The sequence below is a fragment of the Microcoleus sp. PH2017_08_TRC_O_A genome (genome assembly GCF_020738665.1).
Classification (GTDB): Bacteria; Cyanobacteriota; Cyanobacteriia; order Cyanobacteriales; family Microcoleaceae; genus Microcoleus.
In genome coordinates, this window is the sequence record NZ_JAEQCE010000116.1 from 1 (window position 1) to 41,531 (window position 41,531).

General features: G+C 46.1%; 33 protein-coding genes. 19 read left to right on the plus strand and 14 right to left on the minus strand.

Translation table 11 applies throughout. The features are described from left to right. Together JGK22_RS29390 and JGK22_RS29395 are read right to left on the minus strand one after the other, a co-directional pair. A partial coding sequence (locus JGK22_RS29390) for a pentapeptide repeat-containing protein (RefSeq protein WP_293208666.1) occupies positions 1–465 on the minus strand: 465 nt, incomplete at its 3' end. A 130-nt stretch (positions 466–595) separates the two neighbouring features. Next, positions 596–1,273 carry a pentapeptide repeat-containing protein gene (locus JGK22_RS29395; protein WP_293208668.1) on the minus strand — a complete coding sequence of 226 codons (678 nt, stop codon included), beginning with the start codon at positions 1,271–1,273 and terminating at the stop codon, positions 596–598. Here JGK22_RS29395 and JGK22_RS29400 point away from each other — a divergent pair. Further along, a complete protein-coding gene (locus tag JGK22_RS29400) occupies positions 1,272–1,499 on the plus strand; it encodes a hypothetical protein (RefSeq protein ID WP_293208670.1) in 228 nt (75 codons plus the stop codon). The genes JGK22_RS29395 and JGK22_RS29400 overlap by 2 nt on opposite strands. Before the next feature lie 364 nt (positions 1,500–1,863). Here JGK22_RS29400 and mrdA read toward each other — a convergent pair whose 3' ends face one another. The 4 genes from mrdA to JGK22_RS29420 form a co-directional block, all read right to left on the minus strand. Next, positions 1,864–3,681, minus strand: coding sequence for a penicillin-binding protein 2 (gene mrdA, locus JGK22_RS29405; RefSeq protein ID WP_293175558.1), 1,818 nt, complete (start codon positions 3,679–3,681; stop codon positions 1,864–1,866). A gap of 360 nt (positions 3,682–4,041) precedes the next feature. Further along, positions 4,042–4,728: an N-acetylmannosamine-6-phosphate 2-epimerase gene (locus tag JGK22_RS29410; RefSeq protein ID WP_293175844.1), complete on the minus strand. Its 687-nt coding sequence runs from the start codon at positions 4,726–4,728 to the stop codon at positions 4,042–4,044. Between the two features lie 118 nt (positions 4,729–4,846). Next, a complete protein-coding gene (locus JGK22_RS29415; protein WP_293189812.1) occupies positions 4,847–5,212 on the minus strand; it encodes a four helix bundle protein in 366 nt (121 codons plus the stop codon). A 71-nt stretch (positions 5,213–5,283) separates the two neighbouring features. Further along, entirely contained in the window at positions 5,284–7,827 is a 2,544-nt protein-coding gene (locus tag JGK22_RS29420) for a GAF domain-containing hybrid sensor histidine kinase/response regulator (protein WP_293175562.1), read from the minus strand. Positions 7,828–8,253: 426 nt separating this feature from the next. Between JGK22_RS29420 and JGK22_RS29425 the strand changes: the two genes are divergently transcribed. From JGK22_RS29425 to JGK22_RS29450, 6 genes are all read left to right on the plus strand, one after another. Beyond that, positions 8,254–9,540 (plus strand): chemotaxis protein, encoded by a 1,287-nt coding sequence (locus tag JGK22_RS29425; protein ID WP_293175564.1) that lies wholly within the window; start codon positions 8,254–8,256, stop codon positions 9,538–9,540. A gap of 445 nt (positions 9,541–9,985) precedes the next feature. Then, positions 9,986–11,917: a response regulator gene (locus tag JGK22_RS29430; RefSeq protein WP_293314313.1), complete on the plus strand. Its 1,932-nt coding sequence runs from the start codon at positions 9,986–9,988 to the stop codon at positions 11,915–11,917. 443 nt (positions 11,918–12,360) lie between these two features. Beyond that, entirely contained in the window at positions 12,361–15,813 is a 3,453-nt protein-coding gene (locus JGK22_RS29435) for a PAS domain S-box protein (RefSeq protein WP_293220435.1), read from the plus strand. A gap of 263 nt (positions 15,814–16,076) precedes the next feature. Further along, positions 16,077–16,463 carry a response regulator gene (locus JGK22_RS29440; protein ID WP_293154432.1) on the plus strand — a complete coding sequence of 129 codons (387 nt, stop codon included), beginning with the start codon at positions 16,077–16,079 and terminating at the stop codon, positions 16,461–16,463. A gap of 1,073 nt (positions 16,464–17,536) precedes the next feature. Next, on the plus strand, positions 17,537–17,845 hold the full coding sequence (locus tag JGK22_RS29445) for a DUF1830 domain-containing protein (RefSeq protein ID WP_293175572.1): 309 nt from the start codon (positions 17,537–17,539) through the stop codon (positions 17,843–17,845). Between the two features lie 76 nt (positions 17,846–17,921). Then, positions 17,922–18,272 carry a hypothetical protein gene (locus JGK22_RS29450; RefSeq protein ID WP_293175574.1) on the plus strand — a complete coding sequence of 117 codons (351 nt, stop codon included), beginning with the start codon at positions 17,922–17,924 and terminating at the stop codon, positions 18,270–18,272. Positions 18,273–18,358: 86 nt separating this feature from the next. Here JGK22_RS29450 and JGK22_RS29455 read toward each other — a convergent pair whose 3' ends face one another. Then, positions 18,359–18,712 carry a DUF6464 family protein gene (locus JGK22_RS29455; RefSeq protein ID WP_293175576.1) on the minus strand — a complete coding sequence of 118 codons (354 nt, stop codon included), beginning with the start codon at positions 18,710–18,712 and terminating at the stop codon, positions 18,359–18,361. A 127-nt stretch (positions 18,713–18,839) separates the two neighbouring features. Beyond that, a complete protein-coding gene (locus JGK22_RS29460; protein WP_293314315.1) occupies positions 18,840–19,571 on the minus strand; it encodes a sucrose-phosphate phosphatase in 732 nt (243 codons plus the stop codon). Between the two features lie 346 nt (positions 19,572–19,917). On the opposite strand from JGK22_RS29460, the gene JGK22_RS29465 reads away from it, so the two are divergent. Next, on the plus strand, positions 19,918–20,196 hold the full coding sequence (locus JGK22_RS29465) for a hypothetical protein (RefSeq protein WP_293220441.1): 279 nt from the start codon (positions 19,918–19,920) through the stop codon (positions 20,194–20,196). Between the two features lie 572 nt (positions 20,197–20,768). Here the strand turns inward: JGK22_RS29465 and JGK22_RS29470 are convergent. Then, the gene (locus JGK22_RS29470) at positions 20,769–24,113 is read right to left on the minus strand and encodes a PAS domain S-box protein (protein ID WP_293198943.1); all 3,345 of its coding nucleotides are present in this window, start codon (positions 24,111–24,113) and stop codon (positions 20,769–20,771) included. 612 nt (positions 24,114–24,725) lie between these two features. Next, a complete protein-coding gene (locus tag JGK22_RS29475) occupies positions 24,726–25,385 on the minus strand; it encodes an HAD family hydrolase (protein ID WP_293314317.1) in 660 nt (219 codons plus the stop codon). Between the two features lie 329 nt (positions 25,386–25,714). Here JGK22_RS29475 and JGK22_RS29480 point away from each other — a divergent pair, with 329 nt between their 5' ends. From JGK22_RS29480 to JGK22_RS29495, 4 genes are all read left to right on the plus strand, one after another. Next, entirely contained in the window at positions 25,715–26,479 is a 765-nt protein-coding gene (locus JGK22_RS29480) for a Uma2 family endonuclease (protein ID WP_293189804.1), read from the plus strand. Between the two features lie 401 nt (positions 26,480–26,880). Then, positions 26,881–28,689 (plus strand): aspartate kinase, encoded by a 1,809-nt coding sequence (locus JGK22_RS29485; RefSeq protein WP_293314319.1) that lies wholly within the window; start codon positions 26,881–26,883, stop codon positions 28,687–28,689. A gap of 162 nt (positions 28,690–28,851) precedes the next feature. Next, complete coding sequence (locus JGK22_RS29490; protein WP_293175591.1) at positions 28,852–29,262, plus strand: hypothetical protein; 411 nt, start codon at positions 28,852–28,854, stop codon at positions 29,260–29,262. A 128-nt stretch (positions 29,263–29,390) separates the two neighbouring features. Further along, a complete protein-coding gene (locus JGK22_RS29495; RefSeq protein WP_293198941.1) occupies positions 29,391–29,777 on the plus strand; it encodes a hypothetical protein in 387 nt (128 codons plus the stop codon). Between the two features lie 57 nt (positions 29,778–29,834). Here JGK22_RS29495 and dcm read toward each other — a convergent pair whose 3' ends face one another. Further along, the gene (gene dcm / locus JGK22_RS29500; RefSeq protein ID WP_293314321.1) at positions 29,835–30,797 is read right to left on the minus strand and encodes a DNA (cytosine-5-)-methyltransferase; all 963 of its coding nucleotides are present in this window, start codon (positions 30,795–30,797) and stop codon (positions 29,835–29,837) included. 261 nt (positions 30,798–31,058) lie between these two features. Between dcm and JGK22_RS29505 the strand changes: the two genes are divergently transcribed. Further along, the gene (locus JGK22_RS29505) at positions 31,059–31,442 is read left to right on the plus strand and encodes a DUF4346 domain-containing protein (protein WP_293175847.1); all 384 of its coding nucleotides are present in this window, start codon (positions 31,059–31,061) and stop codon (positions 31,440–31,442) included. Between the two features lie 44 nt (positions 31,443–31,486). On the opposite strand, the gene JGK22_RS29510 is transcribed toward JGK22_RS29505, so the two are convergent. Continuing rightward, on the minus strand, positions 31,487–32,206 hold the full coding sequence (locus JGK22_RS29510) for a TPM domain-containing protein (protein ID WP_293276663.1): 720 nt from the start codon (positions 32,204–32,206) through the stop codon (positions 31,487–31,489). Positions 32,207–32,727: 521 nt separating this feature from the next. On the opposite strand from JGK22_RS29510, the gene JGK22_RS29515 reads away from it, so the two are divergent. Continuing rightward, a complete protein-coding gene (locus JGK22_RS29515; RefSeq protein WP_293175599.1) occupies positions 32,728–32,958 on the plus strand; it encodes a hypothetical protein in 231 nt (76 codons plus the stop codon). Positions 32,959–33,004: 46 nt separating this feature from the next. Here JGK22_RS29515 and JGK22_RS29520 read toward each other — a convergent pair whose 3' ends face one another. Continuing rightward, positions 33,005–33,550: an NADPH-dependent FMN reductase gene (locus JGK22_RS29520; protein WP_293189799.1), complete on the minus strand. Its 546-nt coding sequence runs from the start codon at positions 33,548–33,550 to the stop codon at positions 33,005–33,007. A 658-nt stretch (positions 33,551–34,208) separates the two neighbouring features. On the opposite strand from JGK22_RS29520, the gene ftsH reads away from it, so the two are divergent. Continuing rightward, on the plus strand, positions 34,209–36,152 hold the full coding sequence (gene ftsH, locus JGK22_RS29525; protein ID WP_293175603.1) for an ATP-dependent zinc metalloprotease FtsH: 1,944 nt from the start codon (positions 34,209–34,211) through the stop codon (positions 36,150–36,152). Between the two features lie 380 nt (positions 36,153–36,532). Here ftsH and JGK22_RS29530 read toward each other — a convergent pair whose 3' ends face one another. Next, on the minus strand, positions 36,533–37,153 hold the full coding sequence (locus tag JGK22_RS29530) for a M23 family metallopeptidase (protein WP_293175605.1): 621 nt from the start codon (positions 37,151–37,153) through the stop codon (positions 36,533–36,535). Positions 37,154–37,444: 291 nt separating this feature from the next. Between JGK22_RS29530 and JGK22_RS29535 the strand changes: the two genes are divergently transcribed. The 4 genes from JGK22_RS29535 to JGK22_RS29550 all read left to right on the plus strand — a co-directional run bounded on the left by JGK22_RS29535 (position 37,445) and on the right by JGK22_RS29550 (position 41,150). After that, on the plus strand, positions 37,445–37,825 hold the full coding sequence (locus JGK22_RS29535; RefSeq protein ID WP_293175607.1) for a hypothetical protein: 381 nt from the start codon (positions 37,445–37,447) through the stop codon (positions 37,823–37,825). Between the two features lie 170 nt (positions 37,826–37,995). Further along, a complete protein-coding gene (locus JGK22_RS29540) occupies positions 37,996–38,361 on the plus strand; it encodes a DUF4087 domain-containing protein (protein ID WP_293175609.1) in 366 nt (121 codons plus the stop codon). Between the two features lie 36 nt (positions 38,362–38,397). Beyond that, the gene (locus JGK22_RS29545; RefSeq protein ID WP_293216922.1) at positions 38,398–39,840 is read left to right on the plus strand and encodes an ATP-dependent DNA helicase RecQ; all 1,443 of its coding nucleotides are present in this window, start codon (positions 38,398–38,400) and stop codon (positions 39,838–39,840) included. A gap of 344 nt (positions 39,841–40,184) precedes the next feature. After that, complete coding sequence (locus JGK22_RS29550; RefSeq protein ID WP_293197543.1) at positions 40,185–41,150, plus strand: RluA family pseudouridine synthase; 966 nt, start codon at positions 40,185–40,187, stop codon at positions 41,148–41,150. Positions 41,151–41,531 lie beyond the last annotated feature (381 nt).

Here is a 41,531-nt window from a genome sequence, read left to right on the forward strand (position 1 = left end):
AAATTTGCATCTACTCAAATTAGTTAGGTGAAAACCAGTTTCCTGTAAGTCACTTCTGCTGAAATTTGCCCCAGTCAAATCCGCTCTGCGAAAGTTAGCCCGCCACAGACAAGCTCCGCTCAGGTTCGCCCCACTCGAATCAGCATCTTCAAAATGCGCGTATGCCAAGTCGAGGTCGCTCAAATCTGCTCCACTAAAATTGATTCCTTGTCCGTAAAAAACTAGCCGTTGCAAGTCACTTTCCCTGAAGTTAGCCCCACTCAAGTTTACTCCACTAAAGTAACCATCCTTACATTGATCGCCGGTCAAGTTCACTTTAATTAGAGAAAAGTCTCTCTCCCCAGCGTCATAGCGCCTCAGCACTTCTTCAAACCACAACCTTTTTCTACTGTTGCATATTCTCATCCATTCTGCTTCTCGTTTTTCTTCTTCTTCTTCTTCTTCTTCTTCTTCTTCTTCGTTCATGACTTTATTCCTCGAAGCTGTTGACAATAATAAAAATGTTGATTCTACTAAAATAGCTTAATGTTTTAAAACTAGCAAATACTTACTTCGGGAGCAATTTTTTATCAACTCATGCCATAGTAGCTATGAATTAGTCTTCACTGTTCCCAATAGTACCATCGGGCATGATGGTATCTTTAAAGTGAGCATCTGTAAAAATAGCCATTTCAGATTTGTGACTTCTAATTTCATCCAGATCCAACTCAGTACCAAAAAAGTTAGTTCTCGTCAAGTCAGCCCGATAAAAACGAACGCTATCTTTAAACTTAGCATTCCTAAAATCACTATCGGTTAAGTTAGCATCACCAAAACTTGTCTCAATCATCTTGGCTCCACTTAAGTTTGCTCTACTCAAATTCGCGTCGTAAAACTTAGTCTCCTGCAAATCGGTTTGAGTCAAATTCGCCCCTGTCAAATCCGCTCTGCCAAAGTTAGCTCGCCACAGACAAGCTCCGCTCAGGTTAGCCCCACTCAAATCCGCATCTTCAAAATGTGCGCGGGCCAAGTCAAGGTCGCTCAAATCTGAGCCACTAAAATTGATTCCTTGTCCGTACAAAACCAGATGTAGCAAGTCACTTTCCCTGAAGTTAGCTCCACTCAAGTTCACTCCACTTAAGTAGCGCTCCTTAGATTGCTCGTCGCTCAAGTACACTTGAATTAGAGAAAAGTCTCTCTCCCCTGCCTCATAGCGCCTGAGCACTTCTTCTAACCACACCTGTTTTCTACTGTTGCATATTCTGATCCATTCTGCTTCTTCTTCTTCGTTCATGACTTTATTTCTAGAATCTGTTGAGAATAAAAATGTTGATACTACTAAAATAACTCAATCTTTGAAGGCTCACAAGGAAGAACAGCAAGCGCGGCTGGCAGCGGAGTCAGCTTTGCGATCGCTCTTAACTCAAGTTTTAAATTCTGGGATGAATCTGGAACAGGTGGCGCAAATGATGAATTTATCGACTTTGGAGGTGAGACGATTGGTTGGAGAAAACTTTTGAGTGCATTGACAACAGTAAGGTGCGCGGGAGCACCTTACTTGACAAAATATTAACAGTCAGCAGTCAAGAATTAATATCATGTCCCGTCGAACGACCATAATAAGATTGGTTTGTAGTGAGGACTTCAGTCCTCGGATTTGGATGCGGACTTGCATTCCTCACTACAAACCATTTTTAGGGCTGATAATTGACACGGTGTGACTAAAGTCTTCACTAGAAACGGTTTTTAGCGTAATTGACAGGGCATATAGCCTTTCTCAAAAAGATGAGGTATAACTGACAGCTCGATAACCGCTTAGACGTATAGGGCCCAAGCCCAACAACATACCTCATATGAGAGCTAGATTCGCTATAATATCAATTATTATTTGAAAGGCTTGTTAGTAGGTTTAAAACCTTGTTTTTGAAAATAGGTTTTAAATACTTCGTGAGCAATTGGTGCGGCCGAGACGGCACCAAATCCTCCGCCTTCGACTATAACTGCGATCGCAACTTCCGGCTTGTCAGCGGGAGCAAAACCCACATACATCGAATTGTCAGGATGACCTGGCATTTCCACAGTCCCTGTCTTGCCAGCACTTAAAGGAATTGTACCGTCATTCAGACCGCGGCCTGTACCCTTTTTCACCACGTCCATCAATCCTTCTTTAATCACCTTTAAAGTAGAAGGTTTAATTCCTGTGGGGATTTTTTTCGTGAGGGGTGTATTGGTTTGAGAAGCCAATAAGTGCGGCTGCACTCGATAACCGCCATTAGCAACAGTTGACACCATCACAGCCAATTCTAGGGGAGTACAAAGTACCAAACCCTGACCGATCGCCATTGTGACGGTATCGCCCACATACCAATCTTCCTTGTACATTTTCTTTTTCTCTGCTGGCGTGGGCACTTGACCGTGATTGGCGCCGTCTATCCCCAAAATATCTAAATTAATCGTCCCGCCAATGCCCATTTTAGACGCCCATTTCGACATTTGTTCCGGGCCTGCCGCCATGCCTACTTGATAGAAAAATGTATTGCTGCTAAAGGCCAAAGCATCGCGAAAACCGATAACACCTTGACCCGCGCCGTGTTCGTTGAAAGAAATGCCACCGATCGTAATTGAAGAAGATGATACTAAAGTCGAGTCAGGAGAAAACTTGCCCGATTCCATGCCGGCGACAGAAGTTACAATCTTAAAAGTGCTGCCGACTGGATAGCCTTGAACTGCCCGATTTAAAAATGGTTTTTCTGGCCCTTGCAGTCGATCCCATTCTGTTTGAGTCACCTTGCGGGTGAAAATGTTGGGGTCAAATGTCGGCCAACTAGCCATTGTTAAAAGCGCTCCGGTTTTCACGTCGATCGCTACAACGGCACCCAGGCGATCGCCCAAAGCTTTTTCGGCAGTTTTTTGCATATCTAAATCTAAAGTTAGCTGCACGGGTTTGCCGGGAATAGGCTCTTTTACGCCTAAATCTTGAATTTCCTCGCCCTTAGCGTTCACCTCGATCAAACGGTTCCCCCAAACGCCTTCTAAAGTTGGATTGGCTAACTTTTCAACTCCCATTTGACCGACGATCATCCCCATTGGATATGCAGGATTAGCTTTTAATTCGTCTAAAGTAGCTTCACCGACGTACCCCAAAAGGTGAGCTGCTAATTGCTGGTTGGGATTGTCGCGGCTCGATTCTACGCGAATTTCAACTCCCCGCAAAGTATTGCTTTGTTCTCCCAAAGCGACGAAAGTAGCGACATCGATATCTTTACTAATTCGCACTGGCAGGGCTGATTTGTAGCCGGCTACATCGATTTTTTTGATGATTTCGGTGGCGGGAAGTTTGACGATCGGGCTCAGTGTAGCCGCGACTTCTTGCCAATCCTTTGCCGATCGCTCTTTTGGCCACAAATACACCGATCGCGATACGCGGTTCGCCGCCAAAATTTTGCCGTTGCGATCTAAAATTTGACCGCGAGTCGCTGCGACTGAGACAGGGCGAATGCGGTTATTTTCCGCCCGCTGTCGGTTGTAGGCTCCCTGTACCAGTTGCAATTCGGCTAGACGAAACATCGGCATCGTCACTAATGTAGTGACGATCAGCATAAAAATCATCACTTGGAGCGATCGACTCCGTTGCTGTGCAGGATTGTCCGAGGTATTTTTGTTTAATCGGACTTTAGAGTTAAAAGAAAAATCGCTAGCCATATTAATTAATCTGCTCTTTGATTGAATTAACAGGCAGATCTAATTCTCATCCGGATTATTTCGGGGAGGATACAGCGATGACAACTTTTAGCTCTTTAGTGACCGACATAAATATGCCTATTGGCAGATACATAAATACGTAAAATCCCGTACAGTTCTTGTTCTACAATTTCCTATTTATTTTCCTATTAGCATAAATAATTGCTTGAAAGCCTCTGGGTTTGGCGTAGAAATTAAAATCAGACGATTCATTACTCCAATCCTCGGACTTCCAGGTAGAGGTTGCCCTCAAGCGGTCAACTGTCAACTAAGAGGGCTCTCACGGGGGCACTGCCCCTACAACAGATCAACTGTCAACTGTCAACTGTCAACTGTCAACTGAATGAACGACGCATAGGCTGTCACCTTAATATCAATTCCAGTAATATCTCCACCGACAACAACAGCCGTTGCTCCTAAATTCAATGCTTTTTGAGCCATGGAGGGCCCAGAGATTCCGCCTTCGCAGATAACGGGAATCTTGAGCTTTGCTACCATTTGCGCTAGCAAATCAAATCCGGGCGGCGAGAAACTTTCTGTTTGGGGTGTGTAGCCAAAAAGAGTAGTACCGACAGTATCTGCACCAGCTTCAGCAGCGGCGATCGCAGATTCTATAGTATCTACATCCGCCATGACTAATTTCCCTAATTCTTTGTGAATGCGATCGATTAACGTCTTTAAGTCTTCGCCAGCAGGGCGGTTTCGCAAAGTCGCGTCAATGGCGATAATATCTGCTCCTGCAAGTGCGATCGCCCGTGCGTCTTCAAACCGAGGAGTAATGTAAATCTCGCATCCCGCCAATTGCTGCTTCCAAATGCCAATTACGGGAGCCGATACCTGTTGTCGCACCGCTGCAACGTGAGCCGGGGTGTCAATCCGCACGCCCGATGCACCTCGATTGATGGCGGTGCGAGCCATTGCTGCAATCACGATCGGATCGTGCAGCGGCGAATCAGCAGGTGCTTGACAAGAAACAATTAATCCTGTGGGAATTTGACAGTTAATCATGGGGAATTGGGGAATGGGGAATGGGGCATGGGGCATGGGGCATGGGGCATTGGGCATCGGGCATTGGGCAGGGGGCATCGGGCATTGGGCAAACAGGGCATTGGGCTTTTTTTGTGATTTATTCCCTGTGTCCTATTGAACTCAAATAAGCGTTAAGTTTTGGTAGTAATTTATCGACAATTGGTTTGAATTTGCTTACTTCTTCGCTGGTGATAAGGTGTCTAGCATAGGCTAATCTTAACCAGTTTACGGTTTCGTACAAAGAGCCTCTGGCAATTTTTACAAAACGCCGATTATCTTGATCATTATAACGACCTCTTCCTTCAGCAATATTAGCACAGACACTATCAGCAGACCGAACTATCTGTTTGCCCATCGTATCTTTTGTGAAGTAATCCCATTTTTTAACAATCTCCCAAATCTGATTCGCCAAACTTTCCGCCAACTTATAAACCTCTAATTCCTCAAAATCAGGTCTTCCCATAATTACCTCAAAAACTCAATTATATTAAATGCCCCATGCCCCATACCCCATGCCCCATGCCCCATGCCCCATTATCCATTAATCCCGGCCATTAAAGAAAGAATTTTGTCAAGCAATTGCTCGGGGTGAATCGGTTTAGCCAAACAATCGTTAGCTCCCGCCGTCACAAAAGATATTTCATCTGCGGGAATTTCTTTAGCGCTTAAAGCCAGAATTTTGAGATTTTCAGTAGCGGGTTTTTGGCGAAGTTGTTGAATTATTTCGCAGCCGTTCATCCCGGGTAAACGCATATCCACAATCACAGCATTGGGCTGCAAAAGTTCAATTTGTTCTACCGCCGCCGAGCCTTCAATCATCCACACTACCTGCATTCCTGCGGCTGTCAGGATATCGCAAATCAGCATGGCAGTTTCTTCATCTTCTTCTACGAGGACGAGGCTGCCCCGCAAGGAGGAAGAGTGCAGCGGTAAAGATGAATTCGATTTTTCATATTTGAATTTTGTGGATTCATCTTTGCTTTTAGTTTGCATTGGTATAAAAACTGTAAAAGTAGAGCCAACATCAACTGTAGAGTTGACTTCGATCGCGCCGCCGTGAAGTTCTACTAATTGTTTAGTTAATGCCAATCCCAGACCTGTGCCGCCGTATTCGCGGCGGTATGGGGAATCTAACTGCTGGAATTTTTGAAACAAGAGCGATCGCTGATCTTCGGGAATTCCAATGCCGGTATCTTTGATTTGAAAAACAGCGGTGCTACCTGGGGGTGCAGTACCGGGCTGTCGCACTGCTGGCGTCCGAGTTTTATCTTCTGTCACCCACACTCGCAGGACGATTCGCCCGCCTTCGGGAGTAAATTTAATCGCATTTCCTAAAAGATTGAACAGAATTTGTCTCAAGCGGCGCGGGTCTGCGGTGAAGCGATCGCACTCTTGTTTGATCCGCTGTTCTTGCACGAGTTCCACGCCTTTAGCTATAGCTTTTTCTTTGAAGGCGTGCAGGCTCTGAGAAGCTAATTTAGAAATTGAAAATTCACTAATTTTTAATACTGCTTTTCCTGCTTCTACTTGCGATAAATCTAAAATATCGTTAATTAATTCTAATAAGTGGTCGCCGCTGTCCCGGATAGTTTGCAGGTACTGTCGCTGTTTGGCAATTGGTACTTCTTTGGTGCCAACTTTGCCGTAAGACCACCGCAGCAGCGTGTCCGAAATGCCGATGACGCAGGTGAGGGGAGTCCGCAATTCGTGGCTCATAGCTGCCAAAAATTCGCTTTTGGCGAGGCTGGCAGACTGGGCGGTAGCAAGGGCATCGCGCAGTTCTTGCGTTCGCTCTATGACGCGCTGTTCAGAGGTACACTTTTGCTGCTGGACTTCTGCATAAAGTTCGGCTTGGTAAATGGCGATCGCCAAATGTTCTGCTATTTGCCGCAAAAATGTTTTTTTGCTTTCTTCCCACTCGCACACAGTACACTGGTGGGCGATTAGCAGCCCCCACAATTCGTCTTGAACTACGATCGGTACTAGCAACTTCGCCCGCACCTTCGCCCGCCGCATCAACTCTAAAAAACAAGAGTGCGAAGAGTAAGTTATTTCCACATCAGTGACGCACAAAGCCAAACCTTTGCGATATTTCTCTCTGTCAATGACTCCATCGGGAAAACACTGGGCGCCTTCACTAAAATTCAGTACAGACGAGATAGCATCGCTGGCTAAAGCTTCGTAGGTAACGCGACCTAAATACAAGTAAGAACCGGGATTTTCTTTGACTTCGCCAGAAACCGCCATAGGTATTTCTTTACCTAATTCGGCATGGTGGGGGGCTGGCACTTTTTCAAATTGATAAATTAACAGGCGATCGACATCCAAAAACTCTCGCACTCTCGAAACTGCTTTTGACAAAATTACTGGTAATTCCAAACTCTGGCGGATTTGAGTTGTCACCTGATTCAAAAGTCGCTCTTGTTCTAGCTGCTGCTGCAAAGCATCTTCCACAGACTGACAAAATGAAATGCAGGGACTGGCAATTTGTAAGTGATTGACGGCTTCGGCAATCTGGTGGTGTAGCGTTTCTGGAGCGATCGGTTTTAACGCTGAGTTTCCCTCTATTTCTGTTGGGAGCTTTAGGGGCAGGGGACTGTTTTTGCTGGCATCGGTAGCGAGAAGATCCAGCAAATTTAGGGTGAATTCGCTTTGTAAAATTGCCGAGTTCGGCTGTATGTTCTTAATTGCTTGTTTGAGGGCGCGAATGTCAATTTGTCTTGGCGGTGCGGGCGTTATTTCTGCGAGTTTGTCTGCGAGGGGAGAGAGGAATTTGGCGATCGCCCCTGGATCGAAAGTCAAATCCACATTTAATTGCGAAGTGAGATGTTTTTCACTGTGTTTGCGTCCGTTTGTTGCCAACTCATCTAATGCCTCGCCCCGCAGCAGCGCGCTAAACCGAGCTGATACCACTGCTGCAAACCTTTGGGACGAGTTTCCTTCCCCATTTTCAGGATTGGCGATCGCATCGTCGGCGAGCCAAATCGCCCCCGGGAGTTCAGCCATTTGCTGTAACAACTGGTAAGCAGCCTCAAAGGTTGCGATCGGCAAAGTTCGATTTAAGGTTTTTGGTTTCAATCTAGGTATTTTCCCGGTTGTTTTAAAGGACAAAATATGAATGCCGCTGTTTTGGGGAGGGAACCAGGGGCGCAGCAGACGGGGCCGCTCCAAAAGACTTGAGATCAAAGAAGTCAGTCGATTTTAGATCTTAGATTTTAGATTTTAGATTTACTTGCAGCTTCGTGAATCACCGGAGCAGGAACTTCGAGCTAAGATTTTGGGCTGCTCGCAACTTAAGTCGCGCGCTTGTATCCGTTTTTCTGCGGTGTCGTGACTCAAATAACGTAGCCAGTTAAGGCTGAGGCTGGTCAACACAGCTTGCGAGATATTACTCTTACAAGCTCAGTTCTTTTAAGACTGGGTTGCTGACTACTTTAAACAATCTTAATCCAGTATAATATCAATATATAATTTGTTAACTTCTACTTAACACTATCCGGGTAAATGAGCAATCCAACTCAACTCACCCCCGATTTCACGATCGGACATCTGCCGTGTCACCACTTCCAAGTCAGTGCTGCAACTCCAGGACAGGTAGTGGCTCAAAGATTCGAGCAAGAACCAGACCTACCGGGAGTGATTATTACTCACGAATCACAGGTATTGGGCATGATTTCTCGCGTCAAATTTCGAGAACAAATGAGTCTCCCCGATCGCGTAGAAATTTACGGTCAGCATCCGATTCGAGCCTTGTTAGATTTTATGAGAATACCGCCTTTGCTGATGGAGGAAAACTGGAAAGTTGAGGATGCCGTACAAGCGTCTCTCAACAGGCATAAAGATTTAATTTATGAACCAATTATTGTGGTAATGGACAATCAGAGTTTCCGCCTTTTGGACGTTCGGACTCTGGTGATTGCCCAGTCTAAAATTTTAGCTCAAGCTAACAAGCTTATTCAAAAATACAGAGTAGAAAGACAGAAATATATGGGAATCATTCAACAAGAACAGGCAAAATTTTATGAATGCCAGGAGTTGCTAAAATCCCAACACCTTCAAGCCCAAGTATTGCAGAATACTCCGAGTCGCGAGCAAGTGACACTGGTCAAACAAGCTGAAGAAATTTCTCAAATAAATCAGCGATTTGTGAGGATTGCGAAGTTAATTTCTTCAGAAGGCCGCCAAGCATTTCAAGCTACTTTTCAAGGTGCTAATTCTATTTGCAATAATACACAGAAAATTTTGGGTATTAGCAAAGCAATAGCTAATGATTTAGAAACGGTTAACCGCACTTCCCGAACCATCGGGGAGGCGATCGAACAAGTCAGGCATTTAGCAGTACAGGTGGCTGTAGTTACCAATCAAATGGGAAATCAGCCCAGCGGTCTGAGCAAGGTGAGTTTGGAAATTGGCAGACTGGCAAGTAAAACTTTTGAATTGGGGACCCAAATCGAGCAAATTGCCAGCCGATTTAAACTTCGGGTTCACGAACTCACGGAGGCAGCAAGAGCGGGTGCTAATGTAGCTAAATCGGTGACCATCAAGATCGATCGTGCGGAAATGGCTTTGTTAGAGTTGGAGGAATTAATAGCGGAAAAAGATTTCAATTCACCGACCGCCATTAAAGAAAATTTGGGAGTTAAAAAAAGTGTTGTTGCTCATTCTTTAGTTAAAGATTTAGAAGACGCTGAAGCTGAAATTTCTGAATGGGAAGATATAGTTAAGCAGCAAGATTCATCGCAATATCTGATTCAAAAAATTCAGCAGGCGCTGAAGTCGAAAAAGCCCTAAAATTCTAGGGCTCATCTGATTTAACTTTTCGATATGTATAGCCTTTCTAGCTCTCATATGAGGTACGAATGGGCATGGGGCATGGGCCAAACAGGGCATCGGGCATGGGGCATAGGGCATAGGGCATGGGGCATGGGGCATGAGGCATCGGCCAAACAGGGCATACTCACTACGCTTGAGAACCGCTATATAGGAGAAGGAGAAGGAAAAAGGAAGACGCCTTGAGTTATCGTCGTGATATCTGGAAAAAAGCTCGTGTTTCAAGAACTTCATAATCGTCGGGGCGGTTGGTCTGAAAAAATAAAAAGTAACAATTTTACAATTTGCACAATACTATTTGTTTGAAGGAGGTTAATACGAATAAATTAAGAGTTAGGCAACGCTATTTGCATCACAAGATTTTGATTTAAAGTCACAAGAATTGGTCAAATAACAGGCTAGGCTTATGAAAATTTTGCTAGTAGAAGATGACACAATTACAATCAATTTGCTGACCAGAGCGCTGAATGCTCATAATTACAATGTGAATACGGCGGAAGACGGCGAAACAGCCTTGCAGTTGGCACAAGCCTACGATTACGACTTGATTGTTTTGGATGTGCTGATTCCTAAACTCGACGGTATTAGTTTGTGTCGGGAATTGCGATCGTCCGGCTGCCAAATGCCGATTTTATTGCTGACAGCGCTAGATAGCAGTAACGATAGAGTTCAAGGTTTAGAAGCGGGTGCAGACGATTATGTGGTGAAACCCTTTAATCTCCAAGAATTAATTGCTCGAATTCGGGCTTTGCTGCGCCGGGGTAAGGCAAGTTTGTCGAGTACAAGTTTGACTTGGGAAAAACTGCAAGTCAACCCGGATACTACGGAAGTAACTTATGGCGAAAAAGTTCTGCATTTGACTCCCAAAGAGTACAATCTGCTGGAACTTTTTCTGAGAAATCCCCGGCGCATTTTCAGCCGCAGTGCCATGCTCGATCGCATTTGGTCGGCTGGCGAATTTCCTCAGGAAGAAGCCGTTACCGCTCATATCAAGGGGCTGCGGCACAAGCTGAAAGCAGCCGGGATGACTGTAGATTTAGTGGAAACGGTGTATGGATTGGGCTACCGGCTCAAAAGTCTGCCGGAGGAGATTGAGAGTCCAAAAGTTGCCCGGGATACGGCAGAAACTGCTAAAAGTCAAGAAAATGTACCTGCTGAATCGATCGCACACAGCCAGGAATTAAGCAACGATGAGCGCCGCCTCCAAGTCCTGAGTGTGGTTGCGGAAATTCGGGGCAAGTTAAAAGCTAATTTTATCGAAAAGGTGGTGATATTCGATCGCGCGATCGCCCAACTGAAAACCGGAACCTTGGATAACGAACTGCGGCGGGAAGCCCAGGAGCAAGCTCACAAATTAGTCGGTTCTTTGGGAACTTTAGGGCTGCCGAAAGGTTCGGAAGTTGCGCGCAAGATCGAACAGTTGTTCAAGGCCCAAAACATCTTTAAACCGGGGATTGCTCAGCAGATTGAGGAATTTCTGCATTTGCTCAAACAGATATTCGATCGCCCGCCGGAACCTGAAAGCGAGCTGGTTACTGCGGTTTCCAAAAAGCGCCGCATTCTGATCGTTGATGATGATACTTTGCAGAGCGATCGACTAAAAGCAGCAGCATCCGGTTCGGGCTTTGAGATAGAAGTTGCCACATCTGGGCAATCCGCAAGAAGCGCGATTTCTCAACAGCCTCCCGACGCGATTTTACTGGATTTGACATTTTCCAGAATTCAGGAAAACGGACTTACTCTCCTAGCCGAGCTCCGCACTGAAAAACCTGATATTCCAGTGATGATTTTTAGCGGGAACAATCAATTGAGCGATCGAATTGAAGTTGCTCGTTTGGGAGCTTCCGGCTTTTTACACAAATCTATCTCCCCAGCAGATATACTCAAATCAGTCGCCCAGGTTCTCGATCAAACAGGCGCTGCTGAAGCCAAAGTTATGGTAGTAGACGATGATGTGCATCTATTGGCTGCGCTGAAAATGATTCTACAACCTTGGGGATTGCAAGTCACAACATTAGAGCGGCCCGAAAAGTTCTGGGAGGTACTCGAAACCACTTGTCCAGATTTACTAATTTTAGATGTGGAGATGCCTGGTTATAGTGGTATCGAGCTGTGTTTGGCGGTGCGGAACGATTTGCGCTGGAGCAAGCTTCCCGTGCTATTTTTGACTGCTCATTCTGAGTCGGAAATAGTGCGTCAAATGTTTGTCGCGGGTGCTGATGACTACGTGAATAAGCCGATCGTGGAACCGGAATTAATTGCTCGCATCCTGAATCGTTTGGAGCGGACTCAACTCCGACACAAACTTGCTCTGACACAGTTGACAGTTGACAGTTGACAGTTGACAGTTGACAGTTGACAGTTGTCACGAAGGAAGAAGGAAGAAGGAAGAGTTGACAGTTGACAGTTGACAGTTGACAGTTGACAATCAAAAATCTTCAATCCCCAATCGAAAATCCAAAATCCAAATCTTCAATCCCCAATCGAAAATCCAAAATCCAAAATCCAAAATCGTTTGACAGTTGACAGTTGACAGTTGACAGTTGACAGTTGACCGCAAGAGGGGGATCTGGCCTCAACGGTAAACGATAGATACAAAAGTTGTTAGGCGATTGTTGACACCTAATGATGCAGCGGGCGTCCGAAACGCCGGTAAGCTTTCGCCAAAACTTGGGATTATTAAATTCTAGGATTCGGACGCGATGGCGTCGAGGGATGGAGAGCCCGGTCATTTAACAATACAGGCTGATTTAGATCAATGTTCACAATCAAATGAAAGCAATGGTATTAACGTCAGAGAAAGGCGATCGCGATGACACCGACTGCGAATTAATTTACGCTCCGGCTTCGATTCAACCTCACGGCATCCTGTTGGTGGTGGAATCTACTGTGTTGAAGATTTTGCAAGTTAGCAATAATACTTTTAAGGCGATCGGCATTTACCCGCAAGAACTTTTGGGCAAGTTTTTACATGGATTTGTCGAGACTGAGGAAATTAAGGCGATTCAAAAAGCTTTATGTGAAAACAGCAATCAAACTAACGATATCAGCTTATCATTCAAAATTCCAAACCGCAAGTCTTTTTTTCATGGGACGCTGTATCAATTAAGTTCGGTATTAATTTTTGAACTAGAGCAGGTTGTTTCCCCAAAAGCGAGCAATTATTTCAATTCTTATCATTTAGTCCAAAAGCCGATCGACAAAATCCACAACACGCCAAACCTGCAATTGCTGTGTCAGACAGTGGTAGAAGAGGTGCGGAGGATGATTGGGTTCGATCGGGCGATCGTCTATCAATTTGATGCCACAGGTGCGGGAAAAGTCGTCGCCGAAGATAAAGCAGAAAATTTGGCTCCTTTATTGGGAATGCACTATCCGGCTGCGGATATTCCCCCGCAGGCTAGAAAGCAGTTCACCATGAATTTAATTCGATTTATTCCCGATATTCACTATCAGGCTGTAGAACTAATTCCTGAGTGCAATCCGCTGACCGGTCGCCCCCTGGATATGGGCTTATCTTTGTTGAGAACAGTTTCGCCTTGCCACGTTCAATATCTCAAGAATATGAACATTGGCGCTAGCATGACCGTGACATTAATCAAAGATCGAAAACTCTGGGGATTGATCGCCTGTCACCACCGAACACCAAAGTATATCAACTACGAAACCAGAACGGCTTGCGAACTGGTAGCAAAGTTTGTAAATCTAGAACTCAGCTACAAACAAGATAGCGAAGACCGGGACTATGCAATTAATTTAAAAGAAATTTGCCATAAATTCATCGCTGAAATTTCTCAATCACACTGCTTTGTAGAAGGTTTACTTAAATCCCGAGATGAATTGCTGGCATTAGTGGGCGCTATCGGTGGAGTTGTCTGTGCCAATGAAAATCTAACAGCCATTGGCACAACCCCAGAATTGGGAGAAATCAGAAACTTAATAGCTTGGATAAAACCTCAAATAAATAATGATGTTTTTTATACAGATTCTCTCTCAAAACTGTATCCGCCATCGGAGAAATTCAAGAAAATTGCTAGCGGTTTGCTGGTGCTTGCCATATCCGAGATGCAAAATTATTACATTTTGTGGTTCCGTCCCGAAGCAATTCAAACTGTCAACTGGGCAGGCAAACCCGACTGGCCAATTGAATTTAAACCGGATGGCACCCCATTGATGTCTCCTCGCACTTCCTTTGAGTTGTGGCAAGAAACTGTGAGGTCAAAATCTTTGCCTTGGCTGCCTTGCGAAATCGAAATTGCCCGAGAACTGCGAGTTGCTATTGCTAGCATTGAGTTGCGGAAAATTAACCAGCAGCTCAACTTAGCTTTGTCGGCTACCAAAATTGGATTTTGGGACTGGGACATACAGAAAAATCGCATGGTTTGGTCGAGGGAACATGAAGAGTTGTTTGGATTGGCGCCTGGAACTTTTGGCGGAACAGATCAAAGTTTTGCAGCTTGCGTTCACCCGGAAGATTTAAAAGCTTTGGAGAATGCTAGGAATCAGGCCCTCGCCGAGCGATCGGATTTCTGTCACGAACACCGCGTGGTTTGGCCCGACGGCAGCATTCACTGGATGGAAGGGAAAGGTAAGTTTTTTTACACCGAAACGGGCGAAGCTGTGCGGATGGTGGGCACAGTTACAGAAATTACCGATCGCAAAGCTAAAGAATTACAGTTGCGTTTGTTGGAATCAGTCATCACCACGACTAACGACGCGGTGTTAATTACCGAAGCTGAACCGATTGACGAACCGGGCCCGCGAATTCTGTATGTCAACCCAGCTTTCACGCGGATGAGCGGCTATACGCTAGAAGAAGTTGTGGGCAAAACGCCGCGCATCTTGCAAGGAGAAAAAACAAATAGGGCAAGTCTCGATCGCATTCGGAGAGCTTTGAAAACCTGGCAGCCGGTGCGGGTTGACTTGATCAATTACCGCAAAGACGGGACGGAATTTTGGGTAGAATTGAGCATTGTGCCGATCGCAGATGAAACTGGTTGGTTTACCCATTGGGTGGCAGTGCAGCGCGACATTAGCGATCGCAAACAAGCTGAAGCCGCCCTCCAACAGCTCAACGAACTCTTAGAAATGCGAGTTTTGCAGCGCACCAGAGAACTAGAAATTTCTCAAACAGAACTGCGGGAAAGCGAAGCTTTATTTCGTTCTCTGAGCGAGAGTTCTCCTGTCGGCATCTTCAAAATAGATGCTGAGGGGAAATGTACCTATACAAATCCGCGCTGTCAAGCAATTGGTGGCTTCACAGCCGCAGAAGCTTTAGGAGACGGCTGGATGCGATTTGTTCACCCCGAAGATATCAAACTAATTCAGTCTAAGTGGTCGGAATTGCGATCGCCTGGTGAAGAACTTTCCTGCGAATTCCGCCACATCCAGCCAGATGGAACAATCCGGTTTGGTCGGGCAAAAGCAGCTCCGATTTTTGCCGATGGAGGTCAACTAATTGGTTACGTCGGCACAGTCACAGATATCACAGAAAGTCGAGCAATTGAAAAAATGAAAAATGAGTTTATTTCCATTGTGAGCCACGAACTGCGAACGCCGCTGACCTCAATTCGCGGTTCTTTAGGTTTGCTGGCGGCTGGGGTGCTCAAAGATCGACCGGAAACTGCCAAACAGATGTTAGAAATTGCGTCAAGCGATACCGAACGGTTAGTGCGTTTGGTCAACGATATTCTCGATTTAGAGCGACTCGATTCGAGCCAAGTTACCATTGTTAAGCAGTGGTGCGATGTGCAGGTTTTGATGCGGAAGTCTGCGGAAGCTGTGATGTCTGTGGCTGCTGAAAATAAGATTAATTTGTCGATTTTGCCCGCAACGGCACAAATTTGGGCTGACCCGGACAGGATTGTGCAACTGCTGGTAAATTTGTTGAGCAATGCGATTAAATTTTCGGCTCCGGGGTGTACAGTAACTGTCAGGGTTGAAGATTTGGTCGATTCCCTACGGGATAGCTACGCTTCACGGGTTTTATTTGAAGTCAAAGATCGAGGGAGGGGGATTCCTGCTGATAAACTAGAAACTATTTTTGGACGGTTTCAACAGGTCGATGGTTCTGACTCCCGCCAAAAAGGAGGTACGGGTTTGGGTTTGGCTATCTGTCGCAGCATCGTGCAGCAGCACGGAGGCAGAATTTGGGCCGAAAGTGTTGTCTCTGAAGGCACGAGTTTCTATTTCACAGTGCCTGCACCGCCCGAAGGCGAAGGGGAGAAGTTTTGAGATTATTTTCAGTCTTGAACGCACGCACTCTATATAGGGTGGGCACTGCGTATCGGTGTGCATTGCCCACCCTACTAATATCAAATCGCATCGGAATTATTAGCCGAAATGAGGAGACGGCTTGGCCTTAGTCCCTACAATTAATCTGGGGTAGGGACTAAGGCTAAGCCGTCTCCTTTCCTCTATCATGTATGAGCGCAGCCGGAATTGATATAAGTTTTCTTTCAGTTTACGATGATTAATTTAAAATAAGGGTTTTAATTATGTCAGCAAAGCAGATTCTGGTAATCGATGACGAACAAAACCTCTGTAGCGTGATTCAGGCTTGTCTAGAACATTTAGGTGGCTGGAGGGTGCTGATTTCGCCCGAGGCCAGCAAAGGATTGGTTTTAGCTGAAACTCAAGTCCCTGATGCTATTCTACTCGATGTAATGATGCCCGATATGGACGGAGTTACTTTGTTTGGTTTGCTGCAAAAAAATGCGACTACTCGAGAGATTCCGGTGATTTTTCTGACGGCTAAGGTGCAGGCGATGGATTTGAACGAGTTTGCTGATTTGGGGGTAGCAGGGGTGATTGCCAAGCCTTTCGATCCTTTGAGTTTGGCGCAGCAAGTTGCGGGAATTTTGGGTTGGGAAACGTTGCTTTAAGCTGGGGAAAGTTGACTGTTAACTCTCAGCAAAGGAGGACACGGCAATGCCGTTTCTTGCGCCGCAAAATAATCGTAGCACGGGCTCTCTTGCTCTCTTGCCATCGCGCGATCGAGAAATATAACCATCGCAAGCATTTATTGTAGGGACACGGCACTGCCGTGTCCTTTCTGTGGGTAATATTAATTCCGATGCTACCGGATTTGATCTAACGGGGAATTTAAGCCGGATGGCGATCGGAAATCCGGTTTATGGTTCTCAGCCTCTTGCTAAAATCTCGCAATTATCTTGGTGAACCGACTTTCTCCGTCCCGGAAAGTCGAAGTTTTCGGGCTGTTTTCAGAATTTCCTCATTTTTTTGATTTAGCTTTGAGATCGATCGGTGATTGGTTACTTCAAACCCTGATTCCCTAGAAGTTCCAGAGATAACCTCAGGGAGTCGGGGTCTTTTGTTGCCCATAAAGTCGATCGGCTTTATGCGTATTTATACTTAGATTACTGTTGTATAAATTACAGATTGTTGCTCGATCGACCAAATGGTTTAAGCCATACTCCCTAATACAGCGAAGTTGGTAGGGAAAAACCCGGTTTCTGCCTAAGTGTTATAATCCATGCTTTGAGCAAAATATATTGATTTAAAACAATGACGATCTTCATAATTTCCTCATATTTTTTAGATAATGTTTATCCCAGGTTCTTCAAGTGAAGGTCGCACTCTCAGTAGCATCCGGCTGCCAAAAAACAAACCTGTTGTCAGGAGAGTTTGGTGAGTGACGGTACTTTTGATTGAGGAGTGCGACAACACAACCAACCTGAATCAATCAGGGGTTAGGCACTGCATACCAACCAAACTGGGTTTTTCAACCGGAAAAAACTGGTTTCGGTGCAAGTATTCTAAGTGTTGGCAGGAAAAATCAATCAAAAATAAATTAATAACTGAGGATGTGATTCGTGCTGTCGAATAACGTCGAGAAAATAAGTAGGTCATTTTGTCAACAGCCAAACTCGCAATTGCGACGAATAGGCAAAGCGAAGTCTGAGTAAGTTTTTTAAAGAGTGTGGAGATTTCTCAAATGTCATATCAGCTATCTTCTCAAGGTAACAACCAAATCTTGTGCTATTACGCCAATGCTACTAACCAAATTCAGGTTTTGCGGATTGGAAACATTCCTAATTGGTACTTTGAAAGAGTGATGTTTCCGGGGCAGCGAATGATGTTTGAAGCTGCGGCAACAGCAGTATTAGAAATTCATACAGGCGCGGTGGCAAGTGCTATTTTATCGGACAATATTCCCTGCTACGTGCTGCGGGTTATAGAAGAGGTAAGTTCTGAGTTCGATCGGGTTATTCCGGAAGCAAAATATGCGGTATTAGCGCGCTAAAGTTCCGGAGAAATGAGACGAACTGGATCGGGGGCAACAAATATCTAAGTTCAGTAGTATTTGGGAAATTGGGAAAATGCAGAAAAATCTTGTCAATATCACCTTGGGCGTAGTCACAGAGGAAGTAGAAATTATCTTGGGGTCTTATCCCAACCATCCCCACCAACAGGTTTTTTCACACTCGGGCTTGCGGCAGGATTTAATTGCTTACGTGCTGAGCAGAGTTCCTAATAAATATACTGCGATCGACTCCGGCGAGTCAGCGAACCAAAAAGTTCAGGTTCGCTGTTCTTCAGAACAGTTGCTACAGATAGAAAATTTGATTCATACTGGCATTCGCGACTTACTGCACAGCTATCAGAAGGTAGATTATCGCGTTCGGGAAGAAGTTAAATTCGATTCTAGAGTTGGTAGTTGGTTTAGATAGTTTTCGGTAATTGAGGGAGATGCCGAGATCCTCGGCACTCTCGATCGCCCGATCGAGCTAAAATTGTCTGTACGCAGAGCTTGCATTCAACACTTTTGGTAATCGCGGCAGCCCTCGCAGGGGCCATTGGGGTTGACAGCACAGCGCAGAATTTCCGATCGAGCGTTAAAGTGGCAGCTAGCAACTCCGATAACCCAGATGCCGCTGACAAATGTTCTTTCCGTCGGCAGTGCGGCAGACTGCACGTACAAGGCAATTTTTTGCAGTTGGTAGCGCCCGGATTTGAGTTGATAGCGGTGGTGGCGTTCCAAGACAGCGTAGGTTTTTCCCTCTAAATCCAGATAGTTCCCCGGTTGTGGCGTCCAATCCAGCCGAATGTTCCCTAGGGATTGGCGGGAGTGAGAGAGAATCACTTCTACTGGTAAAGTATTTTGTTCCATGTGCGGTGCGACAAGCGAGTACAAGCTGATGGTATCGCAATCTCCGTGTTTGTAGTGAGGACTTCAGTCCTCTGATCTTATGAGGACTAAAGTCCTCACTACGAACCTTTAATGGCCTTTTATACCATCAAAATTCCCAAAAATAAGTCATTCCTTCCAGGATTCCCCCAGCGCAAGCAGAGCCAGCTAAATAATGATTTTCAGTACCATATTCGCGATGCCATGCTAAGAGTTCTGACATAGCATTAGCAACGATTATTCCCCGAACATCCTGTTCAAACATACTAATATCATTGCCAGAATCGCCGCAAACTAATGTTGCGTTCGATGGAATTTGGAGGCGCTGTTGTAAATAAGTTAGGGCATTGCCTTTATTGCTAGTTTTTGGTAAGATATCTAGATCGCGATTGCTGCTAAAAATGATTTGAGCTGCTAGTCCCGATGCGGTTAATTTTTGCTGCAATTCCTGGAGAATCGAGCTGTTGTCTGCTTCTGGTTCCAGACAATAACTGATTTTCCAAGAATTTTGTTCTGTTAGGGATTGGGGTTTAAGCTGCTTAAACTGTTGAGCTAAAGAGGCGATCGCAATTTTATCCCAGTTTTGAGAAATATATTCCGCCCAATCTAAATCGAGGGTGGCATTTTGGTAAATCTCGCTGCCTACACCTGCGATCGTATAGTCGGGGGCTAGCAGTTGCTTTTGGGAAATTAACTCGCAGGTTGAAGCATGGGAACGCCCGGTAGCGTAAACTAAACAAATTTGCGATCGCTTTGATCGCAAGTGCTGGTTTAAAAGTTGAGTTGCTTCGTCATCTCCGACTAATGTGTTGTCTAAATCTGTCACTAATAAGAATTTCATTTTGATAATTGGGAATTGTTCAGTTGACAGTTGACAGTTGACAGTTGACAGTTGACAGTTGATAGTTGACCGATTGAGGACACTTGACAAAGGAAGTCCGAGGATTGGACTAATGAATAGTCTGATTTTAATTTCTCCCGATCGGGCGGGCGGGCTTTCAACCAATTGTTTCTGGTAATTCCTTAATTACAAGACTTAATTACAAGAATAAAATTATCTTAGTTTTTGTGATCTTTTGTTGGTTTGTGGTGCGACAGGGGGCGTCAAGCTGCCACAATGGATTAGGTTCAGGATAACTCAAGTCCAGAAGTTGCGCTAGCGAGGGAGTCTGTCAGACGAAAGGCTGATGGGGGTTGAGGTGGAAGTGTCGCAGCTATCGGGGAGAAGGGCTGGCGGATTGATTGAATTGTCGATCGAGCTTTATGACAAGATACAGCACGCGGGCGATCGCAGCAACAGCCCCAAAAGTAAGGGGGCAATTCGTAAATTGCCCCCAAATGAGTTAGAAATTACAAACTTTCCTCAGTCTGAAAAAGCTACTGAAGTCGGTACAGTGCCGAAACTAGCAGCCAGACTGACACCTCTGATCTCCTTAGTATACAACAAGACGCGACAGAAGTCATAGGATTTGAGATTTTAGATTTGGGAATCACTGATATGGTGTCCGCTGGATTAACCGGACTACGAAAGGTTTGTAGTGCGGACTTCAGTCCGCAGCATTTTACGGACTGAAGTCCGCACTACAAACCATTTTTGTTATGGTAATCGACCGGACATGATATGATTAGTATCTGTAGGTTGCGTCGCAGAAATATCGTACCAAAAAAAGAGCGAAAATCGAGCGACGCCAAGCACGAAAATATGTGAGAAAACAACGATTTTTTATTTTTTGGGTGCATCTCAATGCAAGCAAATATATCCGTAGGGGCGAAGCATGACCGTAGAAAATATGGGATTATAACTAATAACTTATATGCGGTCATGCTTCGCCCTCTTCAAAAACCAGATGCACCCGATTTTTTCTTGCTTGGTATTAGATCGAATATGGTACAAGGTGGAAGAAACGAGCTTAGGATCGCATATTAAATAATTTACACTCTTGAAAGTGGGATGGGCGTCCCGCCCGTACACAAAGGACGGGGGGGACGCCCATCCCACAAGAACAATAAAGATTATAAGTTATTTAATTCTCATTTCTTATTGAATTGGAAGTTCGATGATAAATTCAGTGCCTTTCCCCGGTTCCGAGAGGCACTGCAATTTACCTTTGTGTTTTTCAACCACAATTTGATGCGAAATTGACAAACCCAAACCGGTGCCTTTACCTACGGGCTTTGTGGTAAAAAATGGGTCAAATAAACGCACGATATTATCTTGGGGAATTCCCGGGCCGTTGTCTGAGATGCGAATATAAATTCTATTGTTATCAATCATTTCAGTTTTGATTGTGATTGCTGGAAAACTTGAATTGGGGGTATTTGTGGCTGGGCTGCTGCTTTCTTCTAAAGCGTCGATTGCATTTGCCAAGATATTCATAAATACCTGATTGAGCTGTCCGGGATGACATGGTATTTTTGGCAGTTCTCCGTATTCTTTAATTACTTCAATTCCCTGCCAGTGTGCCTTGGCTTTTAGCCTGCTGTTCAACATTAACAAGGTACTTTCTAAACCTTCGTGAAGGTCGGCAGGCTTGAATTTAGCTTCGTCTGCCCGGGAAAAATTGCGGAGAGTTTGAATGATTTCTACAATTCGATCGCATCCTGTGTGCATCGAATTTAGCAATTTGGGCAGGTCTTCTGCTAAAAATTCTAAGTCTATATCTTCAGCTTGTTTCTGAATTTTGGCTGGGGGATTCGGCAATTCTTCTCGATACATCTGCACGATGTCTAGCAAGTCGAGAACGTAGCCGCGGACGTGGCAGAGATTGCCGGCGACAAAGCCAACTGGGTTGTTAATTTCGTGGGCAATTCCTGCTAGCACTTGCCCGAGGGAAGACATTTTTTCGGTTTGGACTAATTGCATTTGAGTTTGTTGCAATTCGCGCAAAGCTGTTTGCAATTCCTGGGATTTTTGTCGATCGCGATCGGCAGCAGCAGCCCGTTCTTCCTCAACTCCGATCGCCCCAGCGATAATTCCGATCAGCTTGCAGTCGGCTTCTGTGGGTGCGATCGACTCGGTGTAGACTACGCACACGGCACCCACGTAATTCTCACCCAGCCTGACTGCTTGTCCCAGATAGCTTTTGAGTTGGTAGCGGATGACAGCGGGATCGATTTCGCCGTAGATCGTGTTCTGCAAGTCAGGAATCGCCACAGCCCGATCGCTGGCTTGGTGGCAGACATCGGTGCAGACATGGCCTTCGGCGCGATCGACCTCTGGGTAATCGGGCGGCGCTTGCCAAGTCGCGATCGCCCGCAGCAGCCCGCCACCGACGTGGCTGTAGATGGCGCTGCTTCCCCCCAAAAGCTCGCCGGCTAAGGATGTCAGGCGCTGAATGTTCAAGCCCGCGTCGGTGGTGAATCCCAAAAAGCACTCGTTGATTTTGCTGAGGCGGTACTCTGCTTGTCTGCGCGCCGTCATGTCGCGAGAGTTGATCGCAATTCCGTTCACAGCGGGGTCTGCTAGCAAGTTGATGCCGACTCCTTCGAGAAAACACCAAGAACCGTCAGGGCGCCGGAACCGACCTTTGAGGGCGATCGGATCGCCGGGATTTGCGAGCAGTTTTTCGCCGTCGGAAATCGCCGAGGGCAGGTCATCAGGGTGAATGAAATCGAGGGCAATTTGACCGATGAGTTCCTCTGGTTCGTAGTCCAAGACTGTTTCTACAGAAGGGCTTTCGTAAACAATGCGACCGCAGCCGTCGAGAATGGTAATGATGTCGGAACTGTTGAGAATTAGCGATCGCCACTTAGCTTCATTTTGCAGTAAAGCTGATTCGGCAAGTTTGCGATCGGTAATATCCTCTACCATTTCCAAAATAAACTGTGGCGTTTCGTGACTGCTGTGGATGACAGAGGCGCTGAGGCGTCCCCACCTGATGCTGCCGTCTAGGCGGAGGTAGCGCTTCTCGATTTGGTAAGCTTCGCGCGATCCTGAGACCAACTGTTGGCGCAAGTGGCGATCGGACTTTGCGTCTTCCGGATGCGCCCAGTCGTCGATGCCGGCGCCGCGCAGTTGGGCTTCCGATCGCCCCAGCATAGCTTGAAATGCCGGATTAGTCGCGATCGCCACGCCTTCGAGGGTAGCCACTGTCATGCCGATCGCAGCGCGTTCAAAAATTGCCCGGAACCGCTGTTCGCTGTCCCGCAAAGCTGCCTCTGCTTCGACTTCCTGAGTGATGTCCCGCCCCGCCACTGCCATGCCTTTGCGGGAACCGTCGGGGTTAAACAGCGGCACTTTCCGCACTTCAAACCAATTGCTGCCGCCTGTAGGTAAGGAGACAACTTGGCGGGTGCAAGTCAGAGTACCGGCTTCCCAGGTAGTTTCCTCGGTTTCTTGCCAAGTTAGCAGGATTTCTCTGACTCTCGGATCGGCAGTAGCAGCAAGTTCGGCGGTAGTTTTGCCCTGGTAGTCTGAGGTATCGAGGCCCAAAAGTTGGAGGGCGCAGTCGTTAGCAATCAGCCAGCGCCCCTCGCTGTCTGTGAGGTTCACTGCGTCGGGTACGGCATCGATCGCGGTTTTCAGCCAATATTCTCGATCGCCCAGGGCTGCTTCAGCGCGCTTGCGATCGGCGATTTCGGCGACGGTTCCCTCGTAGTAAAGGAGTTCGCCGTTTTCGCCCTCAACTTCGCGCACGTTTTCCGAGATCCAGGTAGTGCTGCCGTCCCGGCGGAGTATGCAGGACTCAAACTCTTTCAGGGAGCCTTTTTTGGTAATAGTAGCGACGAATTGGGCGCGGCGGGTGCGATCGACATAAATGTTTGTTGCCGAACATTTTGCGATCAGTTCTGACGGAGAATCGTAGCCGTAGATGCGGGCGAGTGCCGGGTTGGCGCTGAGGTAGCGCCCGTCTGGGGCGATTTGAAATATGCCTTCGGTGGCGTTTTCAAAGATGCTGCGGTATTTTGCCTCGGCTTGTTTGAGGGCTTCTTCTGCTTGAATGCGATCGGTGATCTCAGCTTGGACGCCGATGAAGTGGGTAACGGTGCCGCTGCTATCGCGCACCGGTGAGATGGTGAGTTCGTTCCAGAAGGGCGTGCCGTCTTTGCGGTAGTTTTTGAGAACTACTTTGCAGTCGTGTTGTTCTCGCAGGGCTGCGCGGATGCGATCGACGGCTGCGCGATCGGTATCCGGGCCTTGCAGGAAACGGCAGTTGTGTCCGATGATTTCGCTGCGATCGTAGCCTGTAATCTTCTCGAAAGCTGGGTTGCAGTAGACGATTGGGTTGTCCGGAAGTGTAGCGTCCGCGATCGCGATGCCGTTGCTGGTAGCTGCCAGGGCGCGATCGTACAGCCTCCATACTTCTTCTATTAAATTCGGTGCATTGGGGCCGGTACGATTCGGCGATAGATTGTCAAAAGGAATACTTATATCGATCTGCATAAGTTTTTATAGATTGAGTTTATTATCGATCGCGATCGGCAGCATACCCTGCAATTTTAACAAAAATTTCCTATTTTCTTATATAGCCTTTCTCAAAAAGATGAGGTATGACTGACAGCTTATATAACCCTTAAATTAAGAGGGCCCTCTTCCCAACAACGTCCGCGAATATGAGAGCTAGATCCACTATATGTCGAAGTTAGAAAATCATCCTCCAAAATTTATGCATTAAATTATACCAACAATAAATCAGTGTGCCGGGTTTTTCTTGCCTTCTACCTTGTACTTTTTGCATTCAAACGACTCTTACCCGTTAACTTATAATAGTTGTTGCCGCGCCTTCTCTATCTCTGGTATAGTTTATACCATTTGAGATTTTAGACTTTAGATTGGGACTTGCTGATGAATCTCGCAGTTGGGAGTTTACCTACAGTTGCATTCATTTTTAAAACTAATATTAATTAACAGCGTTTAGTCGGCTTACTGCTGCCGGCAATAAAGTTTTACCTCTAGAGCCAAAATAGAAACTCTAGCTCTAGTGAAATGTTTTTAATCAAATCTTTTTTAGTTGTTAAACGATCCAAACTATTCTGAAAAAAAACCGAGTCAAGATTAATTTTGAACGATCGCAGCCAGTTCGGAAATATCATCGATCGCAAAAGTCGGTGCTAGGGCCAGACACTCAGCGCGATCGCCATATCCGTAAGCCGCCCAACAAACATCTATCCCAGCATTTTTAGCAAACAGCAAATCAACCGCTGTATCGCCAACCATTAACACTTGACTGTGATCCAAATCCGGGAACAGCGGTTTAATTATCGAGTGAAAAACACTTGGATTGGGTTTTTGAATAATTTGTCCGTCATCACCTAAAATCAAATCAAAAAAACCGTTAATTCTCAACTTTTCCAGGAACAGATTTACAAAACTAACGTGTTTGTTGCTGAAAACTATCAAGCTCAATCCCGACTTGCTCGCCAACTGCAAAATTTGCTTGGTACCAGGAAATAAATCGAGCTGCTTTTCACCTTCAGTCCGATAATAAGAGCGGTAAGTTTCAACCCATTCGGGAATTGCGCTTTCCTCGATCGCCGGATGCAGCATTTTAAAAGTATTTGGTAAATTAATGCCGATCGTCCCTTGAATTATATCTGCCTCAGGCGGTGTATTACCAAAACTTTCAAAAGTTTTAGTAATGCAAGATATAATGGCTTTATGAGTAATTGCCAAAGTGCCGTCAAAGTCGAAAATAATTAACTTGTACTGACTCATATTCAAAATTCCCTAGATAGCAACATGAGGCTGAAAACGATGATACAATAGAATTGTCAATCTATAAATAACAATAAACGGGTTGCATCGGGAGTTTGGGAAATATATCTGTAGGGGCGAAGCATGACCGCAGTGAATATGAGATTATAACTAATAACTTATATGCGGTCATGCTTCGCCCTCTTCAAAGTTGAGATGCACCCAATAAACCAGTATACTATTACTCAATTAAGTAATGTGTGCTGGCAATTACATTTTTCCCAATTACCAATTCCCAATTCCCAACTTTTAGTGACTGCCGATAATCTTTCAACATTCAAGAGGTCAAGATGAATGTCACCGAAAAACCCGAATTTTTAGCAACAGACTTTCCAGACCACACTCAATTACCAGACTCCGACGGTACTTTTGTGAAAAACTTTCAAGAACACCCTCAAAGCATCCTCTTAACAACATCAATTAGACCTATTCTAGACCAAGTTCATCCCGACGGACAATACTGCATCGGTCAAGATTCAGGTATTTACTGGCGAGTAGCGCAACCCCCGGAACCGCCCGAAAAAGGAGCCGAAGCACCAGATTGGTTTTACGTGCCCGACGTGCCGCCAACTCTCGACGGAAATATGCGGCGTTCCTATGTGATGTGGAAAGAATTAATGCCGCCGTTAATTATACTAGAATTTGTTTCGGGAGATGGCAGCGAAGAAAGAGATAAAACTCCCAAAAAGGGGAAATTCTGGATTTACGAACGGATTATTAGACCTGCTTTTTACGGAATTTATGAAGTCAAAAAAGCCAAAATAGAATGCTATCATTTGGTAGAAGATAGATTTGAGTTAATGTCAGAAAATCAGCGCGGACATTACCAAATCGAGCCAATGGGATTGGAATTGGGCATTTGGCAAGGAGTTTATCAGGGCGTAGAACTGCCTTGGCTGCGCTGGTGGGATGCTGAGGGGAATTTGCTGCTGGCCGCTGATGAACGGGCAGAACAAGCCGAATTAGCAGCAGAACAAGAACGACAAAGGCGCATAGAAGCTGAGTTGCGAATTCAAGCTTTGGAAGCGCGTTTGCGAGAGTTAGAAGGCAGCTAATAGGTAGCCAGAAACCGGGTTTTTCCGCCAAAATATTCGCAAAAAATCCTCAATCTCCCAAAAACCCGGTTTCTTTGAACCTACCAGAAAGAATTGCTTGAAAGCCCAAAGCCCGATCGGGAGAAATTAAAATCAGACTATTCATTACTCCAATCCTCGGACTTAAGGGTAGAGGTCGCTCTCAAACTGTCAACTGTCAACTGTCAACTGGTTGAAGCAGCGGTGACGAGAAACCGGGTTTTTTCGCCCAAGTATTCGATTCAAACCCTCAATCTCGCCAAAAACCCGGTTTCTTGATTGGCAGCTACCAGCCCCAAAAACAAGATTGACATCGGTTCTAATCCAGAATTTGCGTATATTAATTGATTAGTAAAGTATTGCATCACTTTTGTGTAAGTCCTATGGCACTAATTGTTCAGAAATATGGTGGAACATCGGTTGGTACAGTCGATCGCATTTTAGAAGTAGCCCGACGAGTAGTCAAAACAGTACAGCTTGGAAACTCCCTCGTCGTCGTACTTTCAGCAATGGGGAAAACCACCGACGGTTTAGTGAAACTCGCTAAGGAAATTTCCCCAAATCCCAACAAACGGGAAATGGATATGTTGCTTTCCACTGGGGAACAAGTATCGATCGCACTTTTGAGTATGGCATTGCAGGAAATGGGACAGCCCGCCATTTCCCTCACCGGCGCCCAAGTCGGGATTGTCACCGAAGCCGCCCACACCCGCGCCCGGATTTTGCGAATCGATCCGGCGCGCATGGAAACCCAGTTAAATAGCGGAAAAGTTGTCGTCGTTGCCGGTTTTCAAGGCATCGCCGACGCCGGAGAATTGGAAATCACCACCTTGGGGCGCGGCGGTTCCGATACCACAGCAGTAGCCCTCGCCGCAGCCTTGCGCGCCGACAGATGCGAAATTTATACCGACGTGCCCGGAATTCTAACTACAGATCCGCGCTTGGTAGCCGACGCGCAATTGATGGATGAGATCACCTGCGACGAAATGCTGGAATTGGCGAGTTTGGGTGCAAAAGTCCTGCATCCGCGCGCGGTAGAGATTGCCAAAAATTACGGCGTGCCGCTGATCGTGCTTTCTAGCTGGAGTGACGCCCCCGGTACGCGGGTGGTGTCGCCTCCCCCCCAACCCCGGCCTTTGGAGGGCTTGGAGCTCGCAAAAGCGGTCGATGCGGTGGAATTTGACTTGGATCAGGCGGGGGTGTCGCTGTTGCGTTTGCCCGATCGCCCGGGAGTAGCAGCGCGGTTGTTTGGTGCGATCGCGCAACAACACCTCGATATAGACTTAATTATCCAATCAATTCACGAAGGAAATACGAACGATATCGCCTTTACAGTCAGGCGAAATTCCCTGAATCAAGCTGTCGCGGTTGCAGATGCAATTGTCCCCGCCTTGGGTAAGAATTCTCGCCCAGAATTGGGGGAACCCGAAGTGAAAGCAGAGGAACGACCCATAGCTAAAGTTAGCATTGCGGGTGCGGGAATGATCGGGCGGCCGAGGGTAGCAGCCGAGATGTTTAAGACTTTGGCGGATGCGGGAATTAACATTCAGATGATTTCCACTTCCGAGGTGAAGGTTAGTTGTACGATCGATGCTACGGATTGCGATCGGGCAGTTGCCGAACTCTGCAAAGCATTTGATGTCGCCAACTCCCCTGTCGGGCTGCATTCCTCATCGAACAAACCGCCCGCAGTCAGGGCTGTAGCGTTGGATCTCAATCAAGCGCGTCTGGCAATTCGTCAATTACCCGATCGCCCTGGAGTAGCAGCAAAACTGTTCGGACTGTTAGCCGAAGAAAATATCAGCGTAGATACAATCATTCAATCGCAACGCTGCCACAATATCGACGGCATCTTAACCCGCGACATAGCATTTACCGTAGCACAAATAGACGCCGCCGCAGCTAAAGAAGTCCTAGAAAAATCAGCAGTTGAATTCGGCTGGGGCGAAGTCGCAGTCGATACAGAAATCGCCAAAGTTAGCGTAGTAGGTTCCGGGATGGTAGCGCATCCGGGAGTAGCCGCGAAGATGTTTGAAGCGCTTTCGCAGCACAAAATCAACATTCAAATGATTGCGACTTCTGAGATTAAGATTAGCTGCGTTGTGGATGAGGCGCAGGGTGTCACAGCTTTGAAAGCAATTCACGCCGCGTTTGAGCTTTCGGGGAGTGAAAGAATCCAAGTTCCCGCCTGATAAAGGTTCGGACTCAGGACTTTAGTCCTTTCTTACAGGTTTGTAGTAAGGACTTCAGTCCTAATTTATTATGAACTAGCAACAAAAGTTCTTACTGCAAATTCCCGAGCATTAAACTGTGTTAGGATCGAATTGGCGATCGACTAAAAGGAATTTAATCTTATGACAGTAGCTAACGAAAAAATTACTGATACCAGCAGCAATAGCGGTTTATCGAATTTTCGCATCACTGTTGAAGGTCTGCTAGAACTTTTAGATTTAGAAGAAGAGGATGAGTACGGAATTTTAAGACCAACTGAATATGCTTTCAGGACAGCGATGAAATTAATTGCTGAAGCCTATGATAGTATGGGGAACAGTTTTCCTAAATGCTCGATTGGTACAGATGACCAAGGTAGTATTAGACTGGCTTGGCAAAATCTAAATACTGATTGTAGAGTCAGGTTATTCTGCCCATCTAATGCCGAGGGGAAAGCTTACATTTATCATCAGAAGAATCAGGAATATAAATCGGAAGATCTCATTTCCGCGTCAACGTTAGTTCATTGGCTAGAGTGGTTTAACCAGGTATGACTGATAAATTTTAGAGGAGTCACTCAGATGCAGTCTTAAATATGTAATGAAGTGCTATAATAATTATTGTTCGTGGATAAAATTTATCCAATTTGTTCTGCGAATGACATTTTTATGACTAAATACTTATGACTACAAACTATGAATTCGATTCTTTAGCTGACAGTGCTATTGTCTATAGAGCTTTACTTCGGAGACAATGGATTGATGAAACCAGCGATATAGTTTTACTTTTCGCTTATTTACTTCGACCCAATGAGCCTGGTTTATCGGTAACAATTGCCAGTGTTTGTTCACCCGAACAATGTGCAGCAAAGTTCAACAATTGTTTCGGAGTTGCTAGTCTGCAAGTAGGACAAATTCGTGAATTAGGTTTAGATGCAGTACCTGATTCAGCATCCCACGCTCTGATTGTCGGTTTACCTCAGGTGAAAGATGACCGAGACAGGGCTGAAAGATTAGCTGATTTGTTAGCAGAGCGATCGAGAATTGTATGGACACCTTCGCAAACATAGCTGAGCAAGTTTTCAGATTAAATCCGGGTTAAAAACCCCTGATAATACTCGGCGGTTTCAACCGTCGAGTATTTCTTTCGCGATCGCCTCCACCACCGGCACGCAAACCGAATTTCCAATTTGCTTGTAACTTTCCCCCGCACTCGGATAACTCTTAAAATCTTCAGGAAAACCCATCAGACGGTAGCATTCCTTCAGCGTCAGCTTTCGCACCAAATCTCGATCGCGAAAATAGACAAAAAACCTGCCCGATGTTTCTTGCGAAGGAATAGTCGGATGGACGCCATCCACCGAATAAATGCGATTCGGCTGTCTGTGCACCCTCGATAAATGTTCTGTATTCGGCCTGACGCCAGTTTTCCAAGTACCTTTATTCCTATAGCCTACAAATAACAATCCCGAATCTTGCTTTCTCGGAGACTCAATTAAAGTATACTCGGATTTATCCAATATTTCAAAATCCCCTGTCTCGTCTAGAAATTCCCTGAGTTTTGGCGGAAACTTGGTTTTGAGACGAGAAAAATTGAATTCTTTACCCTTAGTTGCAATAATAAATATTCTTTCGCGGTGTTGGGGAATTCCAAAGTCTTTAGCATTAAGCATTTTGTAATTCACGCTGTATCCCAAATCTTCAAGACTGGCAATAATTACTTTTAAGGTGTTTCCCTTGTCGTGATGGATTAAATGCTTGACATTTTCCAGAACAACTACTTGAGGTTGCTTTACTTTAATAATTTTACAAATCTCGAAAAACAGCGTCCCTCTAGTATCTTCAAAACCCAGCTTTTTGCCGCAGATGCTAAAAGGTTGGCACGGAAACCCAGCTACTAAAACATCAAAGTCTGCCAACTCGGCTGGATTGATGTTACTGATGTCTGGAAAAGGCAATTCTCCGAAATTATCTGCGTACACTTCCCGGCATTTGCTGTTAATTTCGCAGGAAAAAACACATTCAAAGCCCATTTTTTCAAAACCTTGTCTGAAACCTCCTATGCCTGAAAATAAGTCTATAAATTTCATCTATAATTTAACGTAAAACATTACTAAATCTAATAATAACAGATTTTGTTCCTCTCTCTTCTTCCACTCTGCGCTCTCTGCGCTCTCTGTGGTTCAAAAAACTAATCTAAACAAAAACCGACATCCCACAGGGAATTGCCGTGTATGCAGATATCGGGTAGAATGTCGATCGCCCAAAAAACTCCCAAACTTGTCCCGCAGCCCACTAAACTAGAAATAGCAGAACCAAATACAGCCATTATCTACTTCCTTTCACCAACCATGAGTCAAACCTTGGAAAACCTCACCGCCATCGACGACAAGCTGTCCAAACGCCACATCGACCTCGATCCGGGCGGCTACTTCATCATTTACATCGATCGCGAAACCAGCCTAATTTGCGCCAAACACTTCACCAACATTATCGACGATCGCGGCCTCGCCGTCGATCCCGAAACCGGCAAACCCATCCCCGCCCGCGGCAAAGTAGAACGCACTCAGTGCACGCTTTTTAGCGGCAGAACCGCCAAAGAACTTTGCGTCAAAATCCTAGAAGAAACCCGCCCCAGCCCGGTGACAATGTTCGATCACGCGGCTTATCTGGGACGGGAATTTGTGCGGGCAGAACTTGCTTTGTTGAACGATCGAGAATACGTTCAAGATTAGTCCCAGCGTCAACTGTCAACTGTCAACTGTCAACTGTCAACTGTTCAAGAAAAACCTTGGTACCAGAAATAAGTCACCATCGGAATCACTGTCGCCAACACCAACAGCACAACCACAACAACTGTGGCATTACCTTGGTCTGTTTCTTCAGCTTTTTTAAACGTGCCTTCAACTTGAATGTTATCAACAACTTTAGGCGCGCCCGGATCTGGTTCGCCGGACATCACAGTCGCAATCCGGGAACTAGCTTCGGAAAATGCCTCGTTGTATTTATTACCTTCTCGCAGCGGCACTTGCACAGTTTCCCCAGCTACACTCTGGGCAATTTCATCGCTTAGCAGTGACTTTACCCCTTCGCCGGTGCGAATTGCCGCGCTGTTGGTAACAGTGTCGAGAACGAGTAAAATTTGGTTATCCTGGTCTTCTTTTGCGGGAAACCACTGTTCAAACAGTTGGTCGGTGAAAGTCGCAGCCGTTTCGCCGTAGTCTAGGCGGTGGATAGTGACAAACCTGACTTGTTTTCCTGTTTTCTGTTCCAGGGTGTCGAGCACGCTGCTGACGTTGCTTTCGGTACTCCGGCTGAGTACGTCGCCTTTGTCCCACACCCAAGTTCGATCGCCCGCCGACAACACTGGTATTTCGTAAACGCCCGTCGCCAATGCCGGCAATACCGCTATCTGGGATGCGATCAGGACGATCGCGATCGTCACAGCCGCTTGTTGGAGATAATTTCTCCAGTTAAATAATTGCTCTAGTCTAGTCATCAGAAAAATGGGTTTGAAACCCCGTCCTTTCAGGACGGCTTTACATTTGTTGTTACTACCGCCTTGGAGTCGCAAGAGTTCGGTGTGATGAAAGTGTTGCACTTTCAACGGGACAATTACCGTTTCAAATTTTGCGACCCTGTACGCATAGTGTTTGCTACCGAAAAGTTGCGGTAAGCCCTATTTCTAGGTGTATATTTCCCTTCGCCACTGACTGCCAAAGTGGTTAAAAACGCTGCGGTGGCATTCTTAACGTTTTGCGGGATACCACTCCCAGACAGTTCAGTTTGTCTTAAAGACGTAGGCTAGACACTGGTTTAGTCCTGAATTTGTGAAGGTGGTGAGCCTTCCTCTTTCAAGCCCCATGCCTTTGGGCTGGGGTCAATGACGAGGTTAACCGTAACACTGACTTTTTTCCAAAAATACTATAGAACCCCCTGTAAAATTCATTTTACACGGTGCAATATTTATAATTAGGTCGTCAGTCCAACTCCCCGCCGGATTATTTTACGATTTTAAGTATGGAACCAGCAGACACTTATAAAGGTTGGATTCTTCAATCCCAGAAAGTATTCTACGTCGAAGTTTGGGATAGCTGCGGCAACCGCCACGTCGCCGTCCAAAATGCCAAAACTGAAGAGGAAGCTTTGGAATTGGCCAAAAAGTGGATTGACAACTATGAGTCTAAACCCGGAAGAATGCCGATCGACGTACCGCATCCTTTCGGGGATGCGATCGATATGCCATTTTAATTCAGTTGACAGTTGACAGTTGACAGTTGACAGTTAGGAAAATGTGTTACGAAATTCCTCGCAATTTTTTAGTATTTTCTACCAAACTCATAGCAAATTCATCGAACCTTTGAGACAGTTTTTCATCCAACAATTTACCATCAGGACTAAAAGCTTTCCAAGCTTGTCCGATCGCAATTTGTTCGGGAATTACCCAAGCGTGTACCCATCTCAGAATCGTTCGCAAATCGTTAAGGGCGTTGTTGTTGACTTGTCCTCCCAACACGCTGATTGCACCCGCAACTTTCCCGTCCAAATGCTCGAAACTCATCAAATCCAGGGCATTCTTGAGAACACCGCTAACGCTACCGTGATACTCCGGCGTTGCCAAAATTAAACCGTCGGCTTGGCGTACCGCATTCCGCAGCTTTTCCACATCCGGGTAATCGTGATAATCATTCTCGCCATTGCAGAATGGCAGATCGAGCGATCGCAAATCGAATATTTCAACTTCTGCGCCCAGGGCCTGCATCCGTCCTGCTGCTACCGTCAGCGCTAACTGGCTGTAGGAGCCAGCCCGCAAACTTCCACCAATGCCGACAATCTTTACCATAGGAGTTGAAAAACAATAACTGCTTGACTAAGACGTACTCATTACGACTATGATTAGTCTAACAAGTGCGATCGGCAAATGTCAATCGATTTTAGATTTGGGATTTGACGTGGCCGAGAAACCGGGTTTTTGCCAAGATTCTTGGTGAAAGCCACAGATTTGGTAAAAAACCCGGTTTCTGAGTCGCAGAGAGTGGGAGGGGCCGAGAAACCGGGTTTTTGCCAAAATTCTTGGTGAGAGCCGACAGATTTGGTAAAAAACCCGGTTTCTGAGTCGCAGTGCGTAAATTCAGTTGACAGTTGACAGTTGACAGTTAAGAGCGACCTCTACCTGGAAGTCCGAGGATTGGAGTAATGAATAGTCGGATTTTAATTTCTCCCGCTCAAGGTTCCGGCTTTAAACGAATTCTTTCTGGTAAGTTCAGTGGAGGGACAGAGAAACCGGGTTTTTGCCAAAATTCTTGGTGAAAGCCCCTGATGCCGCGAAAAAACCCGGTTTCTGAGTCGCAGTGGGTTCAAAATCCTGCATCTTCAGGTACCTATTGAGATGTCATCGACAGATAAACCCATTGAACACCCGGCATCTTGTTAAAATAAACGAACGTAGCAAACCACAAGCGGTCAATCTTGGCAGTATTCCACCTTGGGCAAAAAGTAATATGAAAAATTCTTGGAAACACGCATGGCTGGGACATCTAGCTGAAAACAAAGACAAATCGAGCCAGCAGAATCCTAAAAAATCAATTCCAGGACGAAATCTTTGGCGCATCCTGGGTAGTTTGGTGATTTCTCAAGGAATATTGCTCTCTACCCCGGTGTTTGCCGACAGCGCGCCAAACAACACGATGAGTTACAGCCAACTCATCGACAACATAGAAAAAGGACAAGTCAGTAAAGTCGAAATAGATGAAATCCAAAGAACTGCCAAAGTTAGGCTAAAAGATCAAAAAAGCGATCAGGCGCAAATTGTTACTCTCTTCGACTACAACAACCGAGAACTCTACTCGCAAATCCGCGCCAAAAAGATCGACTTTGAAGTCAAACAAACAGCCGACAACGCGGCCGCAGTTAGTTTAGTAGTAAACTTGCTGGTAATTTTTGCAGTGTTGGCAGTGTTGATGGCTATCCTGCGCCGATCGACCCAATCGCAAGGAAATGCCATGAACTTCGGCAAATCCCGAGCCCGTTTCCAAATGGAAGCCAAAACCGGCGTGATGTTCGACGACGTAGCAGGAATCGAAGAAGCTAAAGAAGAACTGCAAGAAGTTGTCACTTTCCTGAAAAAACCCGAACGCTTCAACGCCATCGGCGCCAAAATTCCCAGAGGAGTTCTGTTAATCGGGCCTCCGGGAACAGGTAAAACCATGTTGGCAAAAGCGATCGCAGGTGAAGCAGCCGTCCCATTCTTCAGCATCTCCGGTTCCGAATTTGTGGAAATGTTCGTCGGAGTCGGCGCCTCCCGCGTCCGCGACTTGTTCCGCAAAGCTAAAGAAAATGCGCCCTGCATCGTCTTCATCGATGAAATAGACGCCGTAGGAAGGCAGCGCGGTGCTGGTATTGGCGGCGGAAATGACGAACGCGAACAAACTCTCAATCAGTTGCTGACAGAGATGGACGGCTTTGAGGGTAACAGCGGCGTGATTGTGATTGCAGCTACTAACCGCCCCGACGTGCTCGATACTGCCTTGCTGCGGCCCGGTAGGTTCGATCGCCAAGTAACGGTAGATTTGCCCAGTTACAAAGGGCGTTTGGGGATTTTGGAAGTGCACGCGCGCAACAAAAAACTCGACGAGGAAGTTGCCCTAGACATGATTGCCCGTCGCACTCCAGGCTTTTCCGGCGCTGATTTGGCAAACTTGCTCAATGAAGCAGCTATTCTGACAGCGAGGCGACGCAAAGACACGATTGGTACTTTGGAAGTTAATGATGCGATCGACCGAATTACGATCGGGCTGACTCTGAATCCGCTGCTCGACAGTAAGAAAAAGTGGCTAGTAGCATACCACGAAATCGGACACGCCCTCGTATCAACTATGCTCAAAAATACCGACACCCTAGAAAAAGTAACGATCATTCCCCGTTCCGGTGGCATCGCAGGCTTTGCCAACTACGTACTCGACGAAGAAATGCTTGACAGCGAAGGTTTGAGGAGTCGGGCGTGGCTGTTAAGCCGGATTACTGTAGCTTTGGGAGGACGGGCTGCGGAGGCAGAAGTTTACGGCGATGCGGAAGTAACTCTGGGCGCCAGCAGCGATATCACAGAAGTCAGCAAGCTAGCGAGACAGATGGTAACGCTTTACGGAATGTCGGATTTGGGGCCTGTGGCTTTGGAAAGTCCGAACAATGAGGTGTTTTTGGGCCGAGACTGGAATTCGCGATCGGATTATTCTGAAGCAATGGCGATGAAGATCGATCGGCAAGTCCGAGAAATCGCTATTCACTGCTACGAAGAAGCCCGCCAAATTATCCGCGAAAACCGCGCTTTGGTAGACAAGCTGGTCGAAGCGCTGTTGGATGAAGAAACCATCGATGGTGAGGAATTTCGCCGAATTGTCGATCGATACACCGAGTTGACAACAAAAAAAGAGTTAGCCCCAACGTGAATTAGTCAGCAGTGATTAAATGTTTGCAGTAAGGTTTGTAGGGGAGCATCTCAGTTTTGCAAGAAGCATTTTTTCTTCACAGTGCGAGCGTCCCCGCTCGCGTGCGTATACAAGCACGCGAGCGGGGACGCTCGCACTATAAATGCAAAACTGAGATGCTCCCGGTTTGTAGTGAGGACTTCAGTCCTTCTTTTTGGAAGAATTAAGACTAAAGTCCTCACTACAGTAAGGTTTGTAGTGAGGACTTCAGTCCTTCTTTTTGGAAGAATTAGGACTAAAGTCCTCACTACAAACTAAGAAGAATTAGGACTAAAGTCCTCACTACAAACCTAAAAATTACAAGTTTGTAGTGAGGACTTCAGTCCTCATTCCCAGACTAATTAAGATTGATTGGAATACATTTCGCGAAGTACCAAAGCCGGATCTACCCAGCGGCCGCCGTACTTCAATCCCCAATGCAGGTGAGGCCCACTCGTGCGCCCTGTCATCCCCACTCTGGCAATTCTCGCACCGGCCGGCACAGTTTGACCCTGCCAAATTTGCAGGCCGCCTTCACGATCGATATAATAACGCCCGCCGTTAGCGGTTTGCACCCTACCTTTGAGGTGACAGTAGATGTGATCCCAATTTCCCGATCGCACTACCATACCAGTACCGCACCTGCCATCTTCCCAAACTTCCACAACTTGACCCCCCCACCAATTGCGGATGTAGCTGCCTTCCGGGGCCGCCATGTCCAAACCGTAATGAAAATCCCCGCCGCGGGGGCCGAAGGGGGAAGTATAGGCTTCAAAACTTTCCACTGGAAAAGAAGCTTCTTGCCACAAATTACCCGTCGCTACTCTGCTTGGTAAACCTGACTGAGCTTTGACCACCTGCTGCTGCAAATAAGGGCTGATCAACACAATGCCGATCGAAAGTGCCAGCAGCAGCATCTGTCTGAAACGAAAAAAGCGTTTTACCGTCAGCGGGCCTCTAGAGTCTTGCAGGATTTTTTTCACGGCGAACAAGTTGAATGTGTGTGCGAGTGTGCGTTGAGGAGTGCCAATTCGCTGCAAGATGGCGTCTGATATCTACCCTTCCTTCGCGAATCAGTTTATCAACAACGTGTATCTTACTCCATCCAAAACCCGTGTCAAGGCTTCCGGGCATTTACGCGGGGGTAAGGCAAAAAAAAATGGCCTCAGAATTTCGGCTGCGGTTGAATTCGATCGAGCTTTTGCTTGACACTATAGTAGTTCGGGGATTTTGGATGTCGTCTGAAATCTCAAATTTATAACACACATCAAGCAATGCTTACTGAAATTTTTCCTTTTAGTTTTGCCATAGACGCAACTGCGATCGCCGGTGCGTCATTATGGTCTTTAGCCCTGTATTGGGGTCTCTCACCCATCACAGAATGGGTAATCCTGCAACTCAACCGCTGGATGAATTTTGCCGAAAGATCCCTCTACACCTCGGAAGCGGAGTTTGAGAGAACCCGCCAAGCCCGAGAAGCTCAAAATGCCTTTTATGCTTCCCTGTTGAGTATTCTGCCCTTTTTGATTGTGGGCGGATTGTGCAATTGGGGCGTCGAATTGTCGTTGGGTGCCAGTTGGGCGGTATCTATGGGGACGATCGCCTGTATTGGCGGTGGCGTGTACGAACTCGGGCGCCGAGACGGCGAGTCTTAGGCAATTTTAGATTTTGGATTTGGGACACTCCTGGACGCGCAGGTAGTCAGAAACCGGGTTTTTGCGACAATATTTCGTTGTCACCCGCAGATTCGCTAAAAAACCCGGTTTCTTTTGTTGAAGCAGGTAATTCCTGTATGATTGTCGCTCAAAAATTACGATGTAAAGCTATGAAACTAAAGTGGTTGATACCTGCAATTATCTCATCTTTTTCGATCGTTGTTATTCCTGCGAAAGCGGCTGAAACCAGGTGCGGATGGTTGATTAATCCCACGCCTGCTAATTGGTATCTCAAAGACAAATATGCTCAGTGGATTATCTCGGCGCAAGGGGGATATCAAGCCGGAGGAATGGATAATATTCCTCCTTTTAACGACGATGAATATGTCAAAACTAATGTCAATTATGGATATGGTTGTGCTTGTTTGGATGTGGTAACAGATAGAAATCGAATCAGAATTACCACGATACAAGGTGGCGAACAATTACCACTCTCGACTTGTCGCCAAGATCCGAATTTACCAAAAATTCGTTAGTTGTGGCAAAACTAGACATTTTTTTAACTCAGTCAAATGAAATACGAACCAACATCATTAAATCAAGCCCGCGCCGCCTTCAAACAAATCTGGGGATACGACGACTTTCGGCCGCCTCAAGGAGAAATCGTCAGCAGTTTGTTAGCCGGGAAAGATACAATGATAATTATGCCGACAGGTGGTGGCAAATCAATCTGCTTTCAACTGCCAGCTTTATTACAAACAGGCTTAACTTTGGTGATTTCGCCGTTAGTCGCACTGATGGAAAATCAAGTGCAAGAATTGCGCGATCGCAATTTACCCGCTGCCCTCCTCCACAGTCAATTACCAGCACAGCAACGCCAACAAACTATGCAATCGCTACAACAAAATAAGTTGAGATTGCTGTACCTATCTCCCGAAACATTGCTCAGCAAACCTGTTTGGGAAATTATCAGTCAGCCGCACATCCCAATCAACGGTTTAATATTAGATGAAGCTCACTGTTTAGTCCAGTGGGGCGATACTTTTCGACCCGCTTACCGCCGTTTGGGTACAGTGCGATCGGCTTTGTTAAAATCTAAGCCGGAAGGAACTAAAATTGCGATCGCAGCTTTCACCGCCACCGCCAACCCCCAAGCGCAGCAAACAATCAACAAAGTCTTGCAACTACACAAGCCGGAAGCTTTTTTGCTGAGTCCGTACCGTTCTAACCTGCACCTGCAAGTGCAAACTGTCTGGACACCCAGAGGGCGGAGACAGCAGTTATTAAATTTTATCAAAGCTCGACCAAAAGAAGCAGGTTTAGTCTACGTCCGCACTAGAAAAGATAGCGAAAACTTGGCGGATTTGTTGGAAGATGCGGGTTATAAAACGGCAGCCTATCATGCAGGTTTGAGTCCAGAATCGCGCCGAAAAATAGAAACAGCTTGGCTGAATAACGATCTGAAATTTGTTGTTTGTAGCTGCGCCTTCGGGATGGGAATTAATAAGCCGGATGTGCGCTGGGTTGTTCATTTTCAAGCACCTTTGCTATTATCGGAATACATTCAGGAAATAGGTAGAGGCGGACGGGACGGTAAATCATCGATCGCCCTGACGTTGATTAGCGAACCGACGGGTTTGCTTTATCCCGATGACAAACAAAGAGCACAATTTTTTCAAGACAAATTGCGATCGCAATTTCGAGAAGCCCAGCAGTTGGCGAAACAACTCCCGGCTAAGGGCGATGCAGATGCTGTGGGGCGGGAATTCCCTGAAAGTGCGATCGCCCTTTCGATCTTGCACAGCAGCGGACAGTTAAGATGGGAAGATCCTTTCAATTATGCGATCGACAAATCCGCACAACAAAAAAGTGTCAAACAAAACTTTACCGCCCCCGAAGAAATGGCAAAATATCTCAAGCATCGGGAGTGCAGGTGGCAATTTTTGCTGCAAGCTTTTGGCTTTACCAAGGAAGCTACATCTATGCGCTGCGGGCACTGTGATAATTGTCGCTGAAATTGACAATTGGGTGCATCTGGTTTTTGAAGAGGGCGAAGCATGACCGCATATAAGTTATTAGTTATAATCCCATATTGTCTGCGGTCATGCTTCGCCCCTACGCATATATTCGCTTGCATTGAGATGCACCCTGACAATTAAACTAAAAGATGTTAGGATGAAAGATGAGACGGCGGTTTCAACCGCGGCTATACACACGATGTCAGCCGGACGCCGACTAAGAGAGGATAACGTAATTTTAATTGCCTTTGTCTTCAACCCCTCGCTCGCTCGGGTTTTGTTCGTATAGACGCGGTTTCAAGCGCCCTGTCTTAATAAAGACAAAAAATCGTCAACAATAAATGATAGAAACAAAGACTACGGCACAGATATATACAGTAGAAAATACAGAGGAATTTAATCAAACTAATGTCACTCAGCGATTAGATATTTGGCTGTCAAACCAGATACCAGACTTATCGAGATCGCGAATCCAAACTCTGATATCACAAGGCAACGTCAAAGTCAACGACGCAACCTGCACCTCGAAAAAAATATCAGTCAAAACGGGCGATCGCATCCACATCACTTTACCCGAAGCCCAGCCCACAAAATTAGAACCCCAAGCAATTCCCCTCGACATCCTCTACGAAGACGACAGCCTAATAATCATCAACAAACCAGCCGGATTAGTCGTCCATCCAGCCGCCGGACATCTAGACGGTACCTTAGTCAACGCCCTGTTAGCCCACTGTCCCCTCGCAGAAATCGGCGGCGTTCAACGCCCCGGAATCGTCCACAGATTAGACAAAGATACAACAGGTGCGATCGCGATCGCCAAAACCGACATCGCCCACCAAAACCTGCAAGCCCAACTCAAAACCAAAACCGCCCGCCGGGAATATTTAGGCGTAGTTTACGGAGTTCCTAACGCCGAAACAGGTACAATAGACCTACCCATCGGCCGGCATCCCACAGACCGCAAAAAAATGGCAGTAGTACCAGAACAAAAAGGCGGCCGCCCCTCCGTTACTCACTGGACAATCAAAGAAAGAATCGGCAACTATTGCTTAATGCACTATCAATTAGAAACAGGCCGCACCCATCAAATTCGCGTCCACACAGCCGAAATTAAACATCCCATAGTCGGCGACCCCATGTACAGTTCCAACCGTTCCATCGGCGTAAATTTAACCGGACAAGCCCTCCACGCATGGCGCCTGCAATTGCAGCATCCGTTAACCGGAGAGTTGATTGAGGCGATCGCGCCTTTACCCGATCAATTCAACACTCTGCTAAAAATATTGCGCCTGCGAGCTCATATTTGATAATTGGTAACTGAGTATGGGGAATTAATAATTGGGAATTGATGACTACTAACTACTGTTCGCGAGCGGGGACAGCACTACTACTGTTTGCGAGCGGGGACAGCACTACTAACCACTAACCACTAACCACTAACCACTAACCACTAACCACTAACCACTAACTACTAACCACTAACCACTAACTACTAACCACTAACTACTAACTACTAACCACGGACAAAAAATTATGAGTCCTGAGTTTTGGATTCCGAGTTTAATAAAAAACTCAAACCTCAAAACTCAAGCCCACATTCCGCAGATGTGGGTCGGATTTTTTTATCAGTTGTGAAAACTTGGAAGCCAAACGCTTTTGGGCTGAAATTATGCAGTGTTAGCCTTACA

What these genes read in the sequence shown, in the direction of transcription:
- JGK22_RS29400 (WP_293208670.1), top strand. Translation starts at nt 1,272, where the DNA reads ATGACTTTATTTCTAGAATCTGTTGAGAATAAAAATGTTGATACTACT.
- JGK22_RS29395 (WP_293208668.1), bottom strand. Translation starts at nt 1,273, where the DNA reads ATGAACGAAGAAGAAGAAGCAGAATGGATCAGAATATGCAACAGTAGA.
- mrdA (WP_293175558.1), bottom strand. Translation starts at nt 3,681, where the DNA reads ATGGCTAGCGATTTTTCTTTTAACTCTAAAGTCCGATTAAACAAAAAT.
- JGK22_RS29410 (WP_293175844.1), bottom strand. Translation starts at nt 4,728, where the DNA reads ATGATTAACTGTCAAATTCCCACAGGATTAATTGTTTCTTGTCAAGCA.
- JGK22_RS29415 (WP_293189812.1), bottom strand. Translation starts at nt 5,212, where the DNA reads ATGGGAAGACCTGATTTTGAGGAATTAGAGGTTTATAAGTTGGCGGAA.
- JGK22_RS29425 (WP_293175564.1), top strand. Translation starts at nt 8,254, where the DNA reads ATGAGCAATCCAACTCAACTCACCCCCGATTTCACGATCGGACATCTG.
- JGK22_RS29430 (WP_293314313.1), top strand. Translation starts at nt 9,986, where the DNA reads ATGAAAATTTTGCTAGTAGAAGATGACACAATTACAATCAATTTGCTG.
- JGK22_RS29435 (WP_293220435.1), top strand. Translation starts at nt 12,361, where the DNA reads ATGGTATTAACGTCAGAGAAAGGCGATCGCGATGACACCGACTGCGAA.
- JGK22_RS29440 (WP_293154432.1), top strand. Translation starts at nt 16,077, where the DNA reads ATGTCAGCAAAGCAGATTCTGGTAATCGATGACGAACAAAACCTCTGT.
- JGK22_RS29445 (WP_293175572.1), top strand. Translation starts at nt 17,537, where the DNA reads ATGTCATATCAGCTATCTTCTCAAGGTAACAACCAAATCTTGTGCTAT.
- JGK22_RS29450 (WP_293175574.1), top strand. Translation starts at nt 17,922, where the DNA reads ATGCAGAAAAATCTTGTCAATATCACCTTGGGCGTAGTCACAGAGGAA.
- JGK22_RS29455 (WP_293175576.1), bottom strand. Translation starts at nt 18,712, where the DNA reads ATGGAACAAAATACTTTACCAGTAGAAGTGATTCTCTCTCACTCCCGC.
- JGK22_RS29460 (WP_293314315.1), bottom strand. Translation starts at nt 19,571, where the DNA reads ATGAAATTCTTATTAGTGACAGATTTAGACAACACATTAGTCGGAGAT.
- JGK22_RS29465 (WP_293220441.1), top strand. Translation starts at nt 19,918, where the DNA reads ATGGGGGTTGAGGTGGAAGTGTCGCAGCTATCGGGGAGAAGGGCTGGC.
- JGK22_RS29470 (WP_293198943.1), bottom strand. Translation starts at nt 24,113, where the DNA reads ATGCAGATCGATATAAGTATTCCTTTTGACAATCTATCGCCGAATCGT.
- JGK22_RS29475 (WP_293314317.1), bottom strand. Translation starts at nt 25,385, where the DNA reads ATGAGTCAGTACAAGTTAATTATTTTCGACTTTGACGGCACTTTGGCA.
- JGK22_RS29480 (WP_293189804.1), top strand. Translation starts at nt 25,715, where the DNA reads ATGAATGTCACCGAAAAACCCGAATTTTTAGCAACAGACTTTCCAGAC.
- JGK22_RS29485 (WP_293314319.1), top strand. Translation starts at nt 26,881, where the DNA reads ATGGCACTAATTGTTCAGAAATATGGTGGAACATCGGTTGGTACAGTC.
- JGK22_RS29490 (WP_293175591.1), top strand. Translation starts at nt 28,852, where the DNA reads ATGACAGTAGCTAACGAAAAAATTACTGATACCAGCAGCAATAGCGGT.
- JGK22_RS29495 (WP_293198941.1), top strand. Translation starts at nt 29,391, where the DNA reads ATGACTACAAACTATGAATTCGATTCTTTAGCTGACAGTGCTATTGTC.
- dcm (WP_293314321.1), bottom strand. Translation starts at nt 30,797, where the DNA reads ATGAAATTTATAGACTTATTTTCAGGCATAGGAGGTTTCAGACAAGGT.
- JGK22_RS29505 (WP_293175847.1), top strand. Translation starts at nt 31,059, where the DNA reads ATGAGTCAAACCTTGGAAAACCTCACCGCCATCGACGACAAGCTGTCC.
- JGK22_RS29510 (WP_293276663.1), bottom strand. Translation starts at nt 32,206, where the DNA reads ATGACTAGACTAGAGCAATTATTTAACTGGAGAAATTATCTCCAACAA.
- JGK22_RS29515 (WP_293175599.1), top strand. Translation starts at nt 32,728, where the DNA reads ATGGAACCAGCAGACACTTATAAAGGTTGGATTCTTCAATCCCAGAAA.
- JGK22_RS29520 (WP_293189799.1), bottom strand. Translation starts at nt 33,550, where the DNA reads ATGGTAAAGATTGTCGGCATTGGTGGAAGTTTGCGGGCTGGCTCCTAC.
- ftsH (WP_293175603.1), top strand. Translation starts at nt 34,209, where the DNA reads ATGAAAAATTCTTGGAAACACGCATGGCTGGGACATCTAGCTGAAAAC.
- JGK22_RS29535 (WP_293175607.1), top strand. Translation starts at nt 37,445, where the DNA reads ATGCTTACTGAAATTTTTCCTTTTAGTTTTGCCATAGACGCAACTGCG.
- JGK22_RS29540 (WP_293175609.1), top strand. Translation starts at nt 37,996, where the DNA reads ATGAAACTAAAGTGGTTGATACCTGCAATTATCTCATCTTTTTCGATC.
- JGK22_RS29545 (WP_293216922.1), top strand. Translation starts at nt 38,398, where the DNA reads ATGAAATACGAACCAACATCATTAAATCAAGCCCGCGCCGCCTTCAAA.
- JGK22_RS29550 (WP_293197543.1), top strand. Translation starts at nt 40,185, where the DNA reads ATGATAGAAACAAAGACTACGGCACAGATATATACAGTAGAAAATACA.